At 40.4% G+C, this 57,671-nt stretch carries 50 protein-coding genes and 2 pseudogenes (1 of these 52 cut by a window edge); 32 read left to right on the top strand and 20 right to left on the bottom strand.

Annotated features, from left to right (window positions below; translation table 11 throughout):
- Nucleotides 1–139 precede the first annotated feature (139 nt).
- Together proX and HC725_RS02645 are read left to right on the top strand one after the other, a co-directional pair.
- Nucleotides 140–1,150 (top strand): glycine betaine/L-proline ABC transporter substrate-binding protein ProX, encoded by a 1,011-nt coding sequence (proX, locus tag HC725_RS02650; RefSeq protein ID WP_190330213.1) that lies wholly within the window; start codon nt 140–142, stop codon nt 1,148–1,150.
- Between the two features lie 212 nt (nt 1,151–1,362).
- Nucleotides 1,363–1,857 (top strand): MarR family winged helix-turn-helix transcriptional regulator, encoded by a 495-nt coding sequence (locus HC725_RS02645; protein ID WP_190330212.1) that lies wholly within the window; start codon nt 1,363–1,365, stop codon nt 1,855–1,857.
- 76 nt (nt 1,858–1,933) lie between these two features.
- Here the strand turns inward: HC725_RS02645 and HC725_RS02640 are convergent, their stop codons facing one another.
- Nucleotides 1,934–2,407: a MarR family transcriptional regulator gene (locus tag HC725_RS02640; RefSeq protein WP_190330301.1), complete on the bottom strand. Its 474-nt coding sequence runs from the start codon at nt 2,405–2,407 to the stop codon at nt 1,934–1,936.
- A 144-nt stretch (nt 2,408–2,551) separates the two neighbouring features.
- Between HC725_RS02640 and HC725_RS02635 the strand changes: the two genes are divergently transcribed.
- Nucleotides 2,552–3,448: an EamA family transporter gene (locus HC725_RS02635; protein WP_190330211.1), complete on the top strand. Its 897-nt coding sequence runs from the start codon at nt 2,552–2,554 to the stop codon at nt 3,446–3,448.
- A 74-nt stretch (nt 3,449–3,522) separates the two neighbouring features.
- A complete protein-coding gene (yjjG, locus tag HC725_RS02630) occupies nt 3,523–4,197 on the top strand; it encodes a pyrimidine 5'-nucleotidase (protein ID WP_190330210.1) in 675 nt (224 codons plus the stop codon).
- A 78-nt stretch (nt 4,198–4,275) separates the two neighbouring features.
- Here yjjG and HC725_RS02625 read toward each other — a convergent pair whose 3' ends face one another.
- Nucleotides 4,276–5,184: a LysR family transcriptional regulator gene (locus tag HC725_RS02625; RefSeq protein ID WP_190330209.1), complete on the bottom strand. Its 909-nt coding sequence runs from the start codon at nt 5,182–5,184 to the stop codon at nt 4,276–4,278.
- 103 nt (nt 5,185–5,287) lie between these two features.
- Here HC725_RS02625 and HC725_RS02620 point away from each other — a divergent pair, with 103 nt between their 5' ends.
- The gene (locus tag HC725_RS02620) at nt 5,288–6,502 is read left to right on the top strand and encodes a multidrug effflux MFS transporter (RefSeq protein ID WP_190330208.1); all 1,215 of its coding nucleotides are present in this window, start codon (nt 5,288–5,290) and stop codon (nt 6,500–6,502) included.
- A gap of 4 nt (nt 6,503–6,506) precedes the next feature.
- Here the strand turns inward: HC725_RS02620 and HC725_RS02615 are convergent, their stop codons facing one another.
- The 3 genes from HC725_RS02615 to rnk form a co-directional block, all read right to left on the bottom strand.
- Nucleotides 6,507–6,854: a hypothetical protein gene (locus HC725_RS02615; protein ID WP_190330207.1), complete on the bottom strand. Its 348-nt coding sequence runs from the start codon at nt 6,852–6,854 to the stop codon at nt 6,507–6,509.
- Between the two features lie 78 nt (nt 6,855–6,932).
- The gene (locus HC725_RS02610) at nt 6,933–7,217 is read right to left on the bottom strand and encodes a hypothetical protein (RefSeq protein ID WP_190330206.1); all 285 of its coding nucleotides are present in this window, start codon (nt 7,215–7,217) and stop codon (nt 6,933–6,935) included.
- A gap of 130 nt (nt 7,218–7,347) precedes the next feature.
- Complete coding sequence (rnk, locus tag HC725_RS02605) at nt 7,348–7,761, bottom strand: nucleoside diphosphate kinase regulator (RefSeq protein WP_190330205.1); 414 nt, start codon at nt 7,759–7,761, stop codon at nt 7,348–7,350.
- A 154-nt stretch (nt 7,762–7,915) separates the two neighbouring features.
- On the opposite strand from rnk, the gene HC725_RS02600 reads away from it, so the two are divergent.
- Both HC725_RS02600 and yddG read left to right on the top strand, forming a co-directional pair.
- Nucleotides 7,916–8,608: a tRNA (adenine(22)-N(1))-methyltransferase gene (locus HC725_RS02600; RefSeq protein ID WP_190330204.1), complete on the top strand. Its 693-nt coding sequence runs from the start codon at nt 7,916–7,918 to the stop codon at nt 8,606–8,608.
- A gap of 110 nt (nt 8,609–8,718) precedes the next feature.
- Nucleotides 8,719–9,612 carry an aromatic amino acid DMT transporter YddG gene (gene yddG / locus HC725_RS02595; protein WP_190330203.1) on the top strand — a complete coding sequence of 298 codons (894 nt, stop codon included), beginning with the start codon at nt 8,719–8,721 and terminating at the stop codon, nt 9,610–9,612.
- Nucleotides 9,613–9,751: 139 nt separating this feature from the next.
- Here the strand turns inward: yddG and HC725_RS02590 are convergent, their stop codons facing one another.
- The 3 genes from HC725_RS02590 to HC725_RS02580 are packed head-to-tail and all read right to left on the bottom strand — an operon-like array spanning nt 9,752 to nt 13,748.
- Complete coding sequence (locus HC725_RS02590) at nt 9,752–10,615, bottom strand: dimethyl sulfoxide reductase anchor subunit family protein (RefSeq protein WP_190330202.1); 864 nt, start codon at nt 10,613–10,615, stop codon at nt 9,752–9,754.
- Nucleotides 10,615–11,244, bottom strand: coding sequence for a DMSO/selenate family reductase complex B subunit (locus tag HC725_RS02585; protein WP_190330300.1), 630 nt, complete (start codon nt 11,242–11,244; stop codon nt 10,615–10,617). The genes HC725_RS02590 and HC725_RS02585 overlap by 1 nt, the downstream gene beginning before the upstream one ends.
- Nucleotides 11,245–11,276: 32 nt before the next feature.
- Entirely contained in the window at nt 11,277–13,748 is a 2,472-nt protein-coding gene (locus HC725_RS02580; RefSeq protein WP_190330201.1) for a DMSO/selenate family reductase complex A subunit, read from the bottom strand.
- Nucleotides 13,749–13,940: 192 nt separating this feature from the next.
- On the opposite strand from HC725_RS02580, the gene HC725_RS02575 reads away from it, so the two are divergent.
- The 3 genes from HC725_RS02575 (at nt 13,941) to HC725_RS02565 (ending at nt 18,597) form a co-directional block, all read left to right on the top strand.
- Nucleotides 13,941–14,609 (top strand): molecular chaperone TorD family protein, encoded by a 669-nt coding sequence (locus tag HC725_RS02575; RefSeq protein WP_190330200.1) that lies wholly within the window; start codon nt 13,941–13,943, stop codon nt 14,607–14,609.
- A gap of 6 nt (nt 14,610–14,615) precedes the next feature.
- Complete coding sequence (gene napF, locus HC725_RS02570; RefSeq protein WP_190330199.1) at nt 14,616–15,116, top strand: ferredoxin-type protein NapF; 501 nt, start codon at nt 14,616–14,618, stop codon at nt 15,114–15,116.
- Between the two features lie 247 nt (nt 15,117–15,363).
- The gene (locus HC725_RS02565) at nt 15,364–18,597 is read left to right on the top strand and encodes a DUF748 domain-containing protein (protein WP_190330198.1); all 3,234 of its coding nucleotides are present in this window, start codon (nt 15,364–15,366) and stop codon (nt 18,595–18,597) included.
- A gap of 173 nt (nt 18,598–18,770) precedes the next feature.
- On the opposite strand, the gene HC725_RS02560 is transcribed toward HC725_RS02565, so the two are convergent.
- Nucleotides 18,771–19,439, bottom strand: coding sequence for a hypothetical protein (locus HC725_RS02560; protein WP_190330197.1), 669 nt, complete (start codon nt 19,437–19,439; stop codon nt 18,771–18,773).
- Nucleotides 19,440–19,740: 301 nt separating this feature from the next.
- On the opposite strand from HC725_RS02560, the gene HC725_RS02555 reads away from it, so the two are divergent.
- The 8 genes from HC725_RS02555 (at nt 19,741) to astE (ending at nt 29,952) form a co-directional block, all read left to right on the top strand.
- Nucleotides 19,741–21,258, top strand: coding sequence for an EAL domain-containing protein (locus tag HC725_RS02555; RefSeq protein WP_190330196.1), 1,518 nt, complete (start codon nt 19,741–19,743; stop codon nt 21,256–21,258).
- 40 nt (nt 21,259–21,298) lie between these two features.
- The gene (locus HC725_RS02550; protein WP_190330195.1) at nt 21,299–22,279 is read left to right on the top strand and encodes a GlxA family transcriptional regulator; all 981 of its coding nucleotides are present in this window, start codon (nt 21,299–21,301) and stop codon (nt 22,277–22,279) included.
- 195 nt (nt 22,280–22,474) lie between these two features.
- Entirely contained in the window at nt 22,475–23,692 is a 1,218-nt protein-coding gene (locus HC725_RS02545; RefSeq protein ID WP_190330194.1) for a bifunctional succinylornithine transaminase/acetylornithine transaminase, read from the top strand.
- 2 nt (nt 23,693–23,694) lie between these two features.
- Nucleotides 23,695–24,774, top strand: a complete 1,080-nt coding sequence (locus HC725_RS02540) for an arginine N-succinyltransferase (protein WP_190330193.1) — start codon at nt 23,695–23,697, stop codon at nt 24,772–24,774.
- 147 nt (nt 24,775–24,921) lie between these two features.
- Nucleotides 24,922–25,953: an arginine N-succinyltransferase gene (astA, locus tag HC725_RS02535; protein ID WP_190330192.1), complete on the top strand. Its 1,032-nt coding sequence runs from the start codon at nt 24,922–24,924 to the stop codon at nt 25,951–25,953.
- A gap of 3 nt (nt 25,954–25,956) precedes the next feature.
- The gene (gene astD / locus HC725_RS02530) at nt 25,957–27,468 is read left to right on the top strand and encodes a succinylglutamate-semialdehyde dehydrogenase (protein ID WP_190330191.1); all 1,512 of its coding nucleotides are present in this window, start codon (nt 25,957–25,959) and stop codon (nt 27,466–27,468) included.
- A gap of 70 nt (nt 27,469–27,538) precedes the next feature.
- Nucleotides 27,539–28,879 (top strand): N-succinylarginine dihydrolase, encoded by a 1,341-nt coding sequence (gene astB / locus HC725_RS02525; protein WP_190330190.1) that lies wholly within the window; start codon nt 27,539–27,541, stop codon nt 28,877–28,879.
- A 20-nt stretch (nt 28,880–28,899) separates the two neighbouring features.
- Nucleotides 28,900–29,952 carry a succinylglutamate desuccinylase gene (astE, locus tag HC725_RS02520; RefSeq protein ID WP_190330189.1) on the top strand — a complete coding sequence of 351 codons (1,053 nt, stop codon included), beginning with the start codon at nt 28,900–28,902 and terminating at the stop codon, nt 29,950–29,952.
- A 134-nt stretch (nt 29,953–30,086) separates the two neighbouring features.
- On the opposite strand, the gene HC725_RS02515 is transcribed toward astE, so the two are convergent.
- Nucleotides 30,087–31,181: an AI-2E family transporter gene (locus HC725_RS02515; protein WP_190330188.1), complete on the bottom strand. Its 1,095-nt coding sequence runs from the start codon at nt 31,179–31,181 to the stop codon at nt 30,087–30,089.
- Between the two features lie 153 nt (nt 31,182–31,334).
- Nucleotides 31,335–32,522, bottom strand: coding sequence for a sugar transporter (locus tag HC725_RS02510; protein WP_190330187.1), 1,188 nt, complete (start codon nt 32,520–32,522; stop codon nt 31,335–31,337).
- A gap of 132 nt (nt 32,523–32,654) precedes the next feature.
- On the opposite strand from HC725_RS02510, the gene HC725_RS02505 reads away from it, so the two are divergent.
- Both HC725_RS02505 and HC725_RS02500 read left to right on the top strand, forming a co-directional pair.
- On the top strand, nt 32,655–33,893 hold the full coding sequence (locus tag HC725_RS02505; RefSeq protein WP_190330186.1) for an MFS transporter: 1,239 nt from the start codon (nt 32,655–32,657) through the stop codon (nt 33,891–33,893).
- A 257-nt stretch (nt 33,894–34,150) separates the two neighbouring features.
- Complete coding sequence (locus tag HC725_RS02500; protein WP_190330185.1) at nt 34,151–34,333, top strand: hypothetical protein; 183 nt, start codon at nt 34,151–34,153, stop codon at nt 34,331–34,333.
- Nucleotides 34,334–34,491: 158 nt separating this feature from the next.
- Here the strand turns inward: HC725_RS02500 and HC725_RS02495 are convergent, their stop codons facing one another.
- The 6 genes and pseudogenes from HC725_RS02495 to puuE form a co-directional block, all read right to left on the bottom strand.
- Nucleotides 34,492–34,731: a GlsB/YeaQ/YmgE family stress response membrane protein gene (locus tag HC725_RS02495; protein WP_190330184.1), complete on the bottom strand. Its 240-nt coding sequence runs from the start codon at nt 34,729–34,731 to the stop codon at nt 34,492–34,494.
- Between the two features lie 282 nt (nt 34,732–35,013).
- Nucleotides 35,014–35,253 (bottom strand): annotated as a pseudogene (locus HC725_RS16885) (urate hydroxylase PuuD); the annotation flags it as partial.
- Between the two features lie 134 nt (nt 35,254–35,387).
- Nucleotides 35,388–36,318, bottom strand: a pseudogene (locus tag HC725_RS02490) (urate hydroxylase PuuD); the annotation flags it as partial.
- A gap of 89 nt (nt 36,319–36,407) precedes the next feature.
- Nucleotides 36,408–36,941, bottom strand: coding sequence for an ureidoglycolate lyase (locus HC725_RS02485; RefSeq protein WP_190330182.1), 534 nt, complete (start codon nt 36,939–36,941; stop codon nt 36,408–36,410).
- Nucleotides 36,942–37,086: 145 nt separating this feature from the next.
- A complete protein-coding gene (uraD, locus tag HC725_RS02480; RefSeq protein ID WP_190330181.1) occupies nt 37,087–37,602 on the bottom strand; it encodes a 2-oxo-4-hydroxy-4-carboxy-5-ureidoimidazoline decarboxylase in 516 nt (171 codons plus the stop codon).
- Between the two features lie 53 nt (nt 37,603–37,655).
- Nucleotides 37,656–38,576, bottom strand: coding sequence for an allantoinase PuuE (puuE, locus tag HC725_RS02475; protein ID WP_190330180.1), 921 nt, complete (start codon nt 38,574–38,576; stop codon nt 37,656–37,658).
- 497 nt (nt 38,577–39,073) lie between these two features.
- On the opposite strand from puuE, the gene uraH reads away from it, so the two are divergent.
- The 6 genes from uraH to HC725_RS02445 all read left to right on the top strand — a co-directional run bounded on the left by uraH (nt 39,074) and on the right by HC725_RS02445 (nt 44,454).
- Nucleotides 39,074–39,427 carry a hydroxyisourate hydrolase gene (uraH, locus tag HC725_RS02470; protein WP_190330179.1) on the top strand — a complete coding sequence of 118 codons (354 nt, stop codon included), beginning with the start codon at nt 39,074–39,076 and terminating at the stop codon, nt 39,425–39,427.
- Nucleotides 39,428–39,672: 245 nt separating this feature from the next.
- On the top strand, nt 39,673–41,019 hold the full coding sequence (locus tag HC725_RS02465; RefSeq protein WP_190330178.1) for an NCS2 family permease: 1,347 nt from the start codon (nt 39,673–39,675) through the stop codon (nt 41,017–41,019).
- Between the two features lie 310 nt (nt 41,020–41,329).
- Nucleotides 41,330–42,430 carry a Fic family protein gene (locus tag HC725_RS02460; protein WP_190330299.1) on the top strand — a complete coding sequence of 367 codons (1,101 nt, stop codon included), beginning with the start codon at nt 41,330–41,332 and terminating at the stop codon, nt 42,428–42,430.
- Between the two features lie 320 nt (nt 42,431–42,750).
- Nucleotides 42,751–43,272 (top strand): DUF4823 domain-containing protein, encoded by a 522-nt coding sequence (locus HC725_RS02455; protein WP_342365913.1) that lies wholly within the window; start codon nt 42,751–42,753, stop codon nt 43,270–43,272.
- Nucleotides 43,273–43,383: 111 nt separating this feature from the next.
- Complete coding sequence (locus HC725_RS02450) at nt 43,384–43,995, top strand: LysE family transporter (protein WP_190330177.1); 612 nt, start codon at nt 43,384–43,386, stop codon at nt 43,993–43,995.
- 57 nt (nt 43,996–44,052) lie between these two features.
- Nucleotides 44,053–44,454 (top strand): GFA family protein, encoded by a 402-nt coding sequence (locus tag HC725_RS02445; protein ID WP_342365916.1) that lies wholly within the window; start codon nt 44,053–44,055, stop codon nt 44,452–44,454.
- A 110-nt stretch (nt 44,455–44,564) separates the two neighbouring features.
- Here the strand turns inward: HC725_RS02445 and HC725_RS02440 are convergent, their stop codons facing one another.
- The gene (locus tag HC725_RS02440) at nt 44,565–47,666 is read right to left on the bottom strand and encodes a beta-galactosidase (RefSeq protein ID WP_190330175.1); all 3,102 of its coding nucleotides are present in this window, start codon (nt 47,664–47,666) and stop codon (nt 44,565–44,567) included.
- Between the two features lie 212 nt (nt 47,667–47,878).
- Between HC725_RS02440 and HC725_RS02435 the strand changes: the two genes are divergently transcribed.
- From HC725_RS02435 to HC725_RS02420, 4 genes are all read left to right on the top strand, one after another.
- Entirely contained in the window at nt 47,879–48,877 is a 999-nt protein-coding gene (locus HC725_RS02435) for a substrate-binding domain-containing protein (protein ID WP_190330174.1), read from the top strand.
- Between the two features lie 137 nt (nt 48,878–49,014).
- Entirely contained in the window at nt 49,015–50,646 is a 1,632-nt protein-coding gene (locus tag HC725_RS02430; protein WP_190330173.1) for a sodium/sugar symporter, read from the top strand.
- Between the two features lie 280 nt (nt 50,647–50,926).
- Complete coding sequence (locus HC725_RS02425) at nt 50,927–52,804, top strand: DUF294 nucleotidyltransferase-like domain-containing protein (protein WP_190330172.1); 1,878 nt, start codon at nt 50,927–50,929, stop codon at nt 52,802–52,804.
- 2 nt (nt 52,805–52,806) lie between these two features.
- Complete coding sequence (locus HC725_RS02420; protein ID WP_342365912.1) at nt 52,807–53,622, top strand: 3'-5' exonuclease; 816 nt, start codon at nt 52,807–52,809, stop codon at nt 53,620–53,622.
- Nucleotides 53,623–53,722: 100 nt separating this feature from the next.
- Here the strand turns inward: HC725_RS02420 and nagA are convergent, their stop codons facing one another.
- Nucleotides 53,723–54,856 (bottom strand): N-acetylglucosamine-6-phosphate deacetylase, encoded by a 1,134-nt coding sequence (gene nagA / locus HC725_RS02415; protein WP_190330171.1) that lies wholly within the window; start codon nt 54,854–54,856, stop codon nt 53,723–53,725.
- A 179-nt stretch (nt 54,857–55,035) separates the two neighbouring features.
- Nucleotides 55,036–55,929, bottom strand: coding sequence for a dihydrodipicolinate synthase family protein (locus tag HC725_RS02410; protein WP_190330170.1), 894 nt, complete (start codon nt 55,927–55,929; stop codon nt 55,036–55,038).
- A gap of 313 nt (nt 55,930–56,242) precedes the next feature.
- Between HC725_RS02410 and HC725_RS02405 the strand changes: the two genes are divergently transcribed.
- Together HC725_RS02405 and HC725_RS02400 are read left to right on the top strand one after the other, a co-directional pair.
- On the top strand, nt 56,243–57,109 hold the full coding sequence (locus HC725_RS02405) for a MurR/RpiR family transcriptional regulator (protein WP_190330169.1): 867 nt from the start codon (nt 56,243–56,245) through the stop codon (nt 57,107–57,109).
- Nucleotides 57,110–57,433: 324 nt separating this feature from the next.
- Nucleotides 57,434–57,671: the start of a porin gene (locus tag HC725_RS02400; protein ID WP_190330168.1), read on the top strand. 848 nt of this gene lie beyond the right edge of the window; 238 of the gene's 1,086 nt are visible here — the first part of the coding sequence; its start codon is at nt 57,434–57,436; its stop codon lies off the right edge, out of view.

The raw sequence follows: 57,671 nt of genomic DNA, 5'->3' as shown, positions 1-57,671 counted from the left end.
CTACAGAAAGCTGCCAAGCATTTTTTGGCAGCTTTTCTTTTTCTGTATTTACCATAAAACCAAGCGACATCATTCAGTGATGACTAAAACCACTCACAATGCCTTTCAGTACACCATTAATAAAAGAGAAAAATAAACTATGAACGCCCCACGGAAGAAAGTTTTTACTCGTTTACTATTTTCAAGTGTCTTATTGAGTACTTCATTTTTGACAACCGCACAAGAACTGCCAGGTAAGGGAATTACCGTTCAGCCAGTTCAATCCACCATTGCAGAAGAAACCTTTCAGACACTTATTGTAAACAAAGCAATGGAAGCACTCGGTTACACCGTTAAATCAAGCAAAGAAGTCGATTACAATGTCGCATTTACTTCAATTGCAAATGGTGATGCTACCTATTTAGCCGTTAACTGGGATCCACAACAGAAAGACAAATACGAACTCGCGGGAGGAGATGATAAATTCTACCGAAAAGGTAACTATGTCACGAATGCCGCACAAGGTTATTTGATTGATAAAAAAACCGCCGATAAGTATCACATAACCAATCTTGGCCAATTAAAAGATCCTAAATTAGCTAAGTTATTTGATTCAAATGGCGATGGTAAAGCTGATCTAACTGGTAGCGAACCAGGCTGGACAACGGAAAGCATCATCAACAATCACCTTAAAGCTTATGGTTTACAAAATACTGTGACACACCAGCAAGGCAGTTATTCAGCATTAATTGCTGATACCATTGCTCGTTATCACAATGGTGAACCTATTCTTTATTATGGTTGGGTTCCGTATTGGGTAAGTGGCGTATTAGTTCCAGGCAAAGATGTGGTGTGGTTACAAGTGCCATTCTCATCCATGCCAAAAGGCTTACCGCAAAATACTGAACTACCCAATGGTAAAAATTACGGTTTCCAGGTGAATAGCATGCGTATTGTCGCCAACAAAAAATTTGCACAAGAAAATCCAGCGGCAGCAAAATTGTTCGCCATTATGAAACTCAGTGTGAACGATATTAGCCAAGAAAATCTCATGATGAGAAAAGGCCAAAATAAGCCCAAAGATATTGAGGCTCATGCTGACGGTTGGATCAAAGCACACCAAAAGACATTTGATTCATGGATAGCTCAAGCGAAAGCCGTAGCTCAATAATATTCCATTTATTCACTTACTATAAGTAACTACAGTTAAACCACCTTGGTGTTTGCATAAAAAATGAAGATGCCAAGGTAGTAACTCTCAAGCAGTCGCTTTATAGCGACTGATAAATTATAACAACTGGTAGATTATAACAATTCGCAGATTTTCCTTTTCGAATAACGATAGATAAGGTACTTTCCTCCTCCTAACTAGAAGGACATCACATGAACAAACATGAAGAAGTTCTGGTAGCAATTCGCCAGATCATCCGCGCCGTGGATCTACATTCCAGAAAGCTCAATAAAGAATTAGGGTTGACCGGACCACAACTACTTTTGATGCGCTCAATTCGTGATTGTGGTGAAGTCACCATTAGACAGATCTCAAAGAACACCAATATGAGTCAAGCAACTGCAACGACCATTATTGATCGTATCGAAAAACGTGGATTAGTTGAGCGTAAACGCAGCCAATTAGATAAACGAAAGGTACACGCCTATCTAACCGAGGAAGGTGCAATTTTACTGGAAAAAGCGCCTCTTCCTTTGCAAGATCACTTTATTGATCGTTTTCAAAGTTTGGACGTTTGGGAGCAATCTTTGCTCGTTTCCTCTGTGCAACGTATTTCATCGATGATGAATGCTGAACACTTAGATGTCGCGCCATTGCTTGAAGTCGGTAATATTACGCATTATCCTGCTGATACACCGAGTAATTAATACCGCTATAGCGATCTACTTATCTTCACTTCTATATAAAAAATGGTGATGTCATTAACAAATGATATCGCCATTTTTATTGAGATAATTTTTTCAATAACTCAGCCAGTTGATCTCGTTCTTCATGATTTAATGGTGACAACATGTTTTCCATATTCTGGATATGCTCAACGACAACAAGATCAATTAAAACCATCCCCTCTTCAGTTAACTCCACTCGGCAACTGCGTCGATCTTCTTCACTTGCAAGACGCTGCAATAAACCTCTTTGAACTAAAGATTCAATACGAGTGCTCATCACACCCGATGACAACATCAGTGTTTGATAAAGTTCTGTTGGCGTCAATGGCGTTTGGCTACGTCGTAAGGTAGCAAGAATATCAAACTCAATTGAACTCAATTGATGGATCTTAAACACACTCTCCATATTTTTTTTCCATTGCTCACTAGTGCGTCGAACACGACCAACCACGCCCATGCTTGAGCAATCAAGGTCAGGGCGAGCTTGTAACCATTGCAGCAAAATAGTATCGACCGAATCTTTCATTATTTAAACCTCAAAAGTAACTTTCAAAAAAGATACTTGATAAAAATTATAATATCCATTACTTTAATGAAAGTATCTTTTTTAAGAGATACTTTCATTAAAGGTTATTCTCTACGCATTAGAGATGGAATATTGAAGGAAACGATAATGTCTAAAATAGGATTGTTATTACTGCTACTCACCACAGCACTGGCTCCCATTCTTTGGGGAAGTACTTATATCGTAACCAGCGAATTTCTACCGCCCAATAGCCCATTAATGGCAGCGCTGATTCGAGCGCTTCCTGCTGGAATACTATTAATCATGATCACTCGAACCTTACCCAAAGGGCATTGGTGGTGGCGCATTGCATTATTAGGTTTTCTCAATATCGGTTTCTTCTTTTACTGCCTTTTCTATGCCGCAACTTATTTACCCGGAGGAATGGCGGCGTTAGTGATGTCAAGCCAAGCATTAATGGTGATCTTCCTAAGTCGATTTTTACTCAACAGTGCACTCACTACCCAACATATTCTTGCCGGCATAATCGGCATTACTGGCATTGGTTTATTAGTGCTCAACAACCATGCAGATCTTAACCGAACAGGTATTTTTATCGCATTACTGGGAACGTTAAGCATGGCACTAGGCGTGGTCTTAACCAAAAAATGGGGACGCCCAGAAGAAATGAGTTTATTAGGCTTTACTGGCTGGCAATTATTATTTGGTGGCTTGATGCTTGCTCCGGTTGCCTTAAGCGTCGAAGGTATTCCAAACGACATCAGCCTCACCAACGTATTGGGCTACCTCTATTTAGGCATAATCGGCGCCATTGTAGGTTACTTTTTATGGTTTCGCGGTATAGAAAAATTGCCTGCCATTTCCATTTCATTTTTAGGCTTTCTCAGCAGCGTCTCCGCTTGTGTACTCGGCTATATCTTTTTACAGCAAGCTTTCACACCAAGCCAACTAATAGGCGCGCTAGCAATATTCTCTTCAATTATTTTAAGCAATAAAACATCAAAAAAACCTGCACACCAATCAATAGAACCACATGGGATGTAAGCTATTTCTTAGCCCCCCCTTACCACCAAAAATAAAAATCGCTACACTGTGCCCATACACCATAAGGAGTAACTATGAAATACAATTGGATTTTATTTGATGCCGACGAAACCCTTTTCCACTTTGATTCATTTAAAGGGATTCAATTAATGTTTTCGCGTAAAGGCGTGGATTTTACCGAACAAGACTTTATCGCCTACCAAAACGTGAACAAACCTCTTTGGATTGATTATCAAAATGGTGACATTACTGCGGCGCAATTAAAACACTCTCGTTTTGAATCTTGGGCGCAAAAACTCAATACCACCACCGCAGACCTTAACTCTTCTTTTCTTGAAGCAATGGCCGATATTTGCACCTTACTTCCTGGTGCTAAAGAATTAATGGAATCCTTAGCTGGTAAAGCGCAAGTTGGCATCATCACCAATGGTTTTACTGAGCTGCAAGCCATTCGCTTAGAACGCACCGGCATGGATAAATACATTAAGCATGTGGTAATTTCAGAAGAAGTCGGTGTCGCTAAACCCGATCACGGGATTTTTCAACACACGTTCGAGCGTATCGGGAATCCATGTAAATCTCGAGTGCTGATGGTGGGCGATAACCTGCATTCTGATATTTTAGGTGGGCTAAATTTTGGCATCGAAACTTGTTGGTTGAATTCTCACGGCGCGGATGCTGTTGAACATATCACACCGCATTATACAGTAGGATCTTTAACCGAATTACAAACCATCCTTGAAGCTTAAGTCATCGAACTTAAATAACGATCTAAAAACCGTACCGATAAAGATAAATCAATGACCGAGAGCTAAAAAACTCTCGGTTTAAACCACTAACACATCTTTTTCACTTTTTAAGCGCTGTTTTAAATAATCAACAAACAACTGAGTACGAGTATGCTCATAATCTAGTTTTGGGTAATACGCATATACTCGAGTATGTTCCGAAGTTACATTAGGCAAAATACGAACTAACTCACCGCGTTGAATTTCTTCTTGCAACATCACTTGGTTAGAAAGAATAATCCCCATTCCTCGCTTAGCACTGTGAAATAACGCTTCAGGATTGGTGGTAGAAAAATTCCCAGTTAAACGCACTTTTTTAGAACGTTGTCCTTCCACTGATAACCTAACTTCTCTTTCTACCTTCTCACCCCAAATCAGCATATTGTAATGAGACAGTTCATCAATATTCTGCGGCTCTCCGTGTTCTTTCAAATAAAGTGGTGAAGCGTAAAAGCCCGACTGATAATCCACCAGAGGCGCTGCCCGAAAACTTAAGGTATCGAGATTTTCAATTTCCCGCCCAATAAAAATATCAAAACTTAATTCAGGCAACTGTCCGGGCATGGTGGTAATAAGCTGCACTTTAATTTGCGGATATTGACGCAAAAAATCATCCACATAACGCATAAAAAATTTAGAACCAAGCGCCAGAGTTGTACCCACTCGCAACAATCCCGTTGGTGCTTGGTTAATTGAGCGAGTTTCATCGACTAAAGACTGCCATTGCTCTAATTGTGTTTTACCGCGCTGATAAAACATTGCGCCCGCTTCAGTCTGGCTAATAGATCGAGTAGTTCGCTTTAATAATTGCACACCAATACGTTGTTCCAAAAAGTGAATACGCTTACTCACCGCCGAACTGGTCGTATTTAAACGCCGCGCAGCCTGATTAAAGCTGCCCTCTTCGACAACTTTAATATACGTTCTAACCGATTCTATCCAATCCATCTACACCGCCCACGTTATGCATTTCAATTAATTCCTAAATAGACTCAATCTCTTTCCTATTAGAAGCATTATCATTTTATATTCTTCAAAGTACACTAATTAAATGAAAACAGAAACCACGACTAAAGCGATCAACGCCTTTAAAAAAACACCACTTTTGCTCGCGATGATGATCATTGCTACGGGTCAGGTTGGCGTCAGTATTTATTTGCCATCATTACCACTTATTAGCCATGATCTGGCAGTTTCTCAAGCGCAAGTACAAGCCATTGTCACTTTCTTCTTGCTATCTTTTGGTTTATCTCAACTTTTTTATGGGCCGTTATCCGATGCAATCGGCCGACGTCCGGTATTTTTGATGGGGCAAGGCGTGTATCTTATCGGCACATTAATTTGCGTGTATTTTGCCAATAACTTTGAAGCATTATTGATGGGACGTTTATTGCAAGGGCTCGGTGCGGGCAGTGCTTCGGTACTAGGTCGCAGTGTATTACGAGACAGTTACGATGGTGCAAACCTCACCAAAGCGCTCTCTTATTTATCGATCACGGCATCGATTCTACCTATCATCTCACCAGTATTTGGTGGTTGGGTAGCGTTTCATTTTGGCTGGCAAAGCGTGTTTATGGCCGTACTGATTTATTTATCGGCTATTGTAATGCTCGGCTGGCGTATATTGCCGGAAACACTTCCCTATGCCAAAAGCCGTTTTAATGTAAGAAAAGTACTGCGCGGTTATGCTGAATTAATCACAGATCGTCAGGTTATTTCCAGTGCCAGTTATAATTGGATCAGTTATTTAGGGGCTGTCGTCTCGCTTTCGGTTCTGCCGTTTCTTTTTCAGAATGAACTGGGGATGACGGCATCTGAATACGGCCAAGCTATGATCATTCCTTCGGCTGGTTTATTGATAGGCAGTGTCTCCGTCAACCGTTTGAACAACCACTTCCACAGTAGTCAGATCTTGTGCCTCGCTTTCGTGATCATGGCTATTTCAGGTATATGGTTATTAGTTACCCCGCTTTCTGTCGAACATTTAATTACAGCCTTCACTATTTTAACCATTGCACAAGGCATGACGTTTCCATTATCCATGTCATTATTATTAGAACCTCATCCAAATCGCGTTGGCGCAGTTTCGGCCCTTTCCGGTTCGATTCAAATGTGTGTCGCAGGTTTTGGCGGTGGATTCTTGGTGAGAAACTACGTGCATACTCAAAATGACTTAGGCATCTTTTATCTAGTAATGACGGTTGTTATGGTGATGGTTTTGATTGTAAGTAGTAGAAAAACATCAGCCGAAGCTAAAATGATATAAAAAATCACTTGCCAGTAAGAGGGCACAAATCAGTATTGCTTACGGTTAATACGGAACCATTGCTATAAGTACAGTAGCGATTAAAGCCACTCGTTTTTTCGCTCGTTAAAGAACCAAAACCATTATTGCTTTTTTTAATATTAATCGTGGGCGATCCACTATGTTTGGCAGTGGATTGATTATCAACCGGGCATAAATCAATACTTTTTACTGTCTCGACACCACCGTCGCTGTAATGGCAATAACGACTGAAACCATCGACTTTTTCGGACTGTAAACTGCCCCATGAATAAACATTGAATGGCAATAAAAATACAACCGAAAATATCAAAACTATAGATTTACACTTCATAAATATTCCTAACATTTAAACCTATAGCTTATTTAAGTTAATGAATTCACGCACTTTATTAAGGTGATTTATTCATCATTACTTAATTAAACAAACACCTTCCACTTCTAGAACCGAGCTGACATTGGCTCTTTCTATAATTTTAACTAAAGCGGATTGAATGACCCCATTTTCTCTAGCATCAGTGGCACTCGCAAAACGTTCTTCTTGCATTTCTGCCCCCTCTTCAGCAATAAATTGTACGACCACTTCAGTAGCACAATTATCGCTTGTACCAAAGTACTGAATGCTGATTTGAGGATAGCCTTTAAAGCCCTTTTTTACCTGTTTAGCAATACGCTTTTTTGCTTTATCTACATTCATATTTAAGACTTCTATTTATCGATGTGCTTCGTAATTGAGAGCATGATTTATCATAAGTAAATGAAGCTTATTAATTATTAAAAACCAAAAAGCTTCATCTCATTATTTGTATGCTACCTATATTTATATACTACCTATGCATCTCACCCGCTCGCTCGGGCTGGTAAATAATTTCTTTGATCTGAACCTTAATCAATCCGCCACCCGGTTTTGGCCATTCAATTTCATCACCTTGAGAAAGCCCTAATAGCGCACTACCGACCGGTGCAAGAATAGAAATTTTATCCCCACTCGCATCAAGATCTTTTGGATATACCAATGTTAACATCACTTCTTGTTGAGAGGATTCCACAACAAACTTCACCGTTGAATTCATTGTAACAACCGTTGGCGGAACATCAGATGGCTCCACAATATTGGCACGGTCTAGCTCACCCTCAAGATCATTGATTCCGGCAAAACTACCTTCCGGTAATGACTCAATCAACTTATACAGTCTATCGGCATCTAAAGATGAAATGGTTATTTCTGGTCTTGCATTCATTATGTTCCCCTAACAAGCTGGCAAAAGGTTTTCTGAAAACCCAACTTAACAACAAATTCAATATCTACCGTAATAAAATAGCGATAGATACTTCGCATAGAAAAAGAAAGTTATTACAATACGCCCGCTTTCTAATAAAAAACAGGCGTGTATCTTGAAACTCAATAAAAGATTGAAGCAAATTGAACAAATGGTGACCTCAGATTATACCCATATTTGGGATTGCTGCTGCGACCACGGTTTTTTAGGTGCAGCCTTATTATCTCGGCAAGCAGCTATGAACATTCACTTTGTGGACATTGTCCCTGAGCTGATGGATAAGCTAGAAAAAAAACTGCACCAATTTTATTCAAGGTCACATTCTGTTTGGAAAACACATTGTCTGGATGTGGCAACGCTGCCTTTGGATCAATATGAAGGAAAGCATTTAATTATTATTGCCGGTGTCGGTGGAGATTTAATGAGCGCCTTTATTCAAGCTCTTCATAAAAAATATCCACATATCACTATCGATTTCGATTTCCTATTATGCCCTGTGCACCACCAATTTACCTTACGCCAACAACTAATCAAGCTTGATTTCAGTTTAAAACGCGAAATATTAATAGAAGAGAATAAACGTTTCTATGAAGTGTTATTCGTATCGTCAAAAATAGATAAAAATAAACGAGTTAGCGCAGTTGGAAAAGATATTTGGAAGGCAACTTCAGCTCAACAAATAAAGGTAGCTGAAACCTATTTACATAAAACACTGCAACATTATCAGCGTATCCAAAAAGGTAAAACGAACAAGGTTGATCACATTCTCGATGCTTATCGAGCCATCCAATTTGAACAACATAACTAAACCAAGTAATCACGGTGTATTAATACAATAACTGCATGAGGTTATTTTCATCCTGCGTGATTAGAGGTACAGTCAAAACCTTTCCGATTCATTCACTTTATTAGGCTTCCATGTCTTTTGTTATCCAGAATAAATATACTTTTTTCGGTATTGCCGCCATTTTATTATGGAGCTCTGTCACCGCATTAATCCGTGATTTATCTGAATTATTTAGCCCAACTGGCGGCGCAGCGCTGATGTATTCGGTCAGTGCGATATTTCTAATGTTGGTTATGGGCGTACCAAAAATCCAGAATTACCCCAAACGTTACTTAATTATTGGCGGCATCTTATTTGTCACTTATGAAGTCTGCTTAGCATTAGCTTTGGGAATGGCGAATAGCCGACATCAAGCAATGGAAATGGCTATCATTAATTATTTATGGCCAGCACTAACCATACTGTTATCGGTAATGTTAAGCCGAAATAAGGTCAACATTCTCGTTTACCCGAGCATCTTGTTGGCATTTTCAGGCGTTGCTTGGTGTATTTCGGGTGATCAAGGCATTTCGGTGAAGGTTTTATTCCATAATATTTCTGATAATCCTATCACTTATTTTATGGCTTTCTTCGCCGCCATTATCTGGGCAATCTATTGCGTTGTAACCCAAAAAATTAGTAATGGTAAAAATGCGATTACACTCTTTTTTATCGCAACCGCCATCACATTATGGGTGAAATATGCTTTCAGTCATGAGCCTAGCTTTCACTTTACGGCTCATTCAACGCTGACATTATTGATCTCTGGCATTGTGATTGGGACAGGGTATGCATTGTGGAATCAAGCCATGATTGGAGGAAATCTAATCCTTCTAGGAACGCTGTCTTACTTCACGCCAGTCTTCTCTACCTTGTTCGCCTCTGTTTATTTATCCATCTCATTAAGCGCTTCATTTTGGCAAGGTGTTGCCTTAGTCACTTTGGGTTCTCTTATCTGTTTTTTAGTCACCAGAAGAACACGATAAACCAATAATTAATCGCATCATTATTTACGATAATTCTTGCATAGCAAAATCTGAATAGACGAAAGCCCGAACATTTCTGCTCGGGCTTTATCTATTTTTATCTTGGATCCAATTTACGTTTTAAATTAAACCACTTCTTTTAAATCAGACCAAAAGTAAAGTGCATACCGTAGAACACACCACGGCCAAATATTTCAGCAGTGATCATCGCAAACAATGCCAAAATGCTATAAAAACGCACTTTGTTGCTGGTTTGATGCGCCGAAATAGCCCATAAAATAGCCGCAATAAGCATGAATATGCACTGGATCATGATCATGCCTGAGTATTCATCAAGCACGGTAATACCTTGGTGAATTGAAGTTACGACACCGGAGAAATCAAGGATCCGAGCAATCATCACAATAAAGTGAATCGCTATCAGTAGTACACCAATGCCTGCCATCCTTTTATTGGATGTTACTGAACTGCCATTAAACGCATTTAGTAAAACATAACCAAATAGTAGACCTGCCGTGATCACAGTAAACGTAAACTCGATCGGTGTGAAAATGTTATCCCAAAGCGGCACGGTGTTGATCAAGTAAACCTTGATCATCGCGACCATGAAGATCACACCAGAAACTACGCCTAGATAGCGCAATGCGGTGCGAACGCCTTTGCCAACCACTGATTTACCGATCATGGCCAATACTTCGGTTAACCAATAAATCCCCGCGAACGCAAAGAATATTGAGCCGCTTAATATTTCATTGGAAAGACCTGATGCACCAACACGATTAAACGAGTTAAACGCACGCAATGGACTGCCGAGGTGAGCCGTTGATGCTGCAAAACCAATCGCCATAAAACCGAGTACAAAGAACAAACTTTTCACAGCTAAATCAGTCAGTTGTGATTCTTCTTTCACACACGTCATGCGAGTAGTGATCAGTAAATAGGCACCTACCGCGCACTGCGCAAGAACAGTGAAAATCACTAACGGAAATTCTAAAAAGTGCATTAGATCACCTCCTTCGGATTTTGTAAGAAGCCAGATGTATCACCTAATGGACGCGCATTTGGATTCAATTTCACAATAAGATTCGGACTGGTTAAGCGAGAATCCGGTAATGGTGCGCAATCGGCATTACTACCGTATTTCGCGCGAAGTTCATTAATGTCACCAAACTCAATCGCACGTAATGGACATGAATCCACACAAATTGGCATCAAACCTTCACCAACTCGCTCATAACACCCATCACATTTAGTCATGTGGCCTTTTTCTTCACTGTATTGTGGTGCGCCATACGGACAAGCCATATGACAATATTTACAACCAATACACACTTCTTCGTTTACCACAACCAAACCATCTTCATCACGCTTATGCATTGCGCCAGATGGACAAACCTTAGTACAAGCAGGGTTTGAGCAATGATTACACGCAATCGACAAGTAATAGGCATAAACATCTTGGCGATACACACCATTGTTCTCAGACCAGTTACCACCAACATATTCGTAAATACGGCGGAAGTTGCGCTTAACATCAAGATCTTTATTGTCTTTGCACGACAGTTGGCATGTTTTACAGCCAGTACATTTGCTTGAATCAATATAAAAACCGTACTGTTTTTTGACGTTCATAGATTGATTCGTGCTTGAGTTATTTTGTGCACTCATGCTTTAACTCCCATGCTTTTCAGCAGTGTAATTTCAACTAAGTTGGTGTGTGATGGATTCGCTTTCGCCAGTGGTGTGGGACGCGCTGTCGTCAATACATTGATTGAACCGTTCATGTCCACTTTGTCACGATTTGGCGCATACCAAGCACCTTCACCTAGTGCAGTCGTATGCGGGATAATACGAGGCGTTACTTTGGCGCACACTTGCAACTTACCGAACTCACTTTCCACTAAAACTAAATCACCATTTTTGATGCCACGTTGCTGCGCATCGATTGGATTGATCCAAATTTCTTGTGGCGCTGCCGCTTTCAATAACTCCACATTTCCGTAAGTGGAGTGAGCACGAGCTTTGTAGTGGAAACCTGTCATTTGTAATGGGAATTGCTGACGCTTTGGAGAATCCCAACCATCAAATGTTGGATGGTATTCAGCAATCGGCGTAATGTGCTCATCGTCATCTAGCTCCCAAGTTGCAGCAATTTTCGCTAGCTGCTCAGAATAGATTTCGATTTTACCCGATGGTGATGGCAATGGATTAGCAATCGGATCCTTACGGAAGTCTTCTAATTCGACATAAGGACGATCAAATTGTTTCTTATAGATCCCTTGTTTACGCATAGTGTCGTAATCAGGTAAATCAGGATCGTTGTTTTGTTTCACGGTTTGCGCGTACATCCACTGCAACCATTCTTCTTGGGTGCGGCCTTCAGTAAATTCTTTTTCCGTGCCCATACGTTTTGAAAGATCAGATAACATGTCGTAAATAGGACGACACTCAAAACGTGGTTTGATCGCTTGGCTGGCAAAAATAAAGTACGGCATTGAGCCTGCTGCGCCATCCATGCAGAAATCCGATTGCTCAGAAGTGGTACAGTCTGGCAATACGATGTCCGCATATTTAGCTGAAGATGTCATGTGATTATCAATCACCACAATCATTTCACAGGCTTTTTCATCTTGCAGTATTTTGTGAGTACGGTTGATATCAGAGTGCTGATTAATCAAACAGTTACCTGCATAGTTCCAAATGAATTTGATTGGATTTTGCAGGCGTTCAACGCCACGAATACCATCGGTAACGTCGGTCATTTCCTTGCCACGATAAATCGCATCAGTCCATAAGAACATTGGGATTGATGCTTTTACTGGGTTTGGCACTTTCGGGAAACGTTGGAACGGATAGCTATGGTCGCCTTCACGCATACCAGTGCCACCGCCTTGCAAGCCAACTTGGCCACGCAACAAGGACAACATACCAATTGCTTTACATGCTTGTTCACCGCTAGCAGAGCGCTGTAATCCCCAACCTTGAGTAATATAAATTCGGTTTGCGTTACCAATTTCACGGCCTAATTTAATGATATCCTCAGCTGGAATACCTGTGATTGGCGCGGCCCATTCAGGTGTTTTTGGCGTTTTATCATTGCCGTTACCTAAAATATAATCTTTGTAACTACCATTTTTAGGCGCAGAAGCTGGAAGCGTAGTGGCATCGTAGCCAACACAATATTTATTTAGGAAATCTTCATCTGCTTTGTTTTCTGTGATGATCACATGTGCAAGCGCAGCACATAACGCAGCATCGGTTCCGTGTTTAAGTGGCACCCATTGATCTTCACGTCCACCAGCTGTATCAGTGTAACGAGGATCAATAATAATGGTACGTGTGCGATGTTTTTGCTGACCCTCAACATAGTTATGCGTTTGGCCTCCACCCGACATACGAGTTTCGGCAGGGTTATTACCAAAGAAAATCGCTAAATCTGCGTTTTGAATATCATCCATGCTGTTGTTAGCCACCCAACCGCCATAGAAGAAATCAGTCATACATTCAATCGCTGCGGCAGAATAATCACCGTAGTGGTTTAGATAACCACCGGATAAGTTCATTAGTCGTGCCACCAGTGTTGCGCTTGGATCCCAACTTTTAGTCACAGTGCCACCAAGTGTGCCAGTGCCATAATTTAGGTAAACAGCATCATTGCCATATTCTTTAATGGTATGCTTTAGGCTATCAGCAATAGTATCTAAAGCTTCATCCCAGCTAATACGTTTGAATTTGCCTTCGCCACGTTTACCAACACGTTTCAGAGGATATTTAAGACGATCAGGGTTATAAACACGACGGCGCATAGAACGACCACGTAAGCATGCTCGAACTTGGTGAGAATGGTTAAATTCATCTAAGCCGGTATTGTCAGTTTCGACCCATTTTATTTCACCATCTACCACGTGCATACGTAACGGACAGCGGCTACCACAGTTGACGGTGCATGATGACCATACGATTTTTTCATCAGATTTAGCTGGCGTTTCTTTCGCAATGGCCTTCTTACTAAACGGTAGGGTTAAGCCTGTTGATGCGACTGCAAGCGCACCTAATGCTGAACTTCCTTTAACAAAGCTTCGGCGAGTTACCGAAAATGCATTATTAATATTTGTCTGTTTATTATTAACTGACACGACATGTCCTCTTTATACTTTCGAGTTATGCCGGGAATTATGAACCTAGCCCCTTAGGGGTACCTTGTTTTACATCAAAGTATGATCGATCTTTTACACGTATATTATGTGCCAGTAACTTGTTCGCTTGTACTTTAGCCACCCACAATACGAATAAGCGGTTTTAACGACGAATTTCAATAGAGATATATTATGACGCTTGCTACTTACAGCCATGTAGAGTCTGCCTTAATCAGTAAAACATTAGGTTCATTATTCTATTATCGTCCATGCGAATACTCACAATACGGCATTGATGAGATACTTAATACTCCATTGGATCCAGAAGATGCTTCACCGTTAATGCAGCAATTTATCTCGACATTAACGGCCTTTAAACAAGCCAATATTGATGATCTAACCACACTGCACGATCAACATTTTTCCGGCATTGCAGATATTCCAGCTCCACCTTGGGGCTCAGTGTATTTAGATCGTGAATGCGTATTATTCGGTGAATCTCATACCCAATATAAGCAGTTTTTAACCAAGGCTGGCTTTGAATTTGAAACCAAAAACAACGATCCACTCGATCATATTGGCTTAATGTTAATGGCGCTAAGTGCGTTATTGGATACCCAAGAAAATGACAACGCGATTGATTCAGCTGAACTGCAAGAAATGCTAAGCGTCCACCTACTTCCGTGGAGTCATTCTTACCTTAGTAATGTCAGTCTCGCACTTACCGAACCGAGTTATTCATCATTGGTAAAAACCACTCAAACGTTACTAGAGCAATACACTAAGGTTTTCTTGATCCCGGTAGAAAATAGAAAGATTTATATTCAAATCGACCAAGATAGAAATGAAACTCAGGAGTAATTGAGCATGTCGACAGCACCTAACTTAACTCGACGAGGTTTATTCGGTGGTCTTAGCTCTCATGTTAAGGCAATCAAAGCCGTTGAAGCCGTGCAACGAACGGTTCCTCGTCCACCAACCGCTGTCGACGAAGATATTTTCCAGAGATTGTGTAACCAATGTGGAGAGTGTGCCAAGGTGTGCCCACAATCAATTATTCATATGCAATCTGGATATCCGACTTTGGATGTGGATTATGCCCACTGCACGCTATGTGGTGAATGCAAAAGTGTGTGCCCAACTATTGCGCTCTCAGGTGCGCAGCAAGATACGGGCTTACGCGCTCAAGTGAATGACACTTGTATTAACCTTTATGGTTACTGCGATGCTTGCGAAACATCTTGCCCAACTCAAGCACTGCAATGGAACGATGGGCAAATTCCCCATATTAATTTAAGCAGTTGTCATGGTTGTGGCATCTGCAAATCTGACTGTTATCTTGGCGCCATACATTTGATTAATAAGTAAACATAAAGTAATAACTCGCGTCGAAAACCCAAAAACACAATATCGAATTGATGATGGTTTAACCACTAAGCGTCTTGTTCTATATCTTCGAAGACTGAATTACCTCCTCCTTTTTGCCTTGCAAGAAAAAACTGACAATTAACTATTTGTTAATGATTATCAAAGCGTATAATGATTGTGACTTTTCTATTTTCTGACTGGTTTGCACTAACCCTAAGAAATATTGCCCTGAGGTTCAACACAACGTATGCCACTCGCTTTAAAAAATGCTTATCGCCGATTTAAACAAGCTCCTCTTTTCTTGCGTATTGCGAGTTACTTATTATTAGCTTATGCCATCTACGCAATCATCCTCGGGTTAATTATTCCGGCAGTTGCTCAATCACAAGCACCCAAGCAGTTAAGTGTTTTATTGGGACGCGATGTACGAATTCAAAAAGTCAGTATCAACCCATTCTTACTACGCTTTCGCATTCAAGGCTTTGATATACTTGAAGCCGACACTCCAATGCAAGATGCAAAAACTCAGAAGCAAAAGAATAATCCATCCTTTGTCAGCTTTGACAGCTTGGATCTACAAATCGGTTTTTGGAAAAGCATTATTCATTTAGCACCAACCGTTGAACATCTGTATTTAATCAAACCACAAGTCACCGTGGCGCGGCTTAATAGCAACTCAGAATTTAACTTTACCGATATCATCGATACCTTGGCAAAAAATGCCACACCAGATCCAGATGAAAAAATAGCGGCACCAAACAAAACCCAAACCTTGCCTGCATTCTACGCTCGAGACATTAAACTTACACAAGGCCGCTTTGATTTTATCGATACACCAACCGGTGCACATTTACAGTATCAGGGCCTAAACTTACATCTTCCACAATTAGATTCTCAAGCGGTCACTCTTGTAAAACCCGACCAACCATCTAATTCAAAGTCTCCATTGTCGCTCAATAAAAAAGCCAACCACTTTGCACTAGAGATCATCGGAGTCGATAAAGGTTCACTGTCTTTAAAAGGGCAATTCCAATTCCAACCATTCGCTCTGCAAGGTGACCTTGTACTAGACAAAATCACCTTAGCGCGCTTTTGGCCGTTTGCCGAAAAAGAATTAAAAGCAAAACTTACTGATGGACAATTCGATTTATCGACTCAATTTGCGTTAAAAGATACTAATGACGCCTTTAATTTCACGACCGATAAAGGCCAATTTACTTTACGTAATCTCGAGTTCAGCGATAACAATGTACCTAAAATTAAGTTGCCGACATTAAAGGTAAATAACGTTGCACTTAATAGCCAAAACAAACACATTGATATCCAAAGCTTAGCATTAGATGGATTATGGTTAGATGCAGCGCTAACAAAGAATGGGCTTGATTTACAAAAGCTTTTCTCACCAATAGCACAACAAAAAAACCAAACATCTTCGGCCTCTAGTCAAACAACCACTAATCAGCCAACTACTAATCAAGCAGCAGTTAAACAAAAAGTAGCTAAACGCACGGTAGCTAAAGACACGACATCTAAGGCTGTAACAAACGCTTCTAGTAACAAATCAGATGACTCAAAAAATACACCTTGGCTTCTTCATTTACACCAATTTGATATGAAAAATACCGATATCAATATAAATGAAAAAATGGTGAGTAATGGTGTGCATTGGCGGATATATCCATTATCTATCACAACAAAAGATGTATTCAGTGATCTGAGTAAACCGATTGATTACAACGTTAATTTATCCGTCAATTCTTGGCTGAAAAAAGCGCCCGACAACACCCGTGGTTCATTCAACAGTCAAGGCAGCGTGGATTTAACGAAGGTTGACCGTCAAGGTGTTGTGGTTAAAGGAAAAGTAGCACTATCTCAATTAGATTTAACTCAGCTACAAACCTATTTGAACCCTTATCTAAACGTGCAGTTATTACGAGGAAAGTTAAGTACTCAAGGTAACTTTAATGCAGATACTAAAGGCGCAGCGTCTTATTCTGGTAGTGCACAAATTGCCAATTTACTCATACGTGATCGCTTGGAATACCAGCCACTGATCAAATGGTCCAATATGACCATCAATAATTTAAAGTTTGACCAAAAAACTCAGCGACTCAATATTGATACCATCAATTTTACTGCGCCTTATAGCAAAGTGTTAATTGATAAACAACGACATACTAATATCGGAAGTATTGTTAAGCCTCAACCTGCTAGCACCAATACAAGCAACAAAAAATCAGCGCCAAGCAAACCTTTAAAAGTCTATATTAAGCAGATTAAATTCACTCAAGGTTCCGCATTGTTTGCCGATTATTCGCTGCCAACCAGCTTTCAATCTGGCATTGAATCGATTAGCGGCAATATTCGCAATTTATCTTCAACGCCAGGTACCAAGGCGAGTGTAGACATCAAAGGGAAGATAAATAAATACGCGCCTGTTACTTTAAAAGGTCATGTAAACCCATTAATAAAACAACCTTATTTAGACTTGGATCTCATATTCAAAAGTGTCGAACTGACTTCGGTAAACCCATATTCAGGTACTTATGCCGGCTACTATATTGATAAAGGCCAACTATCGTTAGATCTCAAATATAAGCTTGAGAAAAATCAACTATTAGGTGATAACCATTTGGTTGTCGACCAACTTAAATTAGGTAAGAAAAGCGATTCTGATCTTGCCACTAGTCTGCCACTGACACTCGCGATTGCGCTGCTTCAAGATCGCCATGGCGTGATTGATTTAGGTTTGCAAGTCTCTGGTGATGTTAATAGCCCAGACTTTAGTGTTGGAAGTATCGTTTTACAGGCACTCACCAATATCATAACAAAAGCAGTCACCTCTCCTTTCTCTCTATTAGCTGGATTGGCAGGCAGTGATGAAGAGCTTAATCACATCCCGTTCGATGCAGGAAAATCACAACTTAATGAAGAAGCCATCTCTCGTTTAACAACATTAGGTAAGGCCCTGCAAGATAGACCTATGCTCAAACTAAGCGTTGTAGGGGCAGTATCTGCCGCGGATGATAGCCACGCTTTAGCAGAAGAAAAACTACAACAAAAATTACTGCAAGAGAGTGGACTAGATGAACTACCAAAGAACTCATCGGCCAGTAGCATTGCACAAAATGAAGACTTAGCTGACAGCCTAGAAGATCTGTATAGTGATCTCCCGAACAAAAATGTTGGGGATGAAGAAGACAAAGTAAAACTGCAAATTCAGCAAAGTACAGGCAAAGAAAAAGTCAATTCAACACAACTAAACACTGCTCTGCACATTAGCTTATATAACCAACTGGTTAATGAGGAAAATATCAGCCCTGATGAACTTGGTAGTCTCGCAGTCGAACGTTCTCGAACTATTAAAGCTTACTTAGTGGATGAGCAAAAAATCGACCCAGCGCGAGTGTTTATACTCGATAGTAAATCTCAACTAAAAACCGATAGCCAAGGTGCAGACCTTACTATTGATGCTCAATAATCTACCGAGGCACCTAATTTCTTGGTTTCTAGTTTCTAGTTAAAACAAGCGCCTAGATGCACCGATAAATAAAAAAGTCTCAACCTCTAAATTTTCAGAAGTTGAGACTTTTTTATGTCACATGTAACTTTTTTGAATTAAATAAAACTTAGCCGCAGTTTATATCAATAGCATTAATCATCTTTTAAAGTTAATGAAAAATCATCAATATAAACTTCAGTTTGCTCACTAATATCTGCGTTTTTATCCAATTGACTAGCATTAATAATATGCATCAACGCATAAATCTCAAGAGTCGTATTACTTCCTGAATTAAAATCTACGCTTGCTTGACGGAAGCCATCATCAGCATCACCGTGCTCACTATCTGAAAGATCTTTAATATGAATCTCTTTTGTTACCACAGTAGAACCAGATAATGATTGATCGCCAAGCGCCTTCGCACCAATTTCTAATTCGCTCGGTGAGGAATCACCTTTTTTATCCGCGTAATAAACCGATAATGTATATTCAGTATTCGGCTCTACATTCGTTAACACTTGGCTAATACCAGGCGTTGCGGTGAAATCATCACTTGCCTTAGTGAAGCGAATTCTAACCGATCCTTCATCGCCAAATGCAGTCTCGACAGAGCTATCTACCGCACCTAGACCTCTGTTGTCATCCGCATGCTTTAACCATGCATCACTTTTTCCATTATTAGCTCTAAATTGAGTAAATTGACCATCGCCAATTACACCCATTGCTGCAACTGATGATGTAGATTGTGAATTCGAATCATCGCTTGATGAACATCCAGCCAATAAACTTGCTATAACTAAACCTAGATAAATTTTCTTCATTATCCCTAACCTCTTAATTTAAGACTAATACTACACTTGGGCTTTTATTATATTAGCCTGTCTGCTGCGAACAAACAAAACCATCACGCAAGTGAATGATTAATATGAAAATAACACCTGTAACTATAATCTAACATGTCTTCTCAATTTATAATGCATGAGTTAAAAAATAATTTCCCTTTTATCTTAAAGAGTTAATTATAAGCACCCAATATGCCATTTTATAAAATTGTATTATGCTTTATGATGCTGCGCTTACATTATTTTTAGCTACTTTAATTTCACCATAAACTGAGTCTTTATGCCTAATACTGCTTCTACTATAAAAAAAAGACTCATAAAAAAAATACTGATAATTTTACTTATCCCACTTCCTATTGCTCTATTTTCTAGCTTTCATTTCGCTAATATTAGCTTACAAGGGCAATTGCGGTCACTTGCCCAATCTTATGTTCATCAAATGGAAGAGATCGTCAATGAACTCAGAGATGAAAATAAGCAGGCATTATATGATGCGAAAAACTGCGAACAGATACAAAAAAGTCTACTCTTTGAAACATTTTTACGTGAAATGCTCATTTCAGACGATGGTCATATTGTCTGTTCATCAAAGCGAGGCTATGAAGAATACTCCGCATTTTCTGCTTTATTACCCCGAAGCCACTTTCCACAGGGTGAATATTTATTTGATTTTTCTGATGGCGCAGAAAAAGTTCGTAGCCTTATTGTCGTTGATATCGACAAACACCATCCGCAACGTTCCGCAATATCAATCGTTGATCAACGCTACATAGATGTTCGTCTTGGATTTCAATCCGATGATAGAATTAGTCATACTCAGATGACCGTCAATAAGGTTAATTATCCCAAAGGAAGCAAGATTAACAATGCTCCGTTTGCAACCTCAGCGATATCGAAATACCTTGATATCCAAGTCACAATTACACCAAGTAATAAACTCAAGCATGATATTTTTATCCTCTATTATTTGAGTGCAATTCCCATTTGGCTACTTTTAGCCATATTGATTTACCTCATACAATATTGGTATTTTTCTCGTGGAACGTTAATTGAGGATCTCAAACGCGCAGTAAAACATCACGAGCTTCATTTAGTCTATCAACCCTTATTGAATTCTAGCGATAAAAAAATATCTGCGGTTGAAGCATTATTACGATGGGAAAATGCCAAGCATGGTAATGTTCCACCCGATATTTTCATCCCTCTTGCAGAGCAACATGGCTTTATTAATACCATTACAGATTTTGTTTTAGAGCAAGCCTTAAACGACTGGGAAGAAAATAGCAATCACAGCCCAATCCAGATTGGTATAAATGTTCCTCCATCTTACTTACTCGCATCTGATTGCATTGAAAAATTCTCTATATGGGTACAAAAATATCAAGAAAAAAATCTGTTACTTGGTATCGAGATTACAGAAAGACAATTGCTGAATGAAAAAGGCCGAACCATTTTAGATGATATTCGTCAGCTAGGAATCGAAGTATTTATTGACGATTTTGGTACTGGCCATACTTCCCTTTCTATTTTGCAAGATATCCAATTTGATTACCTAAAAATCGATCGGTGCTTTATTAATTCTATTGGTGTTCAGTCGGTGAATACGCCTGTTCTGAATAGCATTATTAATCTTGCTCACCAATTGAACGTCAAAATTGTGGCTGAAGGCGTAGAAACGAAAGAGCAAATGGATTATTTGATCGAGCACGATGTAGAATTACTTCAAGGTTATTACTTTTACAAACCGATGACTTTTAGCCAACTCAAATCAATCCTATTTGAGAAGTCTAAAAACTAAGCGTTTACATCCGTAAAGATAGTCGATAGATGGATCATTTATGGCCGCAGCATTAAGCGTTCCAACCAAGCATATAGCAGTATTTATACCACAAAATTGCTCCGCCTTGAGTCGAGGCGCGGTAGTGGAACCTTTTCGGTTAATCAACCAGTTATTAGAGCAAGAAAAGTATCAGCTCAATTTTATCACTGAGCAAAATAGCGCAGCCCTCACAAGCCTTCGTCCTTATCAATTTCTCATTATTTTGGCCGAACAAGCACCGCTACAACCTGTGTCATTTAAAATTAAAAATGCACTCAATCACTATCATCAAAATCTCACGCCAATACTCACGGCTCATGCTGGCGTTTACTGGCTACTCGACAGCGGCATCGGCTTTATTCACAACTCACAAGAGCGTAAAAATAGCTCATCTAATCATGAAAATAATAATACCTTGGTTGCCCATTGGTCTTTGCTTGATGATCTAAAAGATAAATATCCTCATATTCATTTCAGTGATCACCTATTCCAACGAAATGAATATATGACTAGCTGCGCCGGACAACTATCCCTACTCGATTGTCTACTCGACTATTTACAACAATTTGAGAGCGTCGAACTCATCCAGCAATTAGTCGAATTATTGTGCATGGAAAGGAGGCGCAATGGTGATGAAAAACAGCGTATACCACAGCCAATAACAGCGATAGATCGTAAGCTCACCAGCGCCATTGAGATCATGGAAAGCCATATTGAAGACCCACTTACTACCGATCATATTGCCGCGCAAATATATGTATCGCGTCGCCAGTTAGAGCGGCTATTTAAACGTCATCTTGATACCATGCCAGCACGTCATTACATGCAAATCCGTCTTAAGCACGCCAAATACTTACTGCAAACGACATCAACCTCGATTGTTCAAATAGGGCTTAAATGTGGTTTCTCAAGTGGCCCTCATTTCTCTTCTGCCTATAAAACATTTTATCAACTCACCCCAAGAGAAGAGCGATCCAAACTTCACCCCTCTCAGCCATAATTTTAACAACGTCTATCTAATTAAACGGATCAAGCGACCGCTCCCCCAAAAATCCCGACTTGCAATATAAAGCGACAACTCAGAGATGTTAATGATGCGTTAAATATGTAAATAGTTGTCGCGTATATGAACGTATTTTCATCACGAGTCGCGTAGCCTAAGCCTATTAATGAACTTAATGACAAGGCTATCATCATGACTCATAAACCGACTCGCAGCGATTTTGATAAATATTTACTCCCAACGTATTCACCTGCACCTTTTATTCCGGTGTCGGGGAAAGGATCGGTGATCATCGACCAAAATGGGAAAGACTACATCGACTTTGCTGGCGGTATTGCGGTCAATGTTTTAGGTCATGCTCATCCAAAACTCAAACGTGTATTGGCCGAACAAGCCGACGCGTTGTGGCATACCGGTAATGGTTATACCAATGAGCCTATTTTGAAACTGGCTCGTCAATTGGTTGAAAGTACCTTTGCCGATAAAGTCTTCTTTTGTAACTCAGGCGCAGAAGCCAATGAAGCGGCTTTAAAGCTTGCTAGAAAATACGCTCTTGATCATTTCGGTGAACATAAAAACGAAATTGTTGCTTTCAACAATGCCTTCCACGGCCGCACACTATTTACAGTAAGCGCAGGCGGACAGCCAAAATATTCTCAAGACTTTGCTCCTCTTCCTGGTGGGATCAACCATGTAGCCTATAACGATTTAGCAGCAGCAAAAGCTATCATTAATAAAAAAACATGCGCCGTGATTGTTGAACCAATTCAAGGTGAAGGTGGCGTTATCCCCGCCGATAAAGAATTCTTGCAAGGCCTACGAGATTTATGTGACCAACATGACGTCGCTTTAATTTTTGATGAAGTGCAAACCGGTATTGGCCGTACTGGCGCGCTTTATGCTTATATGCATTACAACGTGTGTCCCGATATTCTTTCAACAGCAAAAGCACTAGGCGGCGGCTTCCCGATTGGCGGCATTCTCACCACCGATAAATTTGCACCATCATTATGTGTAGGAACACACGGCACGACTTATGGTGGCAATCCTATTGCTGGCGCGATTGGTAACGCAGTATTAGAAGAAGTGAATCAACCAGAATTCTTACAAGCAGTACAAGACCGCCATGATCAATTTATCGCTCGATTAACTAAACTCAACCAAAAATTTGATCTGTTTAAGTCATTTCGTGGTGTTGGCTTATTAATTGGTTGTGAGCTTAACGATGCTCATAAAGGCAAAGCAAAAACCATCAGTAATATTGCAGCTGAACATGGGTTGATGATGTTAATTGCAGGACCTGATGTCGTGCGTTTTGCACCAGCGTTAAACATTACCCAACAAGAAGTTGAGATCGGTTTAACGCGCTTAGAAGCTGCTTTAGGGGTTTATTTAGCTCAGGAAGAATAAGCATGGTCATACTCCGCCCCGCAACACTAAATGATATCGACCAAATATTAAGTTTGGCGCAAAATAGCGGGCCAATGGTATGTACCTTGCCCGCAAATCGTGAACTATTAATGGCTAAAATTGAGCGGTCGATTGATTCGTTCGGGCAAGATGTGTTTTGCCCAGGGGAAGAATCGTACTTCTTTGTTTTAGAGGATACCAAGCACCATAAACTCATCGGAACAGGAGCGATTAATGCACTTGCTGGCTATCGCTCTCCATTTTATTCGTTTCGTAACGACACCTTGATTCATTCGTCACGTCAGCTCAACGTACACAGTCGGATCCATGCACTGACACTAAGTCACGATTTAAGTGATCATTCACAACTTTGTTCTTTTTATATAGCACCTTCAACTCAAAATGAGATGAGTTCCAGCAACCAATATCCAGCGTTAATTACTTTAGGTCGCCTGTTATTTATGACTGCTTATCCTGAACGATTTTCAAGTGAATGGATGGCGGTATTACCCGGCATTTTTGATAACGATGGGCGCGCCCCTTTCTGGGAGCATGTTGGGCGAAAATTCTTTGGCATGGATTATCACCAAGTCGAGGAATATCACGGCACTCAAGCCAATACTTTTATTGCTGAATTAATGCCACACCACCCACTTTATGTTCCTCTGATTAATGAAGAAGCACAATCGGTGATGGGGCAAACGCATCCACAAGCCGAACTGCAATGTGGATTGCTGTGTGACCAAGGTTTTGAATCCGATAAGTACGTAGAAATTTTCGATGCAGGTCCAATTTTAACGGCGCCTCGTCATGCACTAACGGTTTGGCAACAAAGCCAATCTGTCACGCTGACCATTAAAGATTCACAACAAGATCAGCAGTATTTACAGGCTCAACTGTACTTACAAGATCAATTTTATTTGAACAACCAAACCTATCTAATTGGCATCACCGACAGCCAAGGATTTAGAGCCTGTTTTATTGATGGCCTATTGAACGACGGGCAGCTGATCGTCACACAAGAAAATGCTTATCAAGCCAACCTAACCCAAAATCAACCTCTTTGGTGTTTGGTTTTATAAATAGAATACTCGTCACATCATACAATTAGATGATCTGAAGTTAGCCAACAAACTGCCACGGCAGCTAAGAAAAAATCGACTCTACATAGTTGGCAACAACACGGCTGCTTCAAATACGACGAGTAACTTCAAGGAATGAATACCATTATGATGATAATCCGACCAATAACTAACAACGACAAGCAGTCTATTTTAGATTTTGCGACTAAGACAGGCACAGGTTTTACTTCCCTACCTCAAAATGAAGAGCGCTTACTGGCTCGCCTAAAACGAGTATTAGCGACATGGACTGGTGAGGCAACGCCTGCAGAAGAAGGCTATTTATTTGTTTTAGAAGATACCGATATTCAAAAAGTTGTCGGTATTTGCGGTATTGAAGTTGCTATCGGTTTAGATGAACCTTGGTATAATTTCCATGTGGGCACACAAGTTCACGCCTCTAAAGAGCTCAATGTCTACACCCAGATGAAAACTTTAATGCTGACTAACAACCATACTGGTTACAGTGAATTATGTACCCTATTTTTAGACCCTGATTATCGTAAAAATTATAACGGCCACTTATTATCCAAATGTCGCTTAATGTTTATTGCTCAGTTTCAAAATAAGTTTTCTGAAAAAATAATTGCTGAAATGCGTGGAATGCACGATGAAAATGACGAATCACCATTCTGGGAAAGCTTAGGTCGTCACTTCTTTGCCATCGATTTTAACCAAGCCGATTACTTAACCGGTATTGGTCAAAAAGCCTTTATCGCAGAACTCATGCCAAAACACGCTTTGTATGTTGATTTTTTAACCGATGACGCTAAAAAAGTGATGGCAGAAGTTCATCCAAATACCGCCCCTGCTCGTAAAATTTTAGAAAGCGAAGGGATGCGTTATGAAGGTTATATCGACATTTTTGATGCAGGCCCCACTCTTGAAGCTTACACCAAAGATTTACGCGTGGTGCGAGATAGCCAACACCGACAAGTTCGTATTACCGACCCAAGCAACCTTAATGACGATCACACCATCTTGATGAGCAATGATAAATACCAAGATTTTCGCGCCATTATTGGTGAACCACTTGTTGATGACACTTATATTTCCATCACTCTTGCCCAAGCCGAAGCGTTAAAAGTCAAAGATGGTGACTCAATTCGTCTCGTTTCACTTTGTAAAATAGGAGAATAACCCATGACTCAACATTCCAATCCTAACCACGAACAGGCCAGCGGGCATTTCATTAACGGGCACTTTATTGACGGACAATGGCTCACGGGTAATGGCATTGATTTCTCCAAACAAAACCCAAGTGATAACCATACTATTTGGCAAGGTAAAGAAGCCAACGAACAAGAAGTTTCTCAAGCTATTCAAGCCGCAAGAAAAGTATTTCCTGTATGGGCGCGAACCGATCTGGCACAACGAATTGAAATCCTAGAGCGCTTCGCTGAAGAGTTAAGAAAAGAGCATCACCCACTGGCGGCCATTATTGCTCAAGAAACAGGAAAACCAGAATGGGAAGCGAGAACCGAAGTTCAAGCCATGATCAACAAAATCGCGATTTCGATTCAGTCTTACCATGAAAGAACTGGTGAAAAAGTCACCCCAATGCCAGATGGACAAGCGGTATTACGCCACAAACCTCATGGTGTATTGGCGGTATTTGGTCCTTATAATTTTCCGGCTCATTTACCTAATGGGCATATTGTTCCGGCATTATTGGCGGGAAATTGCGTGGTGTTTAAGCCAAGTGAACTTACCCCGTGGACAGCGCAACGCACACTTGAAATCTGGCAAAAATCTGGCCTACCTAATGGCGTAATTAATCTTATTCAAGGCGGTAAAGACACCGGAATTACTCTCTCAAATCATAATGGCATTGATGGCTTGTTATTCACAGGTAGCGCCAATACTGGTTACCATTTGCATCGTCAATTGGCTGGACAACCCGAGAAAATTCTGGCGCTTGAAATGGGCGGTAATAATGCCTTAATTGTTGAATCATTCGAACAACTCGATGCGGCTGTCAATATTGCGATTCAATCTGCGTTTATTAGTGCGGGGCAGCGCTGCACTTGTTCACGTCGATTATTAGTTCGAGAAGGCGCGCAAGGCGATGCTTTCGTTCAACGTTTAGTCGAAGTGAGCCGCGATATTCAAATGGGAGCATGGAATGCCGATCCTGCACCATTTATGGGGCCGGTGATCTCAAATCAAGCGGCTAAGCAATTGATGAAAGTACAACAACAGTTATGCGATTTAGGTGCAAAATCCTTACTTGAAATGAGTAAACCTGATGCTGACACCGCATTCCTTACCCCCGGAATCATTGATGTTACTCATGTGAAAGCCCTTCCCGATGAAGAATATTTTGGCCCACTGCTTAGCGTTATTCGCTATCAAGATTTTGGTCAAGCAATCGAAATAGCCAATCAGACTCGCTTTGGTTTAGCCACTGGTTTGATTTCGACCAAACGAAGCGATTATGACCAAGTATTAATTGAAGCACGCGCAGGCATTGTAAATTGGAACAAACCATTAACAGGAGCATCCAGTAACGCACCATTTGGTGGTGTTGGCGCATCGGGTAATCATCGCGCCAGTGCTTATTATGCCGCGGATTATTGTGCCTGGCCGATGGCTTCGGTGGAGTCAGAACACTTAGCGATGCCGGAAACTAATCTACCCGGCTTACGCTTTTAATTTTTCGTTTTCGGTTTTAATCATGAATAACGTTAATCGTAAATAGATTTAACTGTAAAAAGGATACAGCATGTCAGCATACGAAGTTAATTTTGATGGTCTGGTTGGTTTAACGCACAACTACGCGGGATTGTCGTTCGGCAATGTCGCCTCGACCTCAAATAAAAATGCTATCGCCAATCCGAAGCAAGCCGCGTTGCAAGGTTTAGACAAAATGAAAGCGCTGGCTGATCTTGGTTTCAAGCAAGGCGTATTGCCACCACAACAGCGCCCATGTGTAAAAACGCTGCGTGAGTTAGGGTTTAGCGGTAATGATGCCAGCGTACTGCAACAAGCTGCCAAAACCGCTCCCCATTTACTGGCAGCAGTCGGTTCAGCATCATCAATGTGGGTAGCCAATGCCGCGACGGTGTCACCATCGGCCGATACCGGCAATGGCAAAGTACACTTTACAGTTGCTAACTTGAATAATAAGTTTCATCGCGCTATTGAAGCTCCAACCACCAGCAATGCGCTTAAAGCTATTTTTACAGATGAACAATATTTTGAGCATCACGCCGCGCTGCCACAACAAAGCACTTGGGGCGATGAAGGTGCCGCCAATCACAATCGATTATGTTCAGAATATGGTTCATCTGGCGTCGAAATGTTCGTTTATGGCTGTCAAAGCTATGGCGGGCAAGTCAAGCCAACCAAATACCCTGCACGTCAAACCAAGGAAGCCAGTCAAGCTGTGGCAAGATTGCATCAACTTGATGAAAATAAAACCGTGTTTGTTCAACAAAATCCAGACGTAATCGATCAAGGTGTTTTTCATAACGATGTTATTTCAGTCAGTAATGGCAACGTGCTATTTCATCATCAACAAGCGTTTTTACATCAAGCTCAAGCGTTCGATGAAATTCATCGCAAACTAGAGCCGCTTGGGGCGCAATTTATGCCGATTGAAGTGCCTACCTCTAAAGTCAGTGTGGAAGATGCAGTCAAAACCTATTTATTTAACAGTCAATTATTAACCAAAAAAGACGGTAGCATGCTTATTGTCGTGCCAGAAGAATCGAAAAGTAATCCACGAGTATGGGGTTACTTAAACGAGTTAATCCAAAGCGACGGCCCGATTAATGAAGTGAAGGTATTTAACTTACGAGAAAGCATGTGCAACGGTGGTGGACCTGCATGTTTAAGACTGCGAGTAGTGTTAACTCAAGCCGAGTTGAATGCCACTAATCCAAACGCTATGTTAACCAATGCAAACTACCACACCTTGACCAACTGGGTGAATAAGTATTATCGCGATCAATTAAGCGAGTCGGACCTTAGTGATCCCCAGCTATTAATTGAAAACTACACCGCATTGGATGAACTCACCAAGATCATGAATTTAGGATCAATCTATTCATTTCAAATGTAATCAATAGACAAGGAAGCACCATGTTTGATTTTTTAGCAGAGTCTTTGGCAGGCGATCAAATATCAGTTGAATCTGGTTCAATTGAAAACAGTATTGGATCATCCATTTATTGGCACCGACCTGAAGCTGGCATCATTGTCTTTGAGCCAATTCAAATGAGGAATAACGCTACAGATATCAAACTCGACAGAAATGTGGTGATCTCTTGCGCCGTACATGGCAATGAAACTGCACCGGTTGAAATTACCTCTGAGTTGGTGCAAGGCTTACTCAATGGACAATACCGGCTTAACGTTCGCTTAATGGTTATTCTGGGCAATCTTGATGCGATGCGAATTGGTGAGCGTTATCTTAATATCGATTTAAACCGCTTATTTAACCAAGCGCACTCTAAATATCCACAAAATTCTGAAACCACACGCGCTGCTAAACTGGAATCACTGGTTGCCAAATTTTATCAGGAAAAACCTGAATTCTCACATTGGCATTTTGATTTACATACCGCGATAAAGCCATCTCGTCACATTCGTTTTGGTTTGCTGCCTTATGTCGAATCTGGTCAATATTCACCAACGATGATGCAATGGCTGCAAAATGTAGGGCTAGAAGCGCTGGTGATAAACCATGCTCCAGCGTCGACTTTTAGCTACTTTACTAGCCATCAATTTCACGCTGCAAGTTGTACGCTAGAATTAGGTAAGGCATTGCATTTTGGTTGTAATGATTTAAGCCAGTTTAAGGGAATTAGGAGTGGATTACTGGCATTAATGGCCAATGAACTTTCTCATTCTGAGGGCGAGCAAACCTCCAATAGCAAAAATAATCAGCCCAACCAAACCTCGCCCATTTTGTATAAAGTCTCACAGCAGATCACAAAAATCAGTGAACAATTCCAATTTAATATTGATGAAAATAGCCATAATTTCACAAAATTTAGACAAGGCACTTTACTCGCCAGCGATAAAAATACCCTGTATATGGTAAAAGAAGAAAGTGAATATCTACTCTTTCCTAATAGCGGCGTCAAAACTGGTTTTAGAGCTGGATTGATGTTAAAGCAAGTCGAATCATGACAATTTCTTTTTGACTAAATAATCACTACAAACTAGACCATATCTAAGATTTTTTTATGATCGATATTGAGGCAATATCGAGCGGCGGTTCACCATCAAACTATATGCAGGAGCAAACGAGGCTCCTGCTTTTATTATTTATTATTATTTGAAGTATCCGGTTTTGGTTCTAGCCATATCATAAATACGCCCCACCATAATGCGAGCACCACCGCCCCTAAAAACAGACCAATAATACCGGCATACATCATACCGCCAAGCGAGCCAATAATGATCACCGCCATAGGAACTGATACACCACGTCCCATCAATAGTGGTTTTAAAATATTATCGGACAAACCAGCCAGAATGCACCACACCGTAAAGATAATAAATGGTGTGGTCTCTGCGGTAAAATACATGTAACCGATAAGAGGTGCTATCGCTAAAATAGCCGGTAATTGTGCGATGCATAGAATGAGAATTAGTATTGTAAATATTCCAGCCGCTGGTATATGGAAAGTGAACATCGCAGCACTAATAATAGCCGTCTGAATAACCGCAACACCAATAACACCAATTAACACGCTGCGTATAATTTTCGCCGTCATGTCTGCCCATTCAACACCATGATCACCGGCGCTGCGTTGAAATATAGTCACCACTGTTTTGGAAATGGGTTGGCTTGCGGCCATAAAAAAGCCCGCGATCATTAGTGAGATTATAAACATAATGACGCCCGCTAATCCGCTACCAAAAGTAGAAGCTAAAGACGTTAATACTTGCTTAATTTGTGGCAAAAACTGAATGGCAACATCTTTCAAATGCGTTGAAACATAAATCAGACCATCAAAAAGTCGTTCGCCTATAAGTGGCACACTCTTAATTGATTCACTTGGTTTGAAAACGGTAAAAGTCCCAGAAGAAACCATATCAGTTATCTTCATCAAAGCATCGTAGATAGAACTCGAAATAAAACCAAACGGAACGATCAATAACACGATACAAATGGTGATCACCAATATTGCAGCAATCGAACGCTTCAAACGCATGTATTGAATAAGTGTGTTAGTTAATGGATTCAGAGCAACCGCAATAATCGCCCCCCAAAGTACAGGTAGGATAAAAGGCTGAACAATATTATAAGTCCCTAAAATCAGGATAAAAATCAAGCCTATACGAATAGCCGACTCAACCATATTATTTACGAAGCGACGATCATGATCATCAATAGGTTTTATGTTCATCATTTATCTCTGATTTAGTTAACTCTATGAAATTATTTAAATAGTATAGCGATAATCGCTGGATAAGACATAAATGAATCCTCTTTTAATAGGTTCATGTATCTTGATCACATTGCTTTCACTCTCGTGAATTCTATTGCATTTATAATAGAGGATTTAACGCAAAACCGGATACTTGCGTAATAAGAAAAACAACACAGCCAAAGACACGACACTGATGCCCGAAGCAACATAGCCAACATTGGGTAGACCCATATGAATGATGACTTTACCGCCAATTAATGCCCCTGCCCCAATACCTAAATTGATGATGCCGGAATACATCGACATAATAACTTCAAACGAATCATTATCAATATTGAAGACTTTCACCTGCATTGTTACTGGTACCAGCATCATCACAATACCCCAGACAAAAATCAGACCGCTGATCCCCCAAGTCGACATTGCGACACTATTGAGTAACGCCATACAAATGGCAATCAAAACCCCGCTGCTCACGAGCATCACGGTATTATGTTTTTCTCCCCATACAGCAAACATCACACTGCCGATTATGCCTGCTCCACCAAATAACAAGAGTAGAAAAGTCGTGAAATAACTGTCTGATTGACCAACCTCATGCATGAACGGTTCGATGTAACTGTAGCTACTGTAATGCGCGGTGAAAATTAAAAAGGTAAAAAAATACGCACCAATTAACACTGGTTTTTTAAACACTGCCGACAAGCTTTTTAAGCTGCCAGAAGACACGCTCGGCAACACTGGTAATAAACGAGCCAGTAATAACATCATTAAAAATGCAACCACCCCAATCACACCAAACGTAACTCGCCAGCCAAACCATTGGCCAATTAAGCGCCCAAGTGGAACACCGAGTACCATCGCTAGAGACGTTCCTGTTGCCAATATACTAAGCGCAAAGGTTTTTTTACCTGCTGGGGCAACTCGAATCGCAATTGCAGCGGTGATGGACCAAAATATGGCATGAGAAAATGCGATGCCTATTCGGCTGATTACCAGAACAGGAAAGCTCCAAGCAAAAATGGACAACACGTGACTGACGGTAAATAATGCAAATAAGCATAACAGCAGGGTTTTACGCTCAACTTTACGTGTTAATAGCATTAACGGCAGTGACAGCAGCGCAACCACCCAAGCGTAAATGGTCAGCATCCAACCCGCCTTGGCCGTTGTGATATCAAAACTTTGTGCGATATCAGTAAGAATACCAACGGGTACAAATTCAGTGGTATTAAAAATAAACGCACTGAACCCCATTGCAAATACACGCAGGTATTGCAAATGGCGAGAGTTCGCCTCAGTTGATAACAATGTTTTCATAAATAAAAGGCAACTTAAAAGGTGATTAAGGTCACATTATCCTTGCTTTTAAAAAGAATGGAAAGCAAGATTGTTGATAAAATACACAATTTTTTATCCCCTTGGTTTTCTCAACAATAACAAGGCAATCGTATGGTCTTCACTGGCACGTTTCGCTCATTACGCCATTTCAATTATCGGATATGGGCATCCGGTGCTCTGGTATCTAATATAGGAACTTGGATGCAGAGAACCGCTCAAGATTGGCTCGTGCTGACTGAATTAACCCAGCATAATGCGACGGCGGTTGGGATCGTCATGTCTCTACAATTTGGTCCTCATGCTTTATTGTTGCCATTTTCAGGTTATGTCGCCGACCACTTTGATCGGCGTAAAGTACTTATCGTGACACAAACCTTATTAGGCATTTTACCGTTGCTATTAGGGCTACTCACTCTCACTGGTCATATTGAGCTTTGGCATGTGTATATTTTCGCTTTTATTTTAGGTTGCACTACCGCGTTTGATGCCCCTACAAGACAAACTTTTGTGGCAGAACTGGTGAGCGAAAAAGATCTCTCCAATGCCGTTGCTCTCAATTCTACTTCGTTTAATTCTGCTCGTATGATTGGCCCATCATTAGCCGCTTTATTAATTGCACTGATTGGCACCGGGTGGGTATTTATTGTGAATGCTTTTTCTTTCATCGGTGTAATCTATTCACTTACGTTATTAAGGCAAGACGAGCTTTATCCTAATCCAATCAATAAACGCGGTAGCGGTGGGTTTCTAAAAGGTTTTCAATATGTTTGGCAGCGCCCTGATCTAAAAGCCATTTTCTTCATGTTGTTCATGATCGGTACTTTTGCCCTTAACTTCCCAATTTTCATTTCAACCATGGCAGTGAAAATCTTCCACTCTAATGTAGGGCAATTTGGCTTACTCACCTCACTAATGGCAGTAGGATCAGTAGCAGGAGCATTACTTTCCGCCCGCAGTGAAGGCCCCACCATCAAGTCATTAGTGCTAGGTTGTAGTATTTTAACCATAGGTTTTGCGCTGTCAGCCTTTAGCCCCGATTACTGGTTTTTTGGCGCAACATTAATCATCATTGGCATTTCAGTTCAAACCTTTAATACTTCTAGCAATAGCTTAATGCAACTTTCTACCGAGCCAAGTATGCGTGGACGTGTGATTGCAATTCGAATGGCGATTGCGATGGGTTGCACACCAATTGGTGCCCCGATTGTCGGTTGGGTAGCCGATACTTATGGACCACGTTGGTCATTAGGGCTTGGAGCATTAAGTGCGTTAATTGCAGCGATTATTGGGATTCATTATTTACTGAGATCTCGAACTCTAACCAATCAAGCCAACAACAAATCCTCATAAACCAATTTGATGATCTAGTATGCAAACAGCTTGGGTTCCACCTACCAATAACTACTCCGATCAATACGCTGAGAGATTATAATGGCTATTCTAATGGCGATTAATTCACCACCCATCCGAGCAACAAAAAGGAACACATCAAACACATATAAGTAACATTTCATTAAACTTACTTTCCATTTTTAACTAGTGCGCAAACACTTTCACGGGCGTATTGTTAAATAACAGTTACATTGTGTTACATCTAGGAGAGGCTAATGAAAGTACTTGTCGAATATACCCAAACTGGAATGTATAAAGATAATACATGGGGAACCGAAACTAAGCGTAATAAAGGCCAGTTACAAGCCGTTGAACCTGCTTTTGCAGCAACGTTAATTAAATCTCAAAAAGCGTGCCTGCACACTAATGAGAATGGCGACATCATTATCTACAAATGATGCCTTTTCAAAACAGAATACTTAAAAAACATACCGCTCTAAAACCGAAAAGCTCTGCTGTTCAAATGAACAACAGAGCTTTTTTTATATCGTAGCTTTTTTTTATATCGTATTAGATGAAAGACCTTGAAGTCTTCACTTGGCTCTAAGCAAGACGATTAAGATTTAAGCAGACGTGAGATATACAGCAATACCACTGCGCCAACCGTCGCGGTCACGATGGAACCAATCACGCCACCAGATGATAATCCCAGCATGCTAAATGCCATGCCTCCGATAAAAGAACCAACAATCCCGATGATAATATTACCAACCAAACCAAATCCTGAACCTTTCATTATTTGACCGGCTAACCAACCTGCTACTGCACCAATAAATAAAAACATGATCACTGACATTCAATATTCCTTTTGATTCATTACGTTATTACGATTAAGCATAGCTACTTTTTTCAATATGATCGAAAAAAATTTCTACTTATACAAGCTACAACGATATACGAATTTCCTTCCTTTGTTGATTGAATTATTCCTATCCAAATAATTAAAATCTATTCAATATCAAATTTTTACCAAAAAAAATGGCATCCGAAGATGCCAAAAGAGGATAATACCTATCTTTATTTTATTGAATACTGCATCACTCAAGTCTCCTGAATTCGGATAAATAAGTGCAATATATTAGAGTTGGGCCCCGTTACTAACCCAAGTCACCACTAAGTCGCGCTCTGCATCGGTCATTTTAGTTAAATTACCGAGAGGCATAACTTTCGTTTGTACTTGAGCTTGAATACGTGGCGCATTGGTTTTTATTTCTTCAGGCGTATCCAACACGACACCTGCTGGCGCTGAAGCAAACATATTACTGGTTGGCGTAGCAGAATGACATTCAACACAACGCTCTTTAATGACACCTTGAACTTGTGTGAAAACAGAAGGAGCAGCGGCTGCCTTTCCTTCCTCATCGTCTTGTGTCGCGGCAGGATCCGCAGCTTCAGCAGTATCACCACTCGTATTCGCAGTTTCAGATGTTGCACTTGATGCACTTGAACTCACTTGTGCAACTGGCGCTGACGGTTGGCTCAAAGATGGCATTTTGTTTGACGTAACAAACGCCAGACAAATCATACCTAGAACCGCAACAGGCACTGCCCATGCAAATTTTTGACTACCATGACGAGTATTAAAGTAGTGACGAACTAAAATACTGAACACAGATAATGCAGCAAGGATCAACCAGTTATATTCCGAGCCATAAGTGCTTGGGAAGTGATTACTGATCATGATGAACAATACTGGTAGCGTTAAATAGTTATTATGACGTGAGCGTAATAAACCTTTTGCTGGCAAACGAGGATCGGGTTCTGTTCCATCTTCAATCGCTTTAACCAAGTTACGCTGCGCAGGCATGATGATAAAGAATACGTTCCCTACCATGATGGTCCCGATAATTGCACCAACATGAATATACGCACCACGACCACTAAACACCTGACTTAAACCGTAAGCTGCTCCTACTAAACAAGCAAAAAGTACCACACCTAATAACAGTGGTTTTTTACCCAAAGGTGAATCACACAATAAAGTATAAGCAACCCAACCACCAATCAGCGAACCAACACCGATACCAATGGCCGCGCCAACACTAAGACCGGATCCCGGTGCAATAAGGTAAATATTGGCATTAAGGTAATACACAACAAACAGTAAACAAACCCCAGTGATCCACGTGAAATACGCTTCCCACTTGAACCAATGCAAGTGCTCTGGCATTTTCGGTGGAGCGAGCTTGTATTTTTCAAGGTGATAAATACCACCACCATGAATTGCCCATAAATCACCCGACAACCCTGTTTTAGGATCAACGCGGTTTAAATTGTTTTCTAACCATACAAAATAGAAAGAGGCACCAATCCAGGCGACACCAACTATCATGTGAACCCATCGAATTGAGAGGTTGAGCCATTCCGTAATATGTGGATCCATAATTTACTCCTTAACTATTCCTTGTTGCATCCTTGTCGATATTTTTTATTTTTGACAAGGAAACAATGCTCTATCATGCCGTGGTTGTATTATCCAACCGATGGCAGGTTATCCAGTGATAAAATAACGTGTGTTGATTCATCAAAATGCACTTCATCGCAGTTATGCCCTTCTCCTGCGCGATCAACAATTAAAAATTGATCATCAGGTTGCAACGCTAAAACTGGATGATGCCAAACCCCTTTGTGATAATTGACACCTTGTTTTCCATTGCTCAAAAAAGCACGTAATCCCTGTGGTTTTAAACCATCACCTTTCTCTGCTACCACAATTAAATATGGGTGACCAAGTAAAGGGATAAAGGCTTGTGAACCTAAAGGGTGACGCTCCATCATTTGGATTTGCAATGGGTACGCTAAAGGGGTTGCTTGAAAAATACTGATAATAGGTGCACCACCGTTTTCCGACACGTCGACATTCGCTAATTGATGGTAGCGACGAGTAGAACCATTATTAATCAAGAAGTAATCACTTGCCGCTTTGTCGATCACATCGCCAAATGGAGTGAATGCCTCTTTGGTCAATGGTTCTACTGTTAATGTCATTGCATTGGTAACTGTCATGATATCCCTTCCGTTATTTCGGCTTTATGTCTCTTAAATTGATGTTGTCAGAGTCATTGACGTTTCAACTTCTCACCTAGAGTATTAAGACAGTCCTCATTCCTTGCTATATGATTTACATGCCTTGTCATTACATTGATTTGTTTTACATACTTTGTAATCGGAACAAAGCAATCTTATTGATTTGTTGTATTGCGGTTGAAAATTCAGTGTCTTGGTCGTTATGAATTCGCTCCGCAAAGGAATCCAAAATTTGGTGTCGATTTGCCCCTTTTACCGCCATGATAAAAGGAAACTGGAAACGATCTTTATAACGTTGATTAAAATCGGTAAAACGCTCAAATTCTTCAGCCGTGCATTGGCTAATTCCAGCGCCAGCTTGCTCAGAAGTAGAAGCAGCCGTTAACTCACCATTAACTGCTGCTTTGCCTGCTAAATCTGGATGAGCATTAATAAGGTCAAGCTGTTCTTGTGGCTTGGCATTGAGCATGACACTCGACATCACCGCATGTAAGTCTTCAATATTGTCAGACGCTTCATTTAAACCTTGTTCAAAAGTACGTTCGGCCACCCAAGGGCTGTGTTCGTAAATGTCGGCAAATGTTTCGACAAATTCGGCTTTTGTCATTTGACTTGGTTTACAGGTTTTAAATTGAGCCACAATACATTCCTTTTTACATGAATATTTAACGTTAACTGATTGTCGAGGTACGATTATTTAACTAAATCTGGATGTGGATGACACTCATGCCAATGTTTTGCGATATCTAAACGGCGGCACACCCAAACTTGTTCATGTTGTTTCACGTATTCCATAAAACGTTTTAAACCTTGGATACGACCTGGACGACCAATCAAACGGCAGTGTAAACCGACCGACATCATTTTTGGGGTTTCTGCGCCTTCTTCATACAAAGTATCAAATGCATCTTTTAAGTATTGGAAGAATTGTTCACCAGTATGAAAACCTTGATTGGTAGCAAAACGCATATCATTAGTATCGAGTGTATAAGGGATAACTAATTGCGGTTTTGGCCCTTCAGTATGCCAATAAGGTAAATCATCATCATACGCATCTGAGTCGTACAAAAATCCACCTTCTTCGGCCACCAGCTTGCGAGTATTGACACCATTACGACCGGTGTACCAGCCATAGGGACGCTCACCCGTGATCGATTTAATTGCCTCGATCGCTTTGTGCATATGTTCGCGTTCAGTGTCGATATCAATTTTATAGTAATCCAACCAACGGTAACCATGGCTGCAAATTTCATGCCCATCGCTCACCATCTTTTTGATTACATCAGGGTGACGTTCTGCTGCCATACCCACAACAAATGCCGTTAATGGATAATCAAATTGTTTGAAGAGTTTTAGAATTCGCCATACACCAGCACGGCTGCCATATTCGTAAATCGATTCCATACTAATGTGGCGCGTATTTGGGAAAGGTTGCGCCCCTATAATCTCAGAAAGAAAAGCTTCGGATTCATCATCGCCATGAAGCGTACAACGTTCACCACCTTCCTCGTAATTCAGCACAAATGAAACAGCAACTCTGGCATTATTCGGCCATTGCACTTGTGGTAATTGATCCGCATAACCGATTAAATTGCGTGGATACTCGCTACCCATGACTGACTCCTTAGTTTTCATCCTTGACGATGGTTTAACTCAGTATTTATAGCGTAAACCCTGCCACTTTAGTTTTTGTCTTTATACCGCTTGATTTGAAAGTGAGTACGTTCTGAGATAAATCGTGTTATATCTTTGTTTTAATAATTGTATACAATCAGTAAAACATAGCAAGTGAATTGGTTTACATTTTGTTAACTTACGCATGTTTTTTCTTTAGGCTAAACCATTACCTGACTTTTGAGTCAAAAATATTTCATTTATTTTAAGAAAAATTTACTTTTATAATTACCATTAATATCTCTTTAATTTCTTATAGTTATAAATGATTAAGCGTTATTCCTTTTCATTTAAAATAAGATCAAGTGCCAATTTATTCATTCTAATACTTTACGGAATACAATCTTGTGCACATAATCTAAACAACCAAGAAACATTTATTTTACATAAAACATCTATCCACGAATTTATTAATAAACTAAGTAGAGCCAAAAATTATGGGAAAACTAACCACACATGTTCTTGATACGGCCAATGGTCTACCAGGTTCAGAAATCAAAGTAGAGCTGTTTCGAGTAACGGAACAAGGTAGCCAATTAATCAAAACAGCTACGACTAACTTTGATGGCCGCACTGACTCCCCTTTATTGGAAGGTGCAGATTTTGAAAGTGGTAAGTATGAATTGATTTTCCATACTGCTAACTACTTTACTCAACAAGGTGTAAAGCTGGATGACGTGCCCTTTTTAGATGACATATCGATTCGTTTTGGCATTCAAAATCAAGACAGTCACTATCATGTTCCTCTACTTTGCTCGCCATATAGCTTCTCAACTTATCGCGGTAGCTAATTATCACAGTAGCGAGTTATACCAGTAGCTAGCTTACACACGTAACGCTCCATAAGAGTAAAGTAAAATGCTGCTTTACTCTTACGTAGCCTTCACTACAAAAAAACTGAAACATTAACCTGTATGGAGAGCAAGATGTCCTCCAAGGCTAACTGACGCCTAAAATTTAAAATTAAAGCGCCAGTTAACAGTCTTCTATCTCAGTTAAAACTTAACAAGTAGATACAAACACAAGGAATAGCATAGTGAATGATTTAAACAGCAAGGCCTTAGATTCCGCCCCTGACAACTCCTCAGGATTACTTGAACGCTTATTCAAACTAAAACAACACGGCACCACAGTAAGATCTGAAATTGTTGGTGGGCTCACCACTTTCGCCACCATGGCATACATTATTTTTGTAAACCCAGCCATTATGTCGACCTCTGGTATGGATCCCGGCGCTCTATTCGTGGCGACCTGTGTGGGTGCGGCAATTGGTACGCTACTCATGGCTTTTTATGCCAACTGGCCCGTTGGGTTAGCGCCGGGGATGGGCTTGAATGCCTTCTTCGCTTTCACGGTAGTCGGTGAAATGGGTTATAGCTGGCAAGTGGCACTCGGTGCGGTCTTTATTTCCAGCGTGATCTTTGCCGCCATGAGCTACACCAGCTTACGCGAATGGATCTTAGACAGTATTCCACACAGCTTGCGTTATTCGATGACGGCTGGCGTCGGTTTATTCTTAGGTCTAATTGGCTTAAAAACGGCTGGTATTGTGGTAGAGAATCCAGCGACGTTAGTGTCTTTGGGTGACTTCACCGCCCCTAATGCAATTTTGGCTGCATGCTGCTTCTTGATCATTAGCGTACTCAGCGAGCGTAAAGTTTTTGGCGCGGTGTTAATTGGTATTTTTGGTGTAACTGCGGTGGGTTGGAGCTTAGGTATTGTCGAATATCATGGCGTGTTTGCTGCTCCTCCAAGTATTGCCCCAACCTTTATGGCAATGGACATTACTGGTGCATTAGAAGTCTCGATGATCAGCGTGATCTTAGCCTTCTTATTCGTCAACATGTTTGATACTGCCGGAACATTAGTCGGCGTGGCAGAACGTGCAAACTTAATTGATAAAGAAACCGGAAAAATCCAAAACCTGCGTAAAGCATTAAAAGCAGACAGTATTGCCAGTGTGGCTGGGGCTTGCGTTGGCTGTCCACCAGTAACCAGTTATGTAGAAAGTGCTGCTGGTGTAGCGGCGGGCGCACGTACTGGATTATCTTCGGTTGTGGTTGGTTTATTGTTCATTGCCGCGATTTTTGTTTCACCACTGGCTGGTATGATCCCAGGTTACGCAACGGCTGGCGCACTAATCTATGTCGCTTTTGTGATGATGAATAGTATGCAACACATCAAATGGAACGACTTTACCGATGCCGCTCCTGCTGCGATGACAGCACTGATGATGCCCCTAACCTTCTCTATCGCAAATGGTATCGCACTGGGTTTCATCACCTACACGGTACTTAAATTTGCTACAGGAAAAAGAAGTGAAATCTCAGTATGTATGTATGTATTAACCGCCGTATTTATTGCGAAGTTAATTTATATGTAAATCGCTTCTACTTTTTAAAGTTCTTAAAGCAACAAAAATAAAGCAGCGACAGTAACTAAAACTAAAGTAAAAAAGAAAAGCAGCCACAGCAGATCTAATCCGTTGTGGCTGCTTTCGTTCTAAAATATGAGAATCAGCTGAGCTTATTACCGTCGGATAATAGACACATACAGGAGGATTACTAACCCTGCCAGTTTTTACATGATGATTAGAATACCACCCATAATCTAATCAAATATTGATTTGATTACAATCTAAAAACAACTCATAATGTGATTAGATTATGATCTTTTTCGAATCAGGTATTGTTATGTGGATCTGGCAACAAACGAATTGGCCTAGTTTTAACTGGGATAAAACCGTTATAGAACCGATGGTGAGACAAACTCGTCTTAATCAAGGGATTTTATTGGGAAAAATGACCAGTCAGGCTCAGAATAAAAAAGCGTGTGAGCTTGATACCTTATTAGCAAACATCATCCATTCGAGCGCCATTGAGGGAGAAAAGTTAAATGCTTTCTCTGTTCGCTCGTCTCTGGCAAACAAGCTAGGCTTAACAGAAGATCGACCTTTCCCCACGACAGAACAAACCGACGGCCTTGCTGATATTATGGTGGATGCCGTTGAGAACCTTGACGCAGCTTTAACGCTTGAAAGGATCCTGCATTGGCACGATCGATTATTTCCTGCGGGTTACACCATGTTCAACCCTGTGATTGGTGGTCAATTGCGAGGCAATACTCCAATGCAAGTTGTCTCTGGGCGAATCGATAAACCTACCGTTCACTTTGAAGCCCCGGGGCGCGAAATACTTGATGACGAGATTAAGCAATTTATCCAATGGTTTAACGATTCTAAAAATGACACCTCACTAGATCCACTGCTTAGAGCGGCAATCACCCACTTGTGGTTTGTTACGTTGCATCCGCTTGATGATGGCAATGGTCGTATTACTCGTTTATTAACGGATTTAGCACTGGCTCAAGCTGAACAACAATCAGTACGCTTTTACGCAATGTCAGTCGGCATAATGGCGAACCGAAAAAGCTATTACGAGATCCTTGAACAGACTCAAAAAGGGAATATCGACATCACACCTTGGTTAATATGGTTTTTTACCACCTTAAACAAAACGTTTGATGGCGTGTTAAATGAAATTGATCAAACGGTTTTTAAAATCAATTTTTGGCGCAATGTCGATCAGACCCAATTAACGAAACAACAGGTGAAAGTACTTAATAAAATGCTTGATGGCGATTTTTCTGATGGAATAAATACATCTCAATATCACAAAGTGGCTAAGGTCAGTAAGCCAACAGCTACTCGTCATTTGGCTGCGTTGGTAGCAGAGAAGTGTTTGGTTAAGTCTGGCGCAGGCCGTAGCACTCGCTACACGTTATTTAATGATTAATCGATACGTTTAATTGAATGCTTTACCGTGGTTATTGATATCGAGTTGGTTAACGTAAGATCTGTCCCACTCCGAATGATTTTGGTCGCAAGTATAAGAGAATCAAATCATTTTTGTGAATGTTGGGGCAGTGATTGTGTATAGGTTATTGTAGAATCTGAATATCGCGCATCGTTATCTCCAATTGTTCGAAGTGTTGGTTTAGCGATAATCATTAGATCAAAGGTAACGATACATGTCTACTTCATTGTTTATACTATAAATTATGAAGATATTCGTAAGTTGCAGGTGTTATATGAAAAAATGACAGAGGACGTCAGGTGAAAAAATTATTACTTTATATCTCATTTTTATTTATGGTTACGGGTTGTGCAGATAGTCATAACATACAAGTATCAGAGCTGACTTCTAACATAAAGATACTTTCTACTGATTCAATTTATGTTGCAACATCTGAAAACGGACAATATGGTTCAAAAAACTATACAGGTTCAGGTGAGATGCTAACTCAATCTATTAAAGCATCACTAATGACAAAATTAAATAATGTTGTCATAGCAAAAGAACATCAAACATATGCGGAAGCATTAAATTATGCGAAACAAGATAAATTTGATTATTTAGTTTATCCAACAATTCTACATTGGGAAGATAGAGCAACAGAATGGTCAGGAATCCCCGATAAACTTCAAGTGAAAATATCAGTTACTAGAGTATCAGATGAGACAATTATTAAATCTGCTGTTATAAATGGGAAAAGTGGTATTTTCACTTTTGGTGGTGATCACCCACAGGATTTATTACCTGAAGCGGTAAGTGAGTATTGGCAAGGTATGCTGTGATAAATATACCAAAAATTAAATGGATTCATGGAGCTTAGTCATTTTGGTTTGAAGTTTTTTAAGTTAATCGAGGCGCTCATTTAATTGAGCGCCATACCTACAGGGGGATGTGTGGAAAATTATCTAATATATGTGGGTGTTGCAATTGCTACCATTCTTTTACCTGGTCCTGCTGTAATGCTAACTCTAAATAATTCGCTTCAAAGGGGCCTATTAAAATCATTAGCGGGGATACTTGGTATTGCTTTGGCAATTTTGTTGGTGGCAATTATTTCGGCTACAAGCCTAGGTATAGTATTAGCTAGTTCAGCCATTGCTTTCAATATAGTGAAAATTTCTGGAGCAGTTTATCTGATCTATCTAGGAATAAAAATGTTACGCAGTAAGGTCACGAATAACACTCTAGTTAAAGGGCAAGAATACTCCTATTTAAAATGTTTCATGGAAGGCTTTTTAGTTTCGGCTTCAAATCCCAAAGCAGTTATCTTCTTTATGTCAATATTCCCTCAATTTATAGACTTGACTCAAGAATACACACCACAGTTTATATTATTGGCCATTACATTTAGTTTTTTAGTGATTGTTATTCATACCATTTATGCGATTTTTGCATCTCTTGCTAAATCAAAACTCTCGTCTCAAAAAGGCAGTTCAATCCTTAATAAAATAAGCGGTGGCGTTTTTGTTAGTTTTGGTATTGGGTTAGCAGCGTCAAGTAAATAGATATAACAAGCCAGTAAACAGAGACAAAAAGCAGTTAAACAAGGAGGTTTCAGTATGATCAAGAAAGTAGGCGAGACGGTAATTCAGCTCAAACATAAAGCTACTTGCCACTGTGGAGCAGTTGTTCTTGAATTGACATTACCGAATGGAATTGAAAATCCTAGACGCTGTGACTGTTCTATTTGCCGAAGAAAAGGTGCCATTGTTGGTTCTGTCGATCTAAGTGGTATTGAAGTGATTGAAGGTAAAGAAATGCTTCGGCTATATCAATTTAATACAAATACAGCGAAACACTATTTTTGTTCAAATTGTGGTATTTATACACACCACCAACGTCGTTCCAATCCAACAGAGTATGGTTTTAATATTGGTTGTCTTGAAGGCGTTAACCCATTTGATTTAGGTGATATATCTGCAAGTGATGGGATAAATCATCCGTCCGATAAGCCGGTGTCATAACGAAGTTAAAGGTCTCAAGAGGCTTTACTAGCCTTATCTTATTGGCAGAAAAGCCCGATTTATGATCGGGCTAGTATTTACTTATTCATTTAGTTTTATCTCTCAGATGTTCATTCCAATCTTGGCATCAATACCATGTTGTACATATATTGCTTTTCGGTTAACTGAAACTCCTTATGCACGCTTGGGCTCCACGAATCATCGCCACCAACGCCCATATGCTGATGATCTAAACGAACATAAAGCTTATCTTCTGGTACTAACTCATTGGTGTGTTTCGCTTCTGCCACTTGTTGCTGACTAAACTGGCTCACGCTAAATAAAAAATCGCCCGACACTTCAAGACCGTTGACTTGCAACCATTTTGAACCGCAACGCAATCCGCTATCGGTTGGGAAAATATAAGGTGTATGCATATCATCAAGCGATTGAGAATAGAAACCAAACCGCGCCGCTGACAATCTATCTGGGTAGTTTTCAAATGGTCCCAAACCTTGCCACGTAATTAGATGAGATTGCGCACTGAATGGCAATTCTAACTCCAAACCAATCCGCGCCATTGGCGGTAGGCTGTCAGCGAGTTTAACCTCCACATTCAGGTGCATTTCACCTTGATTATTCAATGTGTAATTCCAAACGGTTATCGCTTGAATGGCTTGCTTATATCGATACACAAATGTCGAGGTTACTTGCACACTGTTATGCCGCTGTTCACTGACACATTGAATGCATTCACGTTCCCAACGACCAATACCCGCCGCATCCCAACGACACGCCCAAGCAGTTGGATCAATGTTATCCACTTCACTCACACCAATATCGTTATCCAGCGGAGCGCGATAAAAGTTATCTTCTGGGCCACGTAGTATTTGTGATTGACCATTGACCGTCCATTGAGTCAGTAATCCCGATTCGATATTCCACTGCCAGTGATGCTTGTCATCTACACTGGTCACCACAATATGACCATCTTCAATCAATAAATCAGGCACACTTATGGTCGTCTTTAATAAAATCGGAAGGGCTAATCCACTGTCATTACGAAGAGAGAATTGCTCTGTTGCACAGATATGCCCTGCCTGCGCCCAAGCTGTATCTTCAATTAAACTAATATCCGTATTTAAGTGATATAACACCTCGGATTTTGGCGTAAATTGAATATCGATATCAATCATTTGACTATTATCGGCGGCGACACTTAACGGCACAATTCCTGACTGCATCACTACGCCATCGGCTAATAATGACCAGCGTAATATTTCATTATCGGTGGTACGAAATAGATGCTCATTGGTCACTTTTAAACGACAACCTTCACTCGATTGTTCAACCAAATCAACGGTTACCATACGCTGGCAGTATTTCGCTTCTTCCAAAGTAGGATGAGGCGTACGGTCAGGAAAAACGAGACCATTAATACAAAACTGGCGATCATTAATCGTATCGCCAAAATCGCCACCATAGGCCCAAAAATGCTGACCTTTGTCATCCCATTGGCTTAACCCTTGATCGACCCAATCCCAAATAAAGCCACCTTGAAGACGAGGATGTTCACGGAACGCATCCCAATATTCATGGAAACTCCCGAGGCTATTTCCCATGGCATGTGCGTATTCACACAAAATAAGCGGACGCTGCTCATTGGGTAAAGAAATCCATTTTTTGATCGCCCATTTCGGTACGGCTTCATCTTCAATCGTAGTATTTACGCGAGCATACATTGGCGCGATGATGTCGGTGGCGGTTGTGTTTGCTCCGCCTCCTTCATATTGAACCGGACGCGAAGGATCAAACTGCTTCGACCATGCGTACATGGCGTTGTGATTACTGCCATGGCCTGATTCATTACCCAGCGACCATATAATGATCGACGGATGATTTTTATCTCGCAGCACCATTTGGGTATAGCGACTCATATAAGCATGCGACCACTGCGGATCGGAAGAAAGACGATTCATTGGCACCATGCCGTGGGTTTCAATATTCGCTTCATCACACACATACAAACCATATTGATCGCACAATTCATACCAACGTGGGTGGTTCGGATAATGGGCGGTGCGAACAGCATTAAAGTTATATTGCTTCATTAAACAAATATCACGGACCATGTCTTCTTCCGTCATCACATGCCCGAATTCAGGATGATGCTCATGACGATTCACACCGCGGATCAATAATGCTTTGCCATTGAGCATTAACTGCCCATCTTTCATCTCTACTTTTCTAAAACCAACTTGATAGGCTTCGCTTTCTATATGATTTCCGGCTTCATCCAATAAAGACACGACTAGACGGTAAAGATTGGGCGTTTCTGCTGTCCATTTTTTAGGTGCCGCAACGGGTAAAACTTGGAAGATTACATCATCAAAACTACCACGCTCGTCGATTCTGCGATTATTAGTCTGACTAATTTGGCAATCGGTCACCGCTTTTACACCATCAAATAATTGCACTTGAACTTGGTAAGTCTCAGGGGCAGAAATACGGGTCACAATCGATAAGCTACCGTGGTGATAGCAGGCATCTAAATCTGGCGTAATAAACACATCGTCGATGCAATGCTTGGGTTTAGCCAGCAAAGTCACATCACGGAAAATACCACTCAGCCACCACATGTCTTGGTCTTCTAAATAACTGCCATCACTCCAGCGCATCACCATCACGGCTAGCGTGTTTTCACCTTCAACCAGATAATCCGAAAGATCAAATTCGGCTGGCAAACGGCTATCTTGGCTATAACCGACCCAAATACCATTACACCAAAGGTGGAAAGCTGAATTCACCCCATCAAAGATAATACGTTGAGTCTGAGTGATATCCGCTTTAGATAACATGAAATGTGTGCGGTAGCAGCCGGTTGGATTTTGCTCGGGGACAAACGGTGGATTCACGTCAAATGGGTATTTCACATTGGTATAAATGGGCTTGTCATGACCTTGCAGTTGCCAATTAGATGGCACCGTAATGTCACTCCACTGACTGTCATCAAATTCTTGATGAATAAAATCACCATCAACTTGTTCTGGCGCATCGAATAATTTGAATATCCATTGTCCATTTAATGACTGGCGCTGAGAAAAAGCAGCATCACGAGCATGATCAATTTGGCGATAACTTGCCAGTGGGCTGTGCGCCTTCAGACACTGAATGTTTACCGACTGTTGGTTTTCCCAATCACGGCGCTGAATAATACTTAAAAAGGTTGGCATGGGTTTCATACTCTTGACTCAGTTCGATGTTTAATACGAAATATGGAGTGAGTGTAAATAAGGCTGGAAAACGTTTCCACAATATGGCCCACACTTTATGAAAAGGATTCAACTTTAAATTCATAGACTCAACACATACCACACTTTCTCGCCTCAAAAGGTGGTAATATCTTGTCCCACAACACCATCACTAAAAATTGTATAAGGCGAGTATGGCTACGATCAAAGATGTTGCAAAAGAGGCGAACGTTTCGGTTGCAACGGTTTCAAGAGTGCTTAATAAATCCCCCAAAGCAGGTAAAGCCTCAATTGAAGCAGTCACTAAAGCCATGGCGCAACTGGGTTACCGCCCAAATGCAGCCGCACGAGCCTTAGTCAATAAATCGACCAATACAATGGGTGTACTCGTTTACGATGTATCCGATCCTTTCTTTGGTGCTATGGTGAAACCAATTGATAACGTTGCCAATCAACATGGTAAACATTTATTAATTGGCAATGGTTTCCACTCAGAGAAAAAAGAACGTGAGGCGATCGAATTATTAATTAATCATCGATGTGAATCATTAGTCATCCACAGTAAAGCACTGAGTAATGAAGAGTTAATCGCTTTTTGTCAAGAAATCCCTGGCATGGTGATCATCAATCGCTACATACCTGAAATTGCCGAACGTTGTATTGCTTTAGATAATCACCGTGGTTCTTACTTAGCCACCGAATATTTGATCCAAAATGGCCATAAACATATCGGTTATCTTTGTTCAACTCATGACATAGAAGATTCACTCCAACGTAAAGCCGGCTATATGGATGCCTTGAAAGCCTACAATCTACCATGCTCTGAAACCTATATAGAATACGGCACACCCGATGAAGAAGGTGGCGAACTAGCAATGACGAACCTGCTTGCAAAAGGTCTCCCCCTTACTGCTATTGCGGCTTATAACGATTACATGGCTGCTGGTACATTATCGGTTTTAGAAGACAACGGCATTGAAGCGCCAAAAGATATGTCCATCATTGGATTTGATAACGGATTAATAGCCAAATATCTTCATCCAAAACTCACTACCGTCCGATACCCTATACAAATGATGGCAGAAAAAGCCGCTGAGCTGTCATTAAAGCTGGCCAATAAAGAAGAGATCACAACGGATACCTTAATGTTTGTTCCCACACTTGTTAGACGAGCCTCCGTCATTTCAATCTAATCCACCATGTCGTGATGAATACGAATCAGGAAAATTTATATCGAACCCCCTCATTTGTGACACACGTCACCGTCAAAAAATTGTAAACGTTTACAATTCTAACCAGTTAAAACAATTAAACAGATAGGTTAGATATTATGACTGAAATAGAGAATGGGTTAGGTACTATCGATATTATCGTTTTTGCGATATATGTCGCGGTCATTATTGGCGTTGGCCTCTGGGTTTCTAGAGACAAAAAAGGTACCACAAAAAGTACAGAAGATTATTTTTTAGCAGGTAAATCATTACCTTGGTGGGCTGTTGGTGCATCATTGATTGCTGCGAACATTTCCGCTGAACAGTTTATCGGCATGTCAGGTTCTGGTTTTTCAATTGGGTTAGCCATTGCCTCTTACGAATGGATGGCAGCGATTACACTAATCATCGTGGGTAAGTACTTTCTTCCTATCTTCATTGATAAGGGTATTTACACCATTCCTGAGTTTGTTGAAAAACGTTTCAATAAAAACTTGAAAACTATTTTGGCCGTATTCTGGATCGCATTGTACGTTTTCGTTAACTTAACCTCCGTTTTATACTTAGGTGGCTTAGCACTGCAAACCATTCTTGGTATTCCACTCATGTACTCTATCGTCGGGTTAGCGCTTTTTGCTATAATCTATTCAATTTATGGTGGGCTTTCAGCGGTTGTTTGGACGGATGTTATTCAAGTATTCTTCCTTGTATTAGGCGGTCTATTAACGACCTACATGGCCGTCGGTTTCATTGGCGGTGACGATGGCTGGTTCAGCGGTTTGGGCAAAATGGTCGAAGCGGCACCTGAACACTTCAATATGATCCTAGATCAAAGCAACCCTCAATACGTAAACTTACCGGGCATCGCCGTTCTTATTGGTGGTCTATGGGTAGCAAACTTGTATTACTGGGGCTTTAACCAATACATCATCCAACGTACTTTAGCGGCAAAATCGGTTCCTGAAGCACAAAAAGGGATTATCTTTGCTGCTTTCTTAAAATTAATCGTTCCATTCCTTGTGGTTATTCCAGGTATTGCCGCGTATGTCATTACGTCATCTCCTGAACTAATGTCACAACTTGGCGATGTCGCTAATGTGAACATCCCTTCTCTAGCACACGCGGATAAAGCTTATCCTTGGTTAACTCAATTCTTACCAGTTGGGTTTAAAGGGATTGTTTTTGCTGCACTTGCTGCCGCGATTGTTTCATCATTAGCGTCTATGCTTAACTCAACGGCAACTATTTTCACAATGGACATCTACAAAGAGTTCATTGCACCAAAAGCGGGTGACCATAAATTAGTTAATGTTGGCCGAGCGTCTGCCATTGTTGCTCTTATCATTGCTTGCTTAATTGCACCAATGCTAAGTAACCTTGGTCAAGCATTCCAATATATTCAAGAGTACACAGGCCTTGTTAGTCCTGGTATTTTAGCGGTATTCCTACTTGGTTTATTCTGGAAGAAAACAACCAGTAAAGGCGCGGTAACAGGGGTTGTTTTATCTATCCCATTTGCCTTGTTCTTGAAATTTATGCCTCTAAACATGCCATTTATGGATCAAATGCTTTATACGCTACTCTTTACGATGGCTGTGATTGCCTTTACCAGCTTGAGTTCATCTGACACAGATGATGATCCTAAAGCGATTGCGTTAGATTCATCCATGTTTGTGACTGAGCGTAGTTTTAATATTTCCGCTTATATCATTATGATTATTACTGCCGTTCTGTATTCGGTATTCTGGTAATCTTCTTTGGCCTCATCTTTTGGTGAGGCTTAATTTTAATGAAGCGTGTTTTTTTTTAATGAGACTTGCTTTTAATTAAATTTATAGTGGTAACGTGGTTTTGTACCACCTAACTTAAGGCCATTCATACAAATTGTTATTATCCAATGACGATAAGTATGAATGGCCTTTTAGGATTTTTTTAAGGTATTGTTTTGTTTTTAATTGTTTGTCTTTTAAACTTTTATTTTTAAGATAACCCTCAAAAAGTTTATCTTTCAACCTAGCGGTTTGGACCAATATGAATAATGAATTACTGCCCAACATTGTATCTTTCTTACAAAATATTGACCCTTTCAATCAACTGCCTCAAAGCGCGCTCAATGATATTGCGCAAACGGTAGACATATTATTGCTCGGTTGTAGCGATACGCTCGTTCATGATGACCATGTGACCTATCTCTACATTATTCGTACCGGAACAGTACAACAAAATAATCTCGATGGCAGTCTACGCGCCAAACTTGGGGTTGAAGATATTTTTGGTTTTAACTTACACCAAAACCCGACTGAACCTGGCTACACTATTCATGCGATAGAAAACACTCTACTTTATCGTTTCGATTATCATGCCTTAATCGAAGCACTCGTCGAGCATCCTCAAATCACTGCACAATTTGCGTTTAACCAACAAACACGTTTGCATGCTGAGAATGTCAAACAAAGCAACAAACACCACTCCCAGACACAATATCTTCGTCCTAATAGTGATATTGCCAATACGACTATCGCCATTGTCTTTCCTAATGACAGCATTCAAGCCGTCGCTCATAAAATGCGAAATGTGATTGGAGTGCCGTGTGCATTTGTGGTCGATAAAGACGAAGAATTGATCGGAATGATCACCGATAAAGACATGACGAAACGTGTGGTGGCTGAGGCGAAAAATGTTTGCGATCCAATAAGCTCAATTATGTCTCAGCAGCTTTACACCGTATATGAAGATGAATTAGTGATTGCTGCGGTGCAATTAATGATGAAACACAATATCCAAAATGTGCCCGTTCTCAACCATAAAAAGCAAGTGACCGGATTCATTACTCCGCAGCATTTAATTCAAAATAACAGCGTACAGTCTATTTTTTTATTGGATAAAATTCGTCACGCCAATTCAATGAGCGAGCTGCTCGATTTATCCCAACAACGTAACTCTGCATTTGAAGGCATTATGCAGAGTAATTCATCTCCGACCATTGTTGGGCAAGTATTAAGCATGATTTACGATGCCTTTACTCACCGCCTGATTGAATTAGCGATAGAAAATTTTGGTCAACCGCCTTGTAACTTCACGTGGATAGTCGCCGGATCGCATGCTCGCAACGAAGTGCATTTAGCCTCCGATCAAGACAATGCCATTATTCTTGCCGATACCGCGACGGCGTCTGATAGGATCTATTTCAACCACTTTGCGATGAGTATTTGTAAATCGTTATCGGAATTAGGGTACACATTATGCACCGGTCGTTTTATGGCTGCGACTCACCAATGGTGTCAAAAAGCGCAAATTTGGCAGGAATACTACCGGAAATGGAGTACCAACCCTGAGTACGAGTTATTGCTTAATTTGAATGTTTTTTTAGAAATACGCCCCGTTTATGGTGATCAGGCTTTATTTGAAAAAGTGGATAATTACCGACATAAGTTGGTGACTAATAATATGCAGCTCACTATGGCTTTGGTGCGAAATGCACTCAGAACTCGCCCGCCATTGGGGATCTTCCAACATCTAGTATTAGAAAAAGACGGCAATAATAATAAGGTACTCAACATCAAAAAAGCCGCCATTAGCTGCGTGGTCGATTTGGTACGCATTTATGCATTAATGAACCAAGGCAAGTTAATACCTCAAGCTTGCAGTCTCAATACCAGTGAACGAATTGACTTTTTACGCGACGAAAAAGTCTTTAATGATTCAACTTACCAAGACCTCAGTGAAACGTATCATTATGTCAATCAATTAAGATATCAACACCAGCTACAAGCGATACAAAATGATGATCCGATTGATAATCAGCTACAACCGGATTTATTTGGTAGTTTTGAACGTCAACATTTAAAGGATGCATTTCGGATCATTTCAAGCTTTCAAGATTTAATTAAAATGAAATTTGGAGGCTAATCGTGTCCAGTCAGCTTGATAAGAACGCTGAGCAATCAACCAACAAACATAGCTTTAGTGGCATAATGAATTTGTTTTCTAATCGTCATCCTCTGCTTCGCTTAGAGCAACAAAGGCAAATGCTTTTAGAACAATCGACAACTCAACTGCCCGCTCACTTAAAACGCTTATTGATACAGCCTTATCCAACCCCAAAGCAAGATTGTAAAGCATTGTCTTTTACGGTTGTCGATTTTGAAACCTCAGGTCTCGATCCAACCTCTGATCATATCGTCAGTATTGGTTGGGTTCATATTATTGAAGGTGTGATTAAACTCAGTACCGCTCAGCACTTTATTATCAATGAACCAGCCATCGCCAGCATTATAGAAGACAGCGATATCAGCAATAATACCGAAACAACAAATATTGCTCGCTCACTTCATCATATTTTGCCTGAGCAACAAAAAGAGGGTATTGCGATTGAAACAGCCATGCAGCTATTTTTTGAAAGCCTACCAAGTAGCCTAGTGATCGCACATGGCACCACCATAGAAAAACGCTTTCTCAGCCAGTTTTTCCTAAGCCATAACCAGGTGGATTTTCCACTCATTTGGTTAGACACCCTAAAAATTGAACAAGCAACCGTACTGAATAAGCGCTATCAAAATGATTTTCGCTTATCCGCCCTACGCAGTGATTATAAATTACCAGACTACCCTGCCCATAATGCTTTAATGGATGCCACCGCAACTGCTGAGCTTTTTCTGGCTCAAAAAAGGCGCTTATTTGGACAAGCCATTGAACCAATCGGGATTTTATACCAGAAGTCACAGTGAGGTTTTAACTTGTATTAACTTGAGAGTTAGTAGTTCAATAGAATAAAAAGATTTAGGGGATGTTTAGCCCTTGATGCTCGACAGTCCCCTTAATATATGTTTAAAGCAGCTCTCCATGCACTAATACTTGCTGGCTTTTATAATCAGATCCAATAATTGTAGCAGAGGCATAAAAGCCGGGTTTTAGCTTTCCTAAACGATCTTGCTTAATTGCCTTTGCGGGATAGGTTGAGGCCATTTTAAATACTTCAGCTTCATCAATACCCCATTCAATCACATTAGCAACAGAATCATCCATACCAATATGAGCTCCCGCTAAATTACCGTTCGCATTCACTAATTTGTTATCAACCACAGAAATTAATTCATCATTCAATTTAAATGAATTTGTTTCGCTGCTCAAAGACGCCATCGCATCAGTCACGATAACTAGTTTTCCTTTAGGCTTAACTCTATGAGCTAACAACCCACTTTCTTTTGATACATGTATATTGTCGGTAATCATTGAGCACCATGCATGATCGCTCATAAGTGCGGTTCCAACTACGCCAGCTTGACGTCCTTCAAAGGGGGACATTGCGTTATACAAATGGGTAAACCCACTTATATGCTCAAGTGATTTATTATAGAGCTCTTCTGAGGTTGCATTACTATGACCACATGACAATATAGCTCCATTTTTTGAAAGCCATTCAATCGAGTCATTATTCACCTTCTCTGGCGCTAGCGTGATCAGAGTGGTACCAGTCTGTAACCAAGGTAGTAATTTTAATGTCGATATTTCAGGATCATAAAAATGTTTGTCATTGTGTGCACCTTTCTTTTCTGGATTCAACCATGGCCCCTCTAGGTGAATACCTAACATTCCAGGAACTTTATTATCTAATGCACTTTGAGCTGCTATGAGCGCCTCTGATACTTTTTGATGAGTATCACTGATAAGTGTAGGAAGCAGGTAAGCGGTTCCATGTTTACGATGTGCTTTACAAATAATATCAATACCTGCGGCATTTGTGCACTCATTAAACATCACCCCACCGCCGCCATTGACTTGAATATCAATGAACCCGGGAGTGATAGTTGACTCAGGGTAATCTTTAATTGTTATATGTTTGGGGATGTTTTTAATCGGCACAATATCAATAATAGTATCGTCCTCCCATAACAAAGCAGAGTTAGTATGGAATACTTCCCCATCAAAAATACGTTTGGCAGAAATGGCATATTGTTTCATTAGAAGTTCTCATTAAACCGATATTCTAACCTGAGAAAACAAGTCCAATACGGCTCTAAAATTGAAATACCGCCCACATCCAGTGCGCGGCATCTATTAATATCGATCTATAGGAGTTCATGATTCATAAATTTTTCTAATCACTACGTCGAATAGTTAGAACCGATTGTCTCAAGATCTTACTTTAAAAAACTCGCGTTACGCATTTTGTCTACCACGATAGCTTTTTGATCTGCAGTTAGTGGTGTTAACGGTAAGCGCGGATCACCCGCATCAATATTATGCAATGCCATTGCTGCTTTACCCGCCGCAACACCGCCAAATTCAACTAGAACACGGATGAGATCAACAACGTTATCCATTCCACTGATCACTGCCGCGTGATCACCTTTATTGAAATCAGCAATAATTTGATTGAAGTGTGGAGCAGCATAGTTATAAGTACTACCTACTGCGCCGATTGCACCGACAGCTAAAGCACCAGGAAGGAATTCATCGACACCAAATGGGATATCGTATTTGCCATCGCAAGCACGTAAACAACGTTGATATTCGTAAAGATCACCATTATTGAATTTCAGGCCGTATAAGTTTGGAATACGTTTGTCCGCTTCAATCAAGAATTGTTCCATATCAACATTTACACCAGACATACCTGAATGGTAGTAATAGAAGCCTTTTGATGGTGCTGCAGCCGCAACGGTTGCACAGTACTCAACAAGCTCTTTCACTGAACCTGGTTTAAAGAAGCAAGGACCAATAGCAGAAGTTGCAAAAATATCTAACGTTTCTGCGTGACGAGTTAATTCTAATGTATCGACAATGCTCAAAGCACCAGTGTGGACAGTAATTTTAAGCTGACCTTTAGAAGCGGCAACCCAACGTTCAGCGATTGCTTTTCTCTCTTCAACAGAGCAATGAATACCCTCACCTGTGGTACCACAAATATAGATACCATTGACACCATCTTTGATTAGGTGGTCGGCAATTTGGTCAATAACCGAAAAATTGACGTTCCCATTATTATCAAATGGAGTATGAGGCGCAGCAATTAAACCGATTAGCTTTTCCATAATATTTATCTCAAATTAGTAAGTCAGAATTAATGATAAGAAACAACCGAAGAAGTTAAACTTCAAAATTAACATCAGGCATGGAGTTTTAATTTATTCTATGGAGTTATATTTCATCCTGCAACCAAAACTTGCTCAAAATTACCTTCATTTTTGTAAATTGTGATTCTTCTACACTATTTCTATTACCGAAATTGACTAAAGTTTGACTTTCGTCGAATGACTTAAATGGAGTTTTATTTCAATCACTCTATCAACCATGTATTATTACATTTCACTTACAATTTATGCTTAGCTTAAGAGAATCAAAACGATGCACACTCAATCTTTAAGAGCTGGAAAAGTGTTAGATATGCTAGGCAGTTTACACGAAAGCTTAACGCCCTCTGCTCAGCGGATTTCAACGTACGTTTTAGCGCACTCTTTTGAAGTGACTAAACTATCAATTGCGGAATTATCCAGTGCCGTCAACGCTGGTGAAGCAACCATAATACGTTTTTGTCGTACTTTAGGGTTTAAAGGCTTTCAAGATTTTAAAATGGAATTGGCGATTGAGTTGTCTTCCATTAACCAAGATGAAAAATCCATTTTAGATACCGAAGTTACTGAAAACGATAACGCTGAAATAATTGGTCAAAAGCTCTACAATTCAATTAATGCTGTTTTAGGTGAGACACTGAATCTATTGAATTTTGAAACATTAGAAAAAGTAGCAGAGCAAATTAAGCATAGTCGTTCTATTTACTTTTTTGGTGTTGGTTCGTCTGGGATCACCGCAGAGGATGCTAAAAATAAATTAATGCGAATTGGTTTCAACGTTGATGCGTTAACCAATAACCATTTTATGTATATGAAGGCATCGCTTCTACAACCTGGTGATATGGCGATTGGTATTAGTCATTCAGGTAATTCCGTAGAAACAACTAAAGCGTTAAAATTAGCAAAAGAATCTGGGGCCAGTACCGCTGCGATCACTCATAATCCTCGCTCACCAATTACATCCTATTCAGACTTTGTTTTGGTGAATGGTAATCGTCAAGGAAAACTACAAGGCGATTCTATCGGGACTAAAATATCTCAATTATTTGTACTCGATCTAATCTATACCCTGTTGGTTCGACAAGATCCCGATAACACTCAAGCCAATAAGATCAAGACAACATCGGCTTTGGATGGCTAAACAAGCCATTGCTTTCCCTATAGCCTAAATATGACAGTATCGCATTTAGGCTATTTTTATGCCCGCTGACTTTTATGCCCGCTGATTTTTAAAACATCTCTCGATTAAATTCCTTCCAACCTTCGCATACTTACCACACAGTTTTTACCTCTCACACACAAAAAATGTGGCGCAGATCTCCATTATAGATCAATTACATTGAAGTTAAACTCCTACCGCTATAGTTTGCACCTCATCGCTTCTTACCACGTCAAAATTATTAAAGACTCTTAAGCAGCTGAACAATAATAAATAAATTATTCACTTTAAAACAAAGGCTTAGATATGAAAAAGTTATTATTACCTACTTTGATTTCTTCACTATTATTACCTTCTGTCGCTCATGCTGTTGATATTTATAAATCAGATGATGGTTCTCATGTGAACCTTTACAGCCGTTTAAGCTATAAAATCACCAATAAAGATACCCATGATCAAGATGCTCGTGGGTTGTTTGATAGCCGTATTGGTTTAAGTGGTTCACAGAATATTAATGAACATTTTGACATTATTGGTCAGGCTC

This window comes from Vibrio sp. S17_S38 (assembly GCF_014694375.1).
Lineage (GTDB): Bacteria > Pseudomonadota > Gammaproteobacteria > Enterobacterales > Vibrionaceae > Vibrio.
Note: the sequence above shows the minus strand (reverse complement) of the source record. Positions and strands in the feature narration are given on the sequence as shown.

Coding starts and splice junctions, on each gene's coding strand:
- HC725_RS02405 (WP_190330169.1), top strand. CDS start 56,243: ATGCACACTCAATCTTTAAGAGCTGGAAAAGTGTTAGATATGCTAGGC.
- proX (WP_190330213.1), top strand. CDS start 140: ATGAACGCCCCACGGAAGAAAGTTTTTACTCGTTTACTATTTTCAAGT.
- HC725_RS02540 (WP_190330193.1), top strand. CDS start 23,695: ATGGTCATACTCCGCCCCGCAACACTAAATGATATCGACCAAATATTA.
- uraH (WP_190330179.1), top strand. CDS start 39,074: ATGGGAAAACTAACCACACATGTTCTTGATACGGCCAATGGTCTACCA.
- HC725_RS02555 (WP_190330196.1), top strand. CDS start 19,741: ATGCCTAATACTGCTTCTACTATAAAAAAAAGACTCATAAAAAAAATA.
- HC725_RS02645 (WP_190330212.1), top strand. CDS start 1,363: ATGAACAAACATGAAGAAGTTCTGGTAGCAATTCGCCAGATCATCCGC.
- HC725_RS02545 (WP_190330194.1), top strand. CDS start 22,475: ATGACTCATAAACCGACTCGCAGCGATTTTGATAAATATTTACTCCCA.
- astA (WP_190330192.1), top strand. CDS start 24,922: ATGATGATAATCCGACCAATAACTAACAACGACAAGCAGTCTATTTTA.
- yddG (WP_190330203.1), top strand. CDS start 8,719: ATGTCTTTTGTTATCCAGAATAAATATACTTTTTTCGGTATTGCCGCC.
- HC725_RS02575 (WP_190330200.1), top strand. CDS start 13,941: ATGACGCTTGCTACTTACAGCCATGTAGAGTCTGCCTTAATCAGTAAA.
- HC725_RS02430 (WP_190330173.1), top strand. CDS start 49,015: ATGACTGAAATAGAGAATGGGTTAGGTACTATCGATATTATCGTTTTT.
- HC725_RS02590 (WP_190330202.1), bottom strand. CDS start 10,615: ATGCACTTTTTAGAATTTCCGTTAGTGATTTTCACTGTTCTTGCGCAG.
- HC725_RS02550 (WP_190330195.1), top strand. CDS start 21,299: ATGGCCGCAGCATTAAGCGTTCCAACCAAGCATATAGCAGTATTTATA.
- astD (WP_190330191.1), top strand. CDS start 25,957: ATGACTCAACATTCCAATCCTAACCACGAACAGGCCAGCGGGCATTTC.
- HC725_RS02565 (WP_190330198.1), top strand. CDS start 15,364: ATGCCACTCGCTTTAAAAAATGCTTATCGCCGATTTAAACAAGCTCCT.
- HC725_RS02515 (WP_190330188.1), bottom strand. CDS start 31,181: ATGATGAACATAAAACCTATTGATGATCATGATCGTCGCTTCGTAAAT.
- puuE (WP_190330180.1), bottom strand. CDS start 38,576: ATGGGTAGCGAGTATCCACGCAATTTAATCGGTTATGCGGATCAATTA.
- HC725_RS02505 (WP_190330186.1), top strand. CDS start 32,655: ATGGTCTTCACTGGCACGTTTCGCTCATTACGCCATTTCAATTATCGG.
- HC725_RS02625 (WP_190330209.1), bottom strand. CDS start 5,184: ATGGATTGGATAGAATCGGTTAGAACGTATATTAAAGTTGTCGAAGAG.
- HC725_RS02485 (WP_190330182.1), bottom strand. CDS start 36,941: ATGACAGTTACCAATGCAATGACATTAACAGTAGAACCATTGACCAAA.
- HC725_RS02620 (WP_190330208.1), top strand. CDS start 5,288: ATGAAAACAGAAACCACGACTAAAGCGATCAACGCCTTTAAAAAAACA.
- rnk (WP_190330205.1), bottom strand. CDS start 7,761: ATGAATGCAAGACCAGAAATAACCATTTCATCTTTAGATGCCGATAGA.
- HC725_RS02425 (WP_190330172.1), top strand. CDS start 50,927: ATGAATAATGAATTACTGCCCAACATTGTATCTTTCTTACAAAATATT.
- napF (WP_190330199.1), top strand. CDS start 14,616: ATGTCGACAGCACCTAACTTAACTCGACGAGGTTTATTCGGTGGTCTT.
- HC725_RS02435 (WP_190330174.1), top strand. CDS start 47,879: ATGGCTACGATCAAAGATGTTGCAAAAGAGGCGAACGTTTCGGTTGCA.
- nagA (WP_190330171.1), bottom strand. CDS start 54,856: ATGAAACAATATGCCATTTCTGCCAAACGTATTTTTGATGGGGAAGTA.
- HC725_RS02585 (WP_190330300.1), bottom strand. CDS start 11,244: ATGAACGTCAAAAAACAGTACGGTTTTTATATTGATTCAAGCAAATGT.
- HC725_RS02510 (WP_190330187.1), bottom strand. CDS start 32,522: ATGAAAACATTGTTATCAACTGAGGCGAACTCTCGCCATTTGCAATAC.
- HC725_RS02615 (WP_190330207.1), bottom strand. CDS start 6,854: ATGAAGTGTAAATCTATAGTTTTGATATTTTCGGTTGTATTTTTATTG.
- HC725_RS02610 (WP_190330206.1), bottom strand. CDS start 7,217: ATGAATGTAGATAAAGCAAAAAAGCGTATTGCTAAACAGGTAAAAAAG.
- HC725_RS02495 (WP_190330184.1), bottom strand. CDS start 34,731: ATGTCAGTGATCATGTTTTTATTTATTGGTGCAGTAGCAGGTTGGTTA.
- yjjG (WP_190330210.1), top strand. CDS start 3,523: ATGAAATACAATTGGATTTTATTTGATGCCGACGAAACCCTTTTCCAC.
- astE (WP_190330189.1), top strand. CDS start 28,900: ATGTTTGATTTTTTAGCAGAGTCTTTGGCAGGCGATCAAATATCAGTT.
- HC725_RS02560 (WP_190330197.1), bottom strand. CDS start 19,439: ATGAAGAAAATTTATCTAGGTTTAGTTATAGCAAGTTTATTGGCTGGA.
- HC725_RS02500 (WP_190330185.1), top strand. CDS start 34,151: ATGAAAGTACTTGTCGAATATACCCAAACTGGAATGTATAAAGATAAT.
- HC725_RS02460 (WP_190330299.1), top strand. CDS start 41,330: ATGTGGATCTGGCAACAAACGAATTGGCCTAGTTTTAACTGGGATAAA.
- HC725_RS02440 (WP_190330175.1), bottom strand. CDS start 47,666: ATGCCAACCTTTTTAAGTATTATTCAGCGCCGTGATTGGGAAAACCAA.
- HC725_RS02410 (WP_190330170.1), bottom strand. CDS start 55,929: ATGGAAAAGCTAATCGGTTTAATTGCTGCGCCTCATACTCCATTTGAT.
- HC725_RS02635 (WP_190330211.1), top strand. CDS start 2,552: ATGTCTAAAATAGGATTGTTATTACTGCTACTCACCACAGCACTGGCT.
- astB (WP_190330190.1), top strand. CDS start 27,539: ATGTCAGCATACGAAGTTAATTTTGATGGTCTGGTTGGTTTAACGCAC.